The sequence below is a fragment of the Fusibacter tunisiensis genome (assembly GCF_016908355.1).
GTDB classification, from domain to species: Bacteria; Bacillota; Clostridia; order Peptostreptococcales; family Acidaminobacteraceae; genus Fusibacter_D; species Fusibacter_D tunisiensis.
On the sequence record NZ_JAFBDT010000004.1, the window covers coordinates 115,343 to 169,959 of the forward strand.

Sequence of the window (54,617 nt, forward strand, 5' to 3'; positions counted from 1 at the left end):
ATCTGGCTTCTCAGGACTTGATACTGAGCAAATGATCAAAGACCTAATGAAAGCTGAAAATATGAAAGTGGATCGTGTAAAACAAGACAAACAATATGTTGAGTGGCAGCAAGAAGCCTATCGTGAGATTATCGGGGATATTCGCGATTTTCAATCGACATTTTTTGATGTGCTTAAACCAAGTACCAATATCAGTTCCGCGTCTTCTTTTGCCAAGTTTAGCTACAGCGTTACAAGTGGTGGGCTTGAAAGTTCAGCACTTTCTGTAACCGCCACAGCAGCGGCATCAAAGTCTTTAACCATTGAAAGTATTGACCGGTTGGCAACCAAAGACACTTGGAAAGGAGAGGCTTCTGGACTCCGTGGCATTGAGATTTCAGGCCTTAATTTAACAGATTTAAAAGCATCTGGAAAGGACCTTGAATTTTCACTTGCAATTGGGTCAGATGCAAAAACCATTAATATTTCCAGCGCAGATCTAGCTGGGATAAACACTTCTGCAGAACTTACCACAGCCCTTAATACAAAAATTGAAGCTGCTTTTGGATCAGACTATAATGCTGTGGCCTCCTCTGCAGGCACAGAAGTGAAATTTGATTTTGCAGGTCGTGAAGTTAAAATTTTAAAATCAGGAGACAATCAGGAAACTTTAGATGCTTTTGGTGTAGCAAGTGGTGCAAGCAGTTATGGTTATGAAACGCAAGCTATAGGCGATTTGTTTGACTTTACTGCCGCTGGTATAGATGTTACGGCACTAAATATCAATGGACAAACCATTGCCCTTAGCGAAACAGATACACTTACCCAAATGAACAAAAAACTCAATGATGCAGGCGCTGGATTTGAAATCAGTTACAGCCAGTTGTCGGATAGTTTTACCATGGTTGCCTCTCAAGAAGGGTCTGTAAACAACATCACACTGGATGATGCAAACACAGAAGCTTTTGTGACTGAGTTGTTTGGTGCTGGTGTTACCCGAACCGCAGGTGAAAATGCGGCCATGACGATAGATGGAACGCAAGTGATTCAGTCCAGCAATGTTTTTGAAATGGATGGGATGACATTTGATTTGAAGGCAACATCAACAACCGCTATTGATGTAAAAGTGGGCGTTAACACAGAATCTGTTGTGGACAACATAAGAAGTTTTGTGACAGAGTACAATAAATTAATTGATGATATTTCAGGAAAATTAAAAGAAAAAAGAGATTATGATTATAAACCGCTCACAGATGAGCAACGCGAAGCCTTATCAGAAGAAGAGATTGAACGCTGGGAAGACCGTGCAAAACTCGGTATTTTAAAAGGGGCGTCTGAACTTGACAACATGCTGACCCAACTTAGAAATGCCGTTATTGAGCCAATTGAAGGTGTTGGCCTTTCTATGAACGATATAGGAATCTCCAGCGCCAGTTATCAAGACCGTGGAAAGCTCTCAATTGATGAAGATAAGTTAAATCTTGCACTTGAAAACAATTATGATGATGTGGTTGGACTTTTTACGGCAAAATCAGATGTGGCTTATACAGAGTCAGCCAATCGATCCGAACGGTTCAAAGAAAGTGGAATTGGGGATCGATTCGGGGACATTCTTAAGGATTATGTGAGAACCACACGTGACTCTAACGGTAACAAGGGCATCCTTTTGGTTAAGGCTGGTGTGGAAAATGATACCAGCGTTTTACAAAATGACTTGTCAAAACGGATTGCAGGTTATGATACACGAATTGATTCTTTGATGGATTATTTGACGTCAAGAGAGGATTATTATTACACCATGTTTACGCGTATGGAAAGTGCCCTTTCTCAACTTGAGAGTCAATCGGCATCGTTATCAGGCATGTTCTCAGGAGGCGCTTAATGAGCAAACCCGCTGAATTGGCACAGGCAATTTTAAAAGAAACTGAGATTATAGAAAGTGCCGTAGAAGCAAAGGATATTGAAATTGTGAACACCATATTGGAAAGGCGACAAAAGTTGATTGATGACTTGGCTACGTATGCACCTTTTGAGCCGTCTTCTGAAATTGGACAGATTATTGAAAAAATTCGAGAAAAGGATGACTTTTGTAAGGTGGGCATTTCACAGCTTAAAGCCGCACTTGAGCAGGAACAATACGCTGTTAAAAGTGAGAAGAGCCAAATTACGAAGAGCAAAAAGGCGTATGATCGGTACCAGATGAATCTGCCCGGTCAAATGTCTGGGATGTCAATTGATAAGAGAAAGTAACAGGAGGAAGTGAAATGGCAATTATGAACCCATACAACTATTCGAAACCGAGAAATCATTTGAATATGGCTAAACCAGTAAATGCTGTTCCCAGTGGAAATGGTGGCCCGAAACCAAACGGCAATCCATCTATGGATCAGTATCTTGAAAATAAGATTATATCTGCAAAACCTGAAGAATTGACGTACATGCTTTATGAAGGTCTTGTGAAGTTTATTAAGAAAGCAAAGATGAACCTTGAGACAAAAAAGTATGACCAGGTGAACGCAAATACTCAGCGTGCTCAGGCGATTGTAGATGAGCTTAGAAGCACCTTAAATATGGAAATTCCAATGGCAGAAAGCATGGATGCCCTTTACGAATACTTGGGCTATAAACTTTTAAATGCCAACATTGATAAAGATGAAGCGCTTTTTGACGAAGCAATTGAAATTGCGGAAGACTTCAAAGAAACTTGGCGCAAGGCATTTGACCTTAAATAAAAGTTCACATTTTCTTTAAGGATTTTGATGGATAAAACCTGGTTTTCGGGGTATAATCACTTTATACTGTTATTGAATTGGATTAAAAAGAGATAGAAGGGAGTTTCCCTATGGATATGAAAATTTCAGCTTTTCAAGTTCAAAACTTAACCAGTGTCAAACAGGCACTTGGCATGGCGAACCTTCAAAAAGCCATGAATCAGGATCAACAGTCTGTGGATGCAGTTGTGAAAATGATGGAAAAATCAGTATCACCCCATCTGGGACAGTCTATTGATTTGAAAGTATAAGGTATTTAAAGTTGAGTTGGCGATTCTGACTCAACTTTTTATTGGTTTGGGGGCAATATGATCAGAGAAGATTTGTTGGAAAGCTTAAACCGGATGCTTTTTCAAAAACTTGAACGATTGGAAAAACTGGAAATTTTATTGGAAAATCTAGATGATACTGTCCATCCTGCTTTAATGCGGTCTTCGCTGGACGCCATTGAAACATTGCAAAAGCAACTCTTAAATGGAGATGTCTTATTTCTGTCGGTTCTTGATAAATTTTTAAAGGCAAACAGTGCGCGAACACTTGGGGAATTGCCCAAGGAATCTTTGGCGCCACTTAAAGCGGCCCAGAGGCATATTAAGGAAATTGATGCTTTTCAAAATAGAATCAACCCAATGCTGGCTCAGTTTGAAGGGTTTAAAGAGTCTTTGAAAGCAGATGCTGTAAAAGCCCATCAGAAGAAACAGGTTGACCGAACTTACGGTAAAAAATAATTGTAAAATACGATTTATAGGCATTCCTCTTGGGTATATAACCAGTATCAAAGATAAAGGGGTTGAGTTTATGAAAGTAATCGTGACTGGTAGAAATTTAGTAATCACCGATGCAATACGAGAGCAAGTTGAGAAAAAACTCAGCAAATTCGACAAATTTTTTAATAGCGATGTAGAAGCACACGCTACTTTTAGCACACAAAAGAACAAGCACATCGTGGAAGTGACCATTCCTCTAAAAAATGGGGCGTTCTTCAGGGCAGAGAGTCGAACTGAAGACATGTATGGATCCATTGATGAAGCCATTGATAAAATTTCAAGGCAAATGAAAAAGCACAAAACCAAAATTGAGAAACGGTTCCATGATTCAGATTCCATTAGATTTGAGGCAATTCCTGAATCAACTGAAACGACGCCAGATTCCAGTATTGTAAAAACCAAACGTTTTGGAATCAAGCCAATGATGCCAGAAGAGGCGGTTCTTCAGATGGACCTCCTAGGCCATGATTTCTTTGTATTCTTAAATGGTGAGACAGATGATGTCAATGTGGTTTATAGAAGAAAAGATGGCGATTTCGGTTTAATTGAGCCTTATCTATAAGAAAATTTAATACGATGATTTTAAAAAAATGAGTCTGCTAATGTGGGCTCATTTTCTATGTTAAGATTCACTAAATATCTGTAATATGTGTTGTGAAAGAGTGGACTGACGTGATAGAATGTAAATGTTCTAATTATTTAATTATTTTTCTGAATGGAGATATAAAATGAAGAGTATTAAAGGTAAGTTAATTGTTTATTTTTCGCTTTTGGTGGTTGTCAGTTTAATGGCTGTAGGCTTCACAGCGTTGATGCAAACGACTAGTGTCATTACAAATGATTCAACGCAAAGTATGAGCAGTTTAGCCCATCAATCATCATTAATGACAAAGTCGGAAATTGAAAAAAATTCTATGGTAATTGAGCTGATTGGCGGCCGCAGTGACATTAAAGGGATGAACTGGTTGGCACAGAAACCTATTTTACTAAGACAGCTTAAATTAACAGAGTTTAAGACACTTGGGGTTGCAAATCTCAAAGGCGATGTGCGCTATACAGATGAACGTGAGATGAATATTGCTGAAGAGCCGTATTTCAAGGAAGCTCTTGAAGGGAAACCCGCAATTTCAGATGTGATTATTAATCCGCTAAATGATATGCCCGAGGTGGTTTTTGTGGCCCCAATCATTGACATTGATAAGGTTAGAGGGGTTCTTGTGGCGCACTTGGATGCGCGCAAACTTAGTGATATTACCGATTCAGTGACCTACGGTGAAAAAGGATATGCTTATATGATCAATTCGATTGGACAAACAATCGCGCATCCTGACCGAAATCGTGTAAATAAACTTTATAATACCCTCATTGAAGTTGAAAGCACACCGGCTCTAGCTTCTCAAGCTGAGGCGATTCAAAAGATGATTGATGAAAAATCGGGGACCTATAGTTATACTTATGATGGAAAACCTTTGATGGTATCTTATGAGCCAGTTGAGGGAACACCGTGGATTTTTGTACTTCAGGCGGATGAATCTGAGGTGCTTGGCACTTTGACAGCCATGCAGAAACAAATTTTTTATATGATTTTGTTGGCAGTTGCAGTAAGTGTTGTGATTGTTTATTTGGTTGGAAATTCTATTGCAAAACCTTTAAAAGAATTGGCGGGATCTTCTAAGAAAATTGCAGAGCTGGATATTACCACTGATATTCCTGAGAAATTGAGAAAGCGTAAGGATGAGGTGGGCGTTTTAAGTACTGCCTATCAAACGGTTATAGAAAATTTACGAGGCGTTATTTCAGACATTATGTCTTCAGCAGATCAAGTTGCAGCGTCATCTCAGCAGTTGACAGCATCTTCTCAACAAGCCTCAATTGCGGTTGAAGAAGTTTCAAGGGCTGTGGAAGAGATTGCTTCTGGGGCGACTGATCAAGCACGCAATTCAGAGGAAGGTTCTGAGAAAGGACTTGAACTTGGCAGGGTTATAGAGGAAGATCAAACACAACTTTCAGCACTGAATGCAGTTTCGGAAGTTGTTGGAAGTCTAGTAAACGAGGGGCTTAGCGAAGTTGAAAAACTTTCGAGTATTGCCGACAAGAGCAATGCTGCGACGCATAAGGTGCAATCCGAAATTATTAAAACCGACAACAGCACTCAGAAAATTGACCAAGCAAGTCAGATGATTGCGTCTATTGCAGATCAAACAAATCTACTTGCACTTAACGCCGCAATTGAAGCTGCTAGAGCGGGTGAGGCTGGTCGAGGCTTTGCTGTTGTTGCAGAGGAGATTCGAAAGTTAGCTGAACAATCTATGTCATCGACACACACCATTGATGAGGTGGTTAAAGAACTTCAATTAAATTCACATGAAGCGGTTGTGATTATGCAAGATGTTCTGGATGTTATGAAGGAACAAATGGAGAGCGTGGATACAACGAGAAGAAAGTATCATGAAATTACTGAGGCAATTGGAAAAACTCGAGCAGCGGTGGAAAAACTCAATGTTTCGGGTCAAGACATGGAAGAAATGAAGAATGAAATTATTGATGCCCTTCAAAATCTGGCAGCAATTGCCGAAGAGAATTCGGCGTCTTCTGAAGAAGTTTCAGCTTCTATGCAACAGCAGACCAGTTCAATGGATGAAATTGCTTCTGCAAGTGAGAGTTTGGCGGAATTGGCTCAAGGTCTTAAATCTGCAGTAATGAAGTTCAAGATATAATATTTTTAAGGGTTACTAAGGGCGTGTTTCTTGATAAATCAGGAGCATGTCCTTTTTTCGTGCAAGTTGAACAGGACATTTGCCTGTTTATTTGATAAAATAGTTATATATCGAAAATATTTGATAAGGAAATTTTGAATCGATTTATCTTGATAAGATTACAGTTGCACAGGAACATTATTGTACGGCGTCTACCCAGATGATTATGGGCCAGTTTTACCCTGAAATTTTCAGTCAGCAGAAACACGATGGGGTTTTTGTGGGTGCTTGCGTGGGTGGCGAACTTCATGAACTTGGTATGCGCATGGTGATGATGGATTTTCATTGGACGCGGCCTTTGCCCAAAAAACAGATTTGCCTTCTTTGGCATATGGGGTATTGCGAATTAACCCAGAGAATGATATCGAGCTTGATGAGGCGGTGCGGCGTTCGGATGATTTGATGTTTAAGAATAAAAGTGAGCGAAAGGAGTTTCGAGAATGAGTGTAATTTTTGATAGAAGGAGCATCAGGCGGTATAAGGATTTACCCGTTTCTGAAAAAGATTTGGAGGGTATGTTACGTGCGGGAATGTACGCGCCTTCAGCTGGAAACGAACGTCCATGGCAATTTGTTGTGATTCGAGACCGCGAGAAGTTAATGAAAATCACTGAGTTTCACCCGTTTACGCAAATGTTAAAGGAAGCGCCCGTTGCGATTGTACCGTGTGCAGATATGCGTGATCTTAAGTATGATGGCGATTTTTGGGTTCAGGATATGGCAGCATGTGTGGAAAATATTTTGCTTGAGGGAACGGCTCGCGAACTTGGAACGTGTTGGTGTGGTGTGTATCCTAAGGAAAATTATGTGCGTGAACTTTCTGCGCTTTTAGGACTACCTGATTATATGGTTCCGTTTTCTGTAATTGCTGTGGGACATCCAAATGAGTCACGTGAGGTGCGTGAACGTTTTAATCGGTCTCGTGTACATTTTGAAAAATGGTCGTTATAAGTAGTAGTATGGTTAAAAATTATTAAAGCCCTTGGATGTGTTTCTATCCAAGGGCTTTTTGTGCGTATAGGTTTATGTCGTTAAATAAAATTCTTGATGTATTCAATGCATTCATCACAGATGTAGGAATCTTTGAAAGGGTAAGTGTTGTCGGGTGAGTTACAGATTTTACAAGGTTTTTTTTGGTTTGGATTAATAATATGTGGTTTGATATGCATTTTGTTTCTCCCTTCTGATTTTGGGAATTATTAGTTTTAATTCCAAATAAAGTATATCATGATAGTCATAGAAGGTCAAAACAATAGTTAACTTTTTGCAACTTATTACCATATTTGCAAAAATATTAGGCATAAATTTCCAAATCTATGCCTAAAGGATTTTCTTTTTATTTGTTTTATTTTCAGTTTCTTGTTCGATTAATATAAAATGGGCCATTTTGGAGAGATAATCAATAGACTCTGACGTCAGTCGGTCCCATTCAGTTTTTGAGAGAACTCTGTAGCATGGATTTGTATAGGCAGGCTCTCCATATTGATCGTATTCTTCTTCTACTAAATCCACTTCTGGAAAATTAATGAGCCATTTAATTTGAACGCCAAATTTCAAAGAAAAATCGACTAGAAAATCAACTGATGGAATGCGCTCGTTTTTTTCATATCGATTCAATGTAGATGGCGTTATATTAAGTAGTTTGGCGGTTTCTTTTTGCGAAAGCTTATTAATAACCCTGATTTCTTTAAGTCTGCTACCATCAAACATATCCATACCCCTTTGTCTGTTTTATTTTCGGAATTTGTTGACAGATAAATTTTAGCATAATAGAAATATGGATGCATGCAAAATGCCAAATCGTGTAGAAAATAATTCAAAAATTGCCATTTTGGTAATGGGGACGGAGGAAAAGCGGAAATAACTGTAATAAATTGTAAATTAATGCAAAAAATGCTACAATGATACTATTCGAAGTTAGGTGGTGACTTATGGGAAGACGCGCAAGAGAAATTAGTGAAACTTGTATGTATCATATTTATAGTAGAGGAAATGGAAAGCAAAATATTTTTGAATCAGATCGTGATTGTATAGCATTTTTAGACAAATTATATGAAGTAAAAGTGTTGTATGGAATTGAAATCCATGCGTATTGTTTAATGACGAATCACTTTCACTTTTTAATGGTCCATGATGACCTGGGACGAATTTCGAAGGCTATGCAAGTGTTATTGAGTTATCATGCAACACGTTTCAATCTTGTGTATGATCGATCCGGCGTCTTATTTGGGAATCGATTTTTTAGTGTCCCTGTTGAAAATGAGACTCACTATGTTAATTTGGTGAAGTATATTCATTATAACCCAATTCGATCAAAAATATGTGAATTTCCTCATGAATATCCATGGAGTAGCTACGGTGAAGTTATTTTCCCAAGAGAACGTAAGCTGGTTGATGCCACTCAATTGATAAAAAACTTCCAAAACATATATGGACAGAACAAAGAAGGCATGCAGTGGTTTCTATCAAAGCACGAACATTCGGAAACGTTGGATTCGATATTCTTTGAAGGCTACGACTTGAGTTCGAGTGAGAGAAATTACTTGCTTGAACAAATCGAGTCGGTTTATGATGGCAATATCAAGCAAATTGCGTCTATGGAAAATGAAGAGCGTGACGCGCATATTCGGAAATTATACTTTGATGCCCGAATAAAAATTCGACATATTGAGAGGTTAACAGGTATATCAAAGCGAATTATTAAAAGAATTTGCAACAAGAAAGTATGACATTTTTGGAATACAAGTTATAATTAATAAAAGAAGTCAAATAGGGACAGGTCAGGGGTCCATTTTTCCTCCGTCCCCATTTGAAAGGAGGGTTTTATGCTAGATGGTAAAAAGGTAAGATTGCGCGCCTATCATAAGGAAGATTTAGAAACAGTTGTGACTTTAATTAATGATCCTGATGTTAAAAAGTTGTTGACACCTGGTATACCATTTCCGTATACATTAGAGGATGAAAACAAGTGGTATGAATCGATTTCAGGAAACAGTACAGGTCTTTATAATTTCGCAATTGAAACTTTGGAAGACTCAGTTTATCTAGGTGGATGTGGGATTAATAGTATTGATTGGAAAAACAGTGTTGCTGTTATAGGAATTTTTATAGGAAGAAAAGATTATTGGGGAAAAGGTTTCGGGACTGATGCCATGGAGGTGCTTATTGACTTTATATTTGATCAAATGAATATTCGAAAAATAAGACTAAACGTTTTTGAATTCAATGTACGTGCATATAAATCTTATCTAAAATGTGGTTTTAAAGTAGAAGGGACATTGAAAGCTGAAATTTTTAGAGATGGCAGATATTATGATGAATATATCATGGGATTATTTAGGGATGATCGATGACGAGTGAAAAATCATCTTCAATTGGGGACAGGTCAGGGGCCCATTTTTCCTCCGTCCCCATTTAACAGGGGTCCATTTTTCCTCCGTCCCCAATTGAAGATGGGAGCGGGTTATGTTAGAATAAGGGGAAGTGAAAGAGAGAGAGGTGCATGGTGTGTATATTGAAGCTATTTTAATTGGACTGCTGATTGGCTTTATACGAAATGGAAGGATTGCAAATTTTAACAATGCTAGGTTTAAAGGTTGGGCGTTGATTATACCGGCTTTTTTAGCATACTTAGTGCCGTATGGTTTAGGTTTGTTTGACATTCCGTTTGATACACCCGAAATATTCCCTTTTGCAGCCATGGGATTTGTAGCACTTATCGCACTTTTGAACCTTGAAAAAACAGGAATGAAACTCTTTTTCACTGGTGTGGCTTTGAATTTAATTGTAACGGCTATAAATGGATTTTTTATGCCCATTGATCTGGAAATGATGAGGGGATTGGGCTATGACTCATTTGTTGAATCCATTGTAAATGGCAGTGTCGTTAATTATATGGACAGTACAAATGCAGTATCATGGAGTGTTTATCTTGGGAAAATTATTGGATTGCCTAAAGTATATCCACTGGCTAGCGTTATTAGTATAGGGGATATTTTAGTGTCCCTAGGCATGGTTATGACCATACAAAACGAGATGATGCTTCATTCCATGCGCGTTAAAGGATCCATGGTACGTTTCTCTTACAAATCTAGAATATAAGTTGTGAATAGGCCCTCTTTGGTTGCTTTTACAAGGTAATCTATGAGGGTTTTGCCATGTGTTTTCATTCACAAATTGTTTGAAAATTATCAAATAAAACTATGATATAATAGAAGACAAGTGACTAAGCACGAAAGGATGAGTGTTATGAATTTAATGAAAGCTTTATTCGGCGATATTAATCAAAAAGAAATTAAAAAAATCGAGAAAATCGTCGATGAAATAGAGAACCTGGAGCCACAGATTGCATCATATGACGATGTAAAACTCAGTGAACAGACAGGACTATTAAGAGACAGGCTGAACAAGGGTGAAAGTCTGAATGATATCTTGGTTGAAGCGCTTGCTACGGCAAGAGAAGCAGCAAAAAGAGTAGTGGGTATGCGGGCTTACAGGGTTCAATTGATTGGTGCAATTGTTTTGCATCAAGGCCGTATAGCAGAGATGAAAACAGGTGAAGGTAAAACCTTAGTAGCACCACTGGCGGCTTATTTAAATGCACTTACTGGTGAAGGCGTACATATTATTACAGTCAATGACTACCTAGCAGAACGGGATAAAGAATGGATGGGCAAAATCTTTGAGTTCATGGGGATGACCGTTGGGTGTGTTGTACATGGTGTTGAAGGTGAAGATCGGCGAAATGCCTATTTGGCTGATGTAACTTATGGAACCAATAATGAGTTTGGTTTCGACTACTTGCGTGACAACATGGCAATGCGCAAAGAACGACTCGTACAAAGACCACTTAATTACGCAATCGTAGATGAAGTGGACAGCATACTCATTGACGAAGCAAGGACCCCGCTTATTATTTCCGGTGAAAGTGCAAAATCTACCGACTTATACCGAGTGGCGGATAGATTTGCAACAACGCTTAATAAAGAAACAGACGTTAAAATAGATGAAAAAGCCAGATCCATATCACTTACAGATGGCGCAGTCGTTGATAAATTTGGTCAGGTTGAAGAGGGCAGTGAATCCAAGAATGGCGTCCACAAAGCAGAGCAATATTTCAACCTTGAAAACTTAAGCGATCCTGAGAATATTGAAATATCGCATCATATTAACCAAGCCATCCGAGCACGATTCTTAATGAAACGTGATGTGGACTACATTGTAAAAGATGGCGAAATTATTATCGTTGATGAATTTACAGGACGACTAATGCACGGACGTCGATATTCAAATGGTTTGCATCAGGCAATTGAGGCGAAAGAAGGGATTGAAGTTCGGAAAGAATCTCAAACCTTAGCGACAATTACCATTCAGAATTACTTTAGAATGTATAAAAAATTAGCGGGTATGACAGGAACTGCAAAAACAGAAGAAGACGAATTTAGACACATATATAACATGGATGTTGTTCAAATTCCAACCAATAAGCCAGTGGTGAGAGAAGACTTGGACGATGCCATTTACAAAAATCTAAAAGGGAAATTTGAGTCCGTATTAAATGACATTGAAACGCGTCATGCAAAGGGACAGCCGGTTCTAGTGGGTACAATCAGCATTGAAACATCAGAATTCCTTGGGAAACTTCTTAAAAAACGTGGGATACCGCATGAAGTCCTCAACGCAAAACAACATGAAAGAGAAGCTGAAATAGTAGCACAGGCTGGTCGTTTTGGGGCGGTGACCATTGCAACAAACATGGCAGGTCGAGGGACTGACATTGTTTTGGGGGGAAATCCTGAATTTTTAGCAAAACGAGACATGCTTAAAAAAGGGTATTCTGAAGCCATTATTCATAGAGTTTCCAGTCCTTTTGTGGGAGATGACCCAGAAGTACTTGAAGCCAAACCGGTTTATGAAACACTTTATGAAACCTATAAAAAAGTGACAGACGATGAAGCGACAAAAGTGAAAGAAGCAGGTGGACTTCACATTATCGGGACTGAGCGTCATGAGTCGAGGCGAATTGACAACCAACTTAGAGGACGTTCGGGTCGTCAAGGTGACCCAGGATCTTCTCAGTTTTACATTTCATTTGAAGATGATCTCATGCGCTTATTTGTAAGTGACCGGGCAAAGGGAATTGTTGAGTCACTTGGCTTTGAAGAAGACATGCAACTGGAAAACAAAATGCTCACGAAATCCATTGAAAACGCACAAAAACGTGTGGAGGGCAGAAACTTTTCCATTCGTAAACATGTGCTTCAGTATGATGATGTTATCAACAAACAACGTGAAATTATATATGGGCAACGAAATAAAGTCATGCATGGTGAAGACATTAGGGCCTACATTGTTGGCATGATTGAAAAAGTTATAGATCGCGCAATTCCAATGTTTACAGAAGGTTATAAATACCCTGAAGAATGGGATTTGGATGGCCTCCTGGCTTATCTTCATCCAATATTTTTGCCACAGGGCGCCATTGTATTTAGTGACGTGGAGTCTTTGACAAAGGCCTCTTTAAAAGAAATAATTCTTGAAAAAGCAGAAGTCTTGTATGCAGAAAAAGAAGCTGAAATTGGCATAGAAAGAATGCGGGATGTGGAACGTGCAATTTTATTAAGAGTTGTGGATTTCCACTGGATTGACCACATTGATGCAATGGATGACTTGAAGCAAGGCATTGGACTTAGAGCAGTTGGACAACAGGATCCTGTGGCAGCCTATAAAATGGAAGGTTTTGCAATGTTTGAAGAACTCATTGCTACGATACAGGAAGAAACCATTAAGGCCTTATTCCATGCAAGCATTCGAACTGAAACAGAACATAAAAGCGTCGCGGTAGTAAAAAATGAATCCCACTTAGGCTCAGGCAATCAAAAACCTGCTAAGACATTTAAAAGTGACAAGAAGGTTGGGCGCAATGACCCTTGTCCATGTGGGAGTGGCAAGAAGTATAAAAAATGTTGTGGGGCAAACACAAACGACTAATCTTAATTTTAGACTTCCGTCCGGGCATGCCTAGGCGGAAGTTCGCATTTTATCGCATGACAATACAAAGGAGGGTTTTATGATTGTACTTGAAAAATACCAACGGGAAGTTAAAAAAATAAAGGCGTCTATCGCTGAGCTTGAGGTGTCTCTTTGACCTGGCTAATGCCAAGTATAAAATAGAAGAGATTGAAATGGACATGACAGCACCTGATTTTTGGGATGATAACGATCAGGCCCAAGTGAAACTAAAAATGCAGAAAGCCCTTAAGACAAAAATAGAAAAATATGAAGGCCTTATGAACAGTGTAGAAGATCTAGAGGCCCTTTGTGAATTGGCAATTGAGGAAGAAGATGCTTCTCTTGAGGATGAAGTGGTTTCTATTTATACATCTGTGGAAAAAGCGTATGAGAAAATGCGGCTGGAGACTTTGCTTACTGGGAATTACGATGCCAACAATGCCATTTTATCCATACATGCAGGCTCAGGCGGGACAGATGCTCAAGATTGGGCTGAAATGCTTTTCAGGATGTATAGAAGATGGGGCGATTCCCGGGGGTATGGTGTAAAAATTTTAGATTTGCAACGGGATACAGAAGCGGGTATAAAAAATGTTTCAATGCTGTTCGAAGGCTTGAATGCATATGGATTTTTAAAATCAGAAAAAGGCGTTCATAGAATCGTTAGAATTTCACCATTTGACTCATCTGGAAAAAGGCACACCTCTTTTGCATCGGTGGATGTTATGCCTGAACTGGATAACACGGTTGAAGTGGACATCAATCCTGTAGACCTTAAAATTGATACTTATAGGGCTTCAGGTGCAGGTGGGCAACATGTCAACACAACAGATTCTGCAGTCCGAATAACGCATATGCCAACTGGCGTGGTCGTACAGTGTCAAAATGAACGGTCACAGACAGCAAACAGAGATACAGCCATGCGAATGCTTATGGGAAAATTAATTGAACTTAAAGAACGGGAGCAAAAAGACAAAATAGAAGATTTAGCAGGTGATTATTCTCAAATCACCTGGGGGTCTCAAATTAGGTCTTATGTCTTCCACCCATATAATATGGTGAAAGATCATAGAACGGGTGCGGAAATGGGAAATATTCAAGCAGTTATGGATGGGGATATAGACCTGTTTATTGACAGTTATTTGAAAGGGGAAACAGCAAATGAATCAAGTGAATGATCTAATCGTCCGTCAACTTTCTAAGGAATTGAAGTTAGGGACGAAACAAATTGAAGCAACCATTGCATTAATTGATGAAGGGAATACCATTCCCTTTATAGCCCGTTACCGTAAAGAGGCAACTGGTGGGATTAGCGACGAAGTTTTGCGTGATTTTGATGACCGGCTTAAGTATTTAAGAAATCTTCAGGCACGAAAAGAAGAAGTGATCCGGATTATTGAAGAGCAGGGCAAACTCACGGATGACTTGAAGGCGGATATTGAATCGGCAACGGTCCTTCAAAAAGTTGAGGATTTATACAGACCTTATAAACAGAAGAAAAGTACAAGAGCTTCTAAAGCCATTGAAAAGGGCCTTGAACCTTTAGCGGATATCATTTGGGCAGAAGACTTTCTCGATGGCGATTTTGAAAGTGTTGCCACCACTTATATAGATGAAGAAAAAGGTCTAGAAACTGTAGAGCAAGTCATCCAAGGTGCAATGGATATTGTCGCTGAAAGAATTTCGGATTCTCCAGATTATAGGGCTTTTATCAGAGAAGCGAACTTACGGCATGGTGTTATTGAATCTGTTGCAGTTGATGCTGAAGAACAAACAGTTTATGAGATGTACTATGATTTCAATGAAGGTGTATCCAAAATTGCCAATCACCGAGTTTTAGCTTTGAACAGGGGTGAAAAAGAGAAAAAGTTAAAAGTGAAATTGATCAGTCCAGATGCAGATTTGGTAGAAGAAATCAAAAAGCGACAAATTATGGATACCCGCGCCCTTACAACACATTACCTTGAAGCTGCGATTGAAGATGCCTATAAGAGGTTAATCGCGCCATCAATCGAGCGTGAAGTCAGAAATCACTTGTCTGAACGTGCTGAAGAGGAAGCGATTAAAGTTTTCGGTAAAAATACAAAAGCTCTACTTCTGGTTCCACCTGTTAAAGATGTTAGAGTTTTGGCCATAGACCCAAGTTATCGGACTGGCTGTAAACTTGCTGTACTTGATGAAACCGGTAAACTTTTGGAATATGCAACCATTTATCCCAATGCGCCTCAAAATAAAGTTAAAGAATCTAAAGCTGTTTTGACAAAACTCATAAAAAAATACAACACTCAGATTATTCCAATTGGAAATGGAACGGCATCAAGAGAAACAGAGCAACTTGTGGCGGAACTTATTCAAGAGCTGGATATGGAAGTGTATTACACAATTGTCAGTGAAGCGGGTGCCTCGGTATACTCGGCATCTAAATTGGCAACAGAAGAGTATCCAGATATTGACGTTTCCATTAGAGGTGCAATCTCAATCGGTAGACGTCTACAGGACCCATTGGCAGAACTAGTTAAAATCGATCCAAAACACATTGGTGTTGGTCAATACCAGCACGATGTAAATCAGAAGAAATTAGAAGAACAACTTGGCAATGTGGTAGAAGATTGTGTAAACAGTGTGGGCGTGGACTTAAATACAGCGACACCTTCCTTGCTCGCTTATGTTGCTGGAATTACCAGTACCATAGCCAAAAATATAGTGGCTTATCGGGATGAAAACGGTAAATTTAATAGCCGTAAGGAACTCATAAAAGTGAAGCGATTGGGTGAAAAAGTTTTTGAGCAGTGTGCAGGCTTTTTAAGAATTGCAGATGGAAAGAATCCTCTTGACAATACCGCGGTCCACCCAGAAGCGTATTCAGATACGGAAAAATTATTGACACTTTTGGGCTATGATCTGAAAGCGCTTGAAAAAAATGCCCTTATGGACATTGACTTGCGTATTGGTCAATTTGCAGGGCTTGACCGAGAAAAGGGACTCAGAGAACTCTCAAATCGCTTGGAAATTGGACTTCCAACCCTTAAAGATATTGTTGAAGAACTGAAAAAACCAGGGCGGGACCCAAGAGATGAAATGCCAAAACCATTTTTTAGAAGTGATGTTTTAAAAATGGAAGATTTATCAGAAGGCATGATTTTAACAGGAACGGTTCGTAATGTCGTAGACTTTGGTGCCTTTGTAGATATTGGTGTCAAGCAAGATGGCTTGGTGCATATTTCTGAACTGGCAGATCGATTTGTAAAAAATCCAATGGATGTGGTTTCGGTAGGGGATACGGTATCGGTTAAAATTAAAGGCATTGATTTGAACCGTGGAAAAATTGCTTTAACCATGCGAAATATTTCAGAAAATTAGTGAAATGGGTGAAAAATCATGTTATAATTTATTTAGTTAACCGAAATAAATAAGACACATTTTTAGTTTGGGGGGTATTATGATTTTTATTAAGAATGCAAAAATTTACACGATAACAAATGGCATTATTGAAAACGGCTGTATTTTAGTGGATGATGGCAAAATTAAAGAAATTGGATCTGATTTAGTGGCACCGTTGGACGCTGAGGTGATTGATGCTGGTGGGAAAAATGTTTTTCCAGGCTTTATTGACGCACATTGTCACATTGGTATGTGGGAAGAAGGGATTGGATTTGAAGGTTCTGATGGAAACGAGATGACAGACCCGGTGACACCACATTTACGTGCGATTGATGCAATTAACCCAATGGATGAAGCCTTTACAAATGCCATTCAAGGCGGGGTTACAACTGCGGCAACTGGTCCAGGAAGTGCCAATGTTATTGGCGGTGTTTTTTCAGTCATTAAACTTCATGGCGATCGGGTTGATGACATGGTTGTTCGCGAAACACTTGCTATGAAATGTGCTTTTGGTGAAAATCCAAAACGCGTTTATGCAGATAAAAAAATGACACCTATGACACGTATGGGAACAGCTGCAAAACTTAGAGAAACTTTGGCGAAAGCCTTTGAATACAATCAGAAAAAGGAAGCAGCTGGAGATGATGCTTCCAAAATGCCAGCCTATGATATGAAACTTGAAGCGATGCTTCCGGTTGTAAAAGGTGAGATTCCTTTGAAGGCGCATGCCCACCGTGCAGATGACATCTTCACTTCCATTAGAATTGCCAAAGAATTCGGCGTTAAGCTCACACTTGAGCACTGTACGGAAGGTCATCTTATTGCGGATCATTTGGCAAAAGAAGGGTATCCTGCAATTGTAGGGCCATCGTTCGGAAATAAGTCAAAATTTGAGCTCAATAAAAAGACCTTTGACACACCAAAAGTTATGGTTGAAGCGGGCTGTAAGATTGCAATAATGACAGATAGTCCTGTAATTCCGCTTGAGTACTTGCCAATGTGTGCAGCGCTGGCACATAGAGTTGGACTTGAAGAAGTGGAGGCTTTAAAGGCCATTACCATTAATGCTGCAGAAATCTTAGAAGTTTCAGATCGACTTGGAAGCTTAGAAGCCGGAAAAGATGCAGACATCGTAATTTGGGAAGGACATCCATTTGACCTTCAAGCCAAAGTAGCGGTTACACTTGTAAATGGTGAAGTTGTTTATCGCAAATCATAATATAAATTGAGTAACATTCCTTATGACCCACTCGGTTCCCCAGGCTGAGTGGGCATTCCCTTTTTTTGGTGTTTTTGTTTCTGCTTTACACCGCTCGGAATTCCATATAAAATAGAGTGAGAAAAAATGAGGTGTGATTATGGAAATGAAAATCAAGTCATTGGATGAGACAAAAATATATGCTTTTGAACTGGCAAAGCGATTGAAACCTGGTGCGGTTGTATGTTTGGAGGGAGATCTTGGGGCAGGAAAAACAACCTTTACACAGTTTTTGTGTGAAGCTTTAGGCGTTTCTGAGTATGTTACCAGTCCAAGTTTCAGTATCATGAATGCTTATGAGGGCCTAGTTGAAGGGGTAAAAATTCCCATTTATCATTTTGATGTTTACCGGATATCGGATCCCGATGAAATGGACGAAATCGGATTTGATGAATTTTTATTTGGTTCTGGAATCTCTGTAATAGAGTGGGCTGGCATGATTGTGGACCGTTTACCAGATGAAGCGATATGGATTGAATTAAGACTGGATGAAATGGGTACTAGAGTATTAAGAGAAACAATAAAGTCAGAAAGGAAATCACTATGAAAACCTTGGTAATAGACACATCGTCCACTGCAGCGAGCATTGCCGTAATTGAAGACGGGGTTGTGCTTGGAGAATATACCTTGCATACAATTCAGACCCATTCACAAAAGTTGATGCCGATGGTGGATCAGTTGCTTTCACATTTGGATCTTAAAATTAGAGATATGGATCGGTTTGCTGTATGTGAAGGGCCTGGTTCTTTCACGGGTGTACGGATTGGACTGGCAGCTGTGAAGGCTTTTGCGCAACCTTATAACAAACCCGTCTGCACATTTAGCAGTATGAAACTTTTGGCAGCGGCTTTTGCCCACTATGAAGGCATGGTGCTTTCGGCTTTAGACGCAAAACGAGGCACCGTTTATTATGGTTTGTATCGGTGGCGGTTGGGGCATTTAGAAACTATTGCAGAGGGTGTGGAAGATGTGACGATGCTTCTTGAAGATGTTGCAACACGGTATATGGACCAGTATTTGGTGTGTACTGGTGATGCAACTTGGATTTATCAAGACGCATTTGACAAAATGCTAGGGACAGCACCGGCCATTAGGATTACGGGAAAACGCACTTCTGTTCCCAATGCATCAAATTTTCGATATATAGAAGATGCGGTTTCAGAAGCGGTTGAATACAACGATGTGAAGGCCAATTATATGAAAAAATCTCAAGCAGAAAGGGATTTGATTAAATGAAACCTATTGTTCGACTAATGACGGCTGAGGATATAGAATCGGTTTATGAAATCGAGCTCAAGTCTTTTGAAACGCCTTGGACTTTGGAAGCTTTCAATAAAGAAATTCATGAAAATGAATTGGCTGTCTATCATGTTTTGGAATTAAATGATTCTGTAATTGGTTATGGCGGCATGTGGAAAATTGTAGATGAACTTCACGTAACCAATTTTGCGGTTTTACCCGATTATCGCGGAAAAGGATTTGCGCATTTTCTTATGGACGCCATGGAGGATTATGGTGTTATTCATGGTTTTAAGTATATGACACTAGAAGTGAGAAGAAGCAACGCTGTGGCCATAGCACTTTATGAGAAGCATGGATTTGTTGGGGCGGGATATCGGCCCAAATATTATGTGGATTCAGGTGAAGATGCTTTGGTCATGTGGAGGGAGTTATAGATGGAAAATAAAATCATAACATTGGCCATAGAGACATCGTGTGATGAAACAGCTTGTGCTGTGCTTGAAAATGGCAGAAAGATTTTGGCAAATGAAGTGTACACACAAATTGAAATTCATAAGACTTTTGGCGGTGTCGTACCGGAAGTGGCTTCTCGAAATCATTTGGAAAAAATTGCTGAAAGTGTTGACCGTGCCCTAAACCAGTCTGGGAAAAAGATGTCAGAGATTGATCATATTGCGGTGACATACGGGCCGGGACTTGTGGGGGCCTTGCTTGTGGGACTTTCTTACGCAAAAGCATTGGCTTACACACTTGAAATTCCAATAGTTGCAGTAAACCATATTGAAGGTCACATAGCGGCGAACTATATAGCACACCAAACCTTAGAGCCCCCTTTTTTGTGTTTAATCGTATCGGGTGGGCATACGCACCTTGTTAAGGTAAATGGCTATACAGAGTTTGAAGTAATTGGAAGAACCCGTGACGATGCTGCAGGCGAGGCCTTTGACAAGGTTTCTAGGACTCTTGGTTTAGGATATCCAGGGGGACCTATTGTGGATAAACTTGCAAAAAAGGGGAATCCATATGCCATAGATTTTCCAAAAGCCATGATGGGTCATGACACCTTAGATTTTTCATTTAGTGGCCTTAAATCTGCTGTTTTGAATTATTTAAACAAGTGTCGTATGAAGGGTGATTCTATTGTAGTAGAGGATGTGTGCGCCAGTTTTCAACATGCAGTTGTAGAAACGCTTAAAGGGAAAGTGCTACAGGCTATGGAACAGACAGGGTGTCATAAAATTGTTTTGGCTGGAGGTGTGGCGGCAAATTCAGCCCTACGTCATGCTTTGGGATCGCTTGAAACTATTGATATTTACTATCCGCCTTTGGATCTGTGCACAGATAATGCGGCGATGATTGGTTGTGCAGGGTATTATAAGTTTCTAAAAGGGGATATTTCCGGACTCGATGTGAATGCAGTCCCAAATTTAAAAATCGGAGAATAATATTATTAAAATGGGACTTATGTCCCATTTACTTTTTTGTCCTAAAAGAGACGAAAATGACGGAAATTTCATGTTATGTAAACCGAAAGCACGTTCGTCTATTCATGTACTAATATTTGTACAATTGTGGATTAACCTGTGGACAGTGTGGAAAACTATTGTATATTGGAGAATGCATCCTGGATGAACTGGGGATAACCTTGTAAAAACATGGGGATAAGTTGACAAGTTAGTGGATAAATTTATTTTAGAGTATAAGTATTCACGATAAAAGGATATTACTTCCAAAAAAAATGGGTTACATAATTATGAATCTGCTTATTTACTTTCGCTTAGAAAAAGAAAGCCCCTCTTTAGGGTTAATTCTAAAGAGGGGCAAGTCTTATCATTTTTATTCAATACCAACACTGGCAAGGTAAGTGATGACGTCTGAAATAGATGTAAACTTTTCAGCAATTTCATCGGGAATTTCAATTTCAAATTCATCTTCTATAGCCATAATAATTTCGACAGCATCAATAGAATCAATATCCATACTATCAAACGTTGTATCTGCAGTAATTTCTGAAGAATCTAAAACGCTAAGCTGCTCGAGAATAATTGACTTAATTTTTTCAAACATAAAACCCTCCTAAAATGTTTAACACGTGGCTTAATTTTATTATAAAGTAAAATCCTTATTTGTCTACTATGAAATATTTGAAGAATTTATAAAATTTCCAAATACTCATCTAACTGGCTATAAAGTTCCACCAGTTCGTCTTTGAGTCGTTTAATATCACGTTGAACTTCGGCAGACTTATCAGGATCTGAATAAATAGATTCATCACAAAGATCGAGTTCCAGCTGGTGTACTTTTTCTTCATGGGTTTCTATAGATGTTTCCAACGCTTTTAAAGTTTGTTTTTGCTTCTTTAAAGCTTGTTGTGCCTCTTTTTCTTTGCGTTGCTTCTCTTTTAACCGCGTTTTATTTGTGTTGGAATCACTTATAGGCGCAGTCTCAAAGGCTGTCGCTTCTTCTTTTTTGAGCTGAAAATAATCATAATTGCCCCAATAAACCGCTAGACCATTTTCAGTGAGCTCAAAAATCTTGGTACAGATTTTGTTTAGGAAAAAACGGTCGTGAGAAATTGCAACAAGTGTGCCATCGTAACTCAAAAGTGCATCCTCAAGAGATTCTTTTGCGTAAATGTCCAAATGATTTGTTGGTTCATCCAAAAATAAGGTGTTGAAATCAGACAACATTAATTTTAAAAGGGAAACCCGACTGCGTTCACCACCACTTAGTTGACGAATTTGTTTTTCAATATCATCTCCCTCAAATAGGAATGCGCCCAGTAAAGATCTGACTTCTGTAAGTGTCAACGTGGGATTTTCATCGTGAATTTCTTCGATAACGGTTTTGTTTAACTGTAAATTTCCAAGTTCTTGATCATAATACCCTGGATGCACGTGATGGCCCCAGTGGATTTTTCCAGAATTGGCATCAATCTCTTGAATGAGTATCTTGAATAGTGTGGTTTTACCGACACCGTTTGGGCCAACAAGGCCAATACGTTCTCCATTATAGATTTCAAACGATAGATCTTTAAGAACTGTGTGAGAACCGTATGATTTGTAGAGGTTTTCAACTTGAAGAACGTCCTTGCCACTTTTTGCAAATGATTTTAAGTGGAGTTTAAAGTGATTTTTGAAAAATGTTGGGCGTTCAACCAAAGACATTTGTGCCAAACGTTTTTCACGAGATTTGGCACGTTTGGTGAGTTTTTCTGTGCCGTGGCCTTTAAATCTGCGTATGATTTCCTCTTGTTTTTGAATTTCTTTTTGTTGCTGTTCATACTGCTTAAGTTCTGATTCTATACGGGCTTTTTTTTGAGTCAAATAGGCGGAGTAGTTGCCCGTGTATTCTTGAATACTTTTGTTTTCAACTTCAAGGATTCGCGTCACAATCTGGTCTAGAAAATACCGGTCGTGTGAAATCATCACAATAGTGCCCTCATACTCTTTTAGATAAGTCTCCAACCACTTGATTGCTTCTATGTCCAAATGGTTAGTGGGTTCATCTAAAAATAAAATATCGGGTTTGGTGAGTAGGAGTCTGGCGATGCCAACCCTTGATTTTTGCCCACCGCTCAGTTGGTTAATGGGTTTTTGATGTTCTTTTTCAGTAAACCCTAAACCGTTAAGGACACCTCTGATTTTACTGGATACAGTGTATCCGTCTAGTTGTTCAAACTTGGTCTGAAGCGCTGCATAAGTATCTAAAATAGGGTGTTGTTGATTTGGTGGCATGTGCTGCATATCTTGCTCCAAAGCCCGCATTTTGTGCTCTAGTTCAAATACGGATTCAAAAACAGACGCACAGTAATCAAAAGCAGAAATCTCAGAATCAATTCTTGTGTTTTGCTCAAGATACCCAATGGTGAGGTCTTTTCCGATAAAAATATCACCCGCATCTTTTGATTCAATTCCTGTTAGAATTTTAATTAACGTTGTTTTTCCGGCGCCATTGACACCGATTAGGCCAATTTTATCTCCTGTATTAATCGTAAAATTGATTCCGGCTAGAATTTCATCAATTCCATATATTTTTTGTATGTCTTTACATGATATGGCAATCATTATTTATCCTCTTATTCAAAAAAATAACAAAGTTTGCTAAATACTACTAGATATTATACCTTATCTGTTTTAAAATAAAAAGGGGAAGCGGAATTGTCTGAACTTTATGTTATTTATTTGACAATCTTTTCCCAGAAGTGTTATAATTTAGTTGAGAACATATGTTAATTCTATCAGTGAGGTGTTTATGAAAGATAAAAATATTTCGGTGGCAGTCATCAGGAGATTGCCTAAGTACCATCGTTACCTGAAAGAATTGTTGGATCGCGACATTAGACGTATATCATCAAAGGAACTTAGCAAGATTATTGGCTTTACAGCTTCTCAAATTAGACAGGACTTAAATAATTTTGGGGGGTTTGGCCAGCAGGGTTATGGCTATAATGTAGAAGATTTATATCAAGAAATTAGTAAAATACTTGGATTGACTCGTAACTACAATGTTGTCATTGTGGGCGCGGGAAATTTGGGACAGGCACTTGCCAACTACACAAGTTTTGGACGACTTGGGTTTGATCTTAAGGCAATTTTCGATATCAACCCTAAATTCAGAGGGTTTAAAGTCAATGATGTAGATGTTTTAGACATGGATAATTTTGAGACTTTTATTGAAGAAAACGCTGTTGAGATTGTCTACATCTGCACGAGTCGGAATGGTGCCCAAGACGTGGCCGATAGAGTTCAGAAGACAAAAGTTAAGGCCATTTGGAATTTTGCACCTATTGATTTGAAGGTCAATGAAGATGTAATTGTAGAAAATGTGCATCTTATTGATAATTTACTAACGCTATCCTACTTCTTGAAAGAAAACCAATAGATATTTTTATGAGACGAGACGTGACCTCGTCTTCTTTTTTTGGTAAAATATCAGTTAGGGATTGCAACAAATTATTGGGAGGACAAAAAAATGAAAGAAGTGGTAATTGTAAGTGCTGTGAGAACAGCTGTGGGCGCTTTTGGCGGGTCGTTAAAAGATGTAACGCCAGCTGAACTTGGTGCGGTGGTTATTAAAGAAGCGTTAGACCGCATTAAACTTGATCCTGCGGCAGTAAATGAAGTGCTTATGGGATCTGTGCTTCAAGCTGGATATGGCCAGGGTGTCGCACGACAGGCTTGGCTAAAAAATGGTTTTCCTGTAGAAGTACCCTGTTCAACTGTGAATATGATTTGTGGCTCAGGACTCAAAACAGTCTCTATGGGCGTTGAATCTATCCAAACGGGCACAAATGACATTGTTGTGGCTGGTGGTACAGAAAACATGAGTATGGCCCCTTATTTAATTAAGTCTGGAAGATGGGGACAACGCATGGGAAATGGTGAACTTTATGATGTTATGGTAATGGATGGCCTTTGGGACGTTTTCAACAATTACCACATGGGCATTACAGCAGAAAATATTGCTGAAAAATGGAATTTGACACGTGAAGAGCAAGACAATTTGGCATTTGAATCTCAGAAAAAAGCGGCAGCTGCAAGAGATTCGGGACGCTTTAAAGATGAGATCGTTCCTGTCTATATCCCGCAGCGTAAAGGGGATCCAGTTTGTTTTGACACAGATGAATATATAAAAGAAACATCACTTGAAAAACTTTCAAAATTAAGACCTGCTTTTAAAAAAGAAGGCACAGTTACAGCGGGAAATGCTTCTGGTATAAACGATGGTGCTTCTTGCGTGATTCTTATGAGTAAGGAAAAAGCAGAGGCGCTAGGCATTCAACCTATTTGTGAAGTTGTTTCTCACGCATCTGCTGGTGTAGACCCAAGCATTATGGGTACAGGCCCAATACCTGCAACGCGCAAGGCGCTTGAACGTGCAAATCTAAAAGTTGAGAATTTGGATTTGATTGAAGCCAACGAAGCATTTGCTGCACAGGCACTAGCTGTTAATAAGGAACTTGGATTTGACCCTAAAAAAGTAAATGTAAATGGTGGTGCAATTGCAATTGGTCATCCTATTGGTGCATCTGGCAACCGAATTCTTGTGACTTTACTTTATGAGATGCAAAAAAGAGAAGTCAATCTCGGCCTAGCCACACTTTGTATTGGCGGTGGTATGGGTGAAGCGCTGATTGTAAAACGCATCTAGTTTAGGGACTAGGAGGGTACATGGCAAATTATTCCAAAGAAATTACACATATGATGGACAGGCTTTATGTTAAGTTACTGTCTCAAGACCGTAATGGGCTTTATAAAGAAACCATCTATCCGAAACTCAATCTAATGGAATTTCTAATGATTAAAAAAATTGGGGAAGCCGGTACCATTCGTCTAAATAAATTAATTGATTTGATGGAAGTGGATCGAAATCTTGTAACGACAACAGTTAAGAAACTCAGCACCTTACGGCTTTTAAAGAAAAATCCAGATGTCCTGGATGGACGCATACAGTGCATTTCTTTACTTCCAGAAGGTGACGTTTTATACAACCGAATTTTAGAAATTCAGAAGGAAGAAATTGACTTTGTATTAAATGAAATTACCGTAAATGAAGAGAAAGCGGTTCTTAAATTCATTAGTAAAATTGTTCAATTTCACACAGATAAGTATGAGATTAAGTGATAAGGATCAAGTGATTAGGTTGGTTAGGAGTACCCTCGACCAACAAGATCAGGTTATTTTGGGGATCGATGGGAGATGTGGCAGTGGGAAAACGACATTTGCCAAGGACTTGCTGGCCCATTTTGACGGTGTGGTAATTCACATGGATGATTTTTTTCTGCCTAAGGACATGCGGACACTTGCACGTATGGAAGAGCCGGGTGGAAATGTACATTACGAGCGGGTTTTAGAGGAAGTTATAAGTCCAATTTTAAAAAACGCCCCTATTTCCTATCGAAAATTCAGATGTGATTTGGCGTGTTTTGAGACAAAACCTATTGAACTGCCAACTGCTAGATTGATTATCATAGAAGGGGCGTATGCGTTTCATCCTCTACTCCAGCCCTATTATGATCTTAAAGTCTTCATGACGCATAGCCCTGAAAAACAAAAACAGCGCATTGTTAAGCGAAACGGCGAGCTGGGTTGGGGGCGTTTTGAAACCATGTGGATTCCCTTGGAAGAAAAACACATTGGTGAAAATAAGGTGCTTGAATTTTGTGACGTGATTTTGGACACAAGCGGTGAAAACTGGTAACAAAAAAAGTCCTCTCGAATCTTTAATTAAAGACTTGAGAGGACTTTCTGTTTGTTGATTATTGAGGTTGTGGTGCGTCTACTGGGCAAACATTTGCACAAGCACCGCAATCGATGCAAGCATCGCTGATTACGTAGATTGTATCACCAGCAGAAATAGCATTTACTGGACATTCTGGCTCACAAGCGCCACAAGAAATACAAGAATCGTTAATTACGTACATAATGGACCTCCTTATAATTGTTAAGTGTTTAACACTTTTTGACTTCAGTTAATTATAATATGGATTAAAGAAGACTCACAAGATAAGAGACTAAAAAAGTCTTAAAACCCTTACTATTACAATGATAATCATTATTAATAAACACATGGACAATAATTAGCCCACAGGGCATATTAATATTATGTAATGATTGGAAAAGAAACTGGATAAAAATTTTTATATGGTTTACACTGTTTGTGGAATGTGTTAAAATTAAGGCGATTGGCACTTTAGTATTTTTTTAACAATCTTTTGGAGCCATCGGCGGGGGGCAACCTCAGATCATTTTAAAGGAGATGTTTGAAATGAAGTACATTGAAGAGGTATTTGAGCAAATTAAGAATCGTAATGGCAGTGAGCCGGAATTTTTGCAAGCAGTTGAAGAGGTTTTTAAATCGTTGGAACCTGTTATGGCAAAACATCCTGAGTATGTTAAAGCTAACATTCTTGGAAGAATTGCAGAACCGGAAAGACAAATTATTTTTAGAGTTCCTTGGGTTGACGATGCAGGAAACCTTCATGTAAACAGAGGGTTTAGAGTTCAATTTAACGGCGCTATCGGACCTTACAAAGGTGGAATCCGTTTCCACAAGTCTGTTTACCTTGGAATTATTAAGTTCCTTGGATTCGAGCAAATTTTCAAAAATGCATTGACTGGCCTTCCTATCGGCGGTGGTAAAGGTGGTTCTGATTTTGATCCATCTGGTAAATCAGATGCAGAAGTTATGAGATTTTGCCAAAGTTTCATGACAGAACTTTATAGACATATCGGACCAGATGTAGACGTTCCAGCTGGCGACATTGGTGTTGGCGGAAGAGAAATTGGCTACATGTATGGACAATATAGAAGAATTAGAGGCGCGTTTGAAAATGGCGTTCTTACAGGAAAAGGCTTGAGCTATGGTGGGTCTTTAATCCGTCCTGAAGCAACAGGTTTTGGTGTAACTTACTTTACAAGAGAAATGCTTAAAACTCAAGGTGAAACGTTTGAAGGTAAAACAGTTGCACTTTCAGGTTTTGGTAACGTAACTTGGGGTACTGCAACAAAAGTTACTGAACTTGGTGGTAAAGTTATCACAATTTCAGGTCCAGATGGTTATGTGTTGGATGAAGATGGTGTTAAGGGCGAGAAAATTGAGTTCCTTACTGAACTTAGATCAAGTGGCAAAGATATTGTTGCGCCATATGCTGAAAAGTTTGGTGCTAAATTCTTCCCAGGCGAAAGACCTTGGGGCGTTAAAGCGGATATAATCATCCCATGTGCAACTCAAAATGAAATTAGACTTGAGCATGCGAAACAAATCGTTGAAAATGGTGTTAAGTATGTGTGTGAAGCTTCAAATATGCCAACAACAAACGATGCGCTTGAGTATCTTCAAAAGAATGGTGTTATTGTTGGACCTGCTAAAGCTGCAAATGCTGGCGGTGTAGCAACTTCAGCGCTTGAGATGAGCCAAAACTCTATGCGTTATTCATGGACTGCTGAAGAGGTTGATGCAAAACTTCAACAAATTATGAAAACAATTCATGACAATGCATCTTATGCAGCTCAAGAATATGGTTTCGGTTATGACCTCGTTGCAGGCGCAAACATTGCAGGCTTCAAAAAAGTTGCAGAAGCAATGTTGGCACAAGGCAATTACTAATTGAATTAAAAAAGACACTCTCTTTGGAGGGTGTCTTTTTTTGTCAAAAAGACACAATTGAAAAATAATACTTTGTGGAAAAACGGCATGTTTGTTATAATAAAACTATAAAAAAGTTATAAAGGAGGTTCTTGTGAGCAATCAGGAATCCAATGTCGTTTTAAGTGAAGTGATGGCGCTTGATCTATTTAAGACATCAACGCTCTTAACTGGGGCCGAAAATTTAGAAAAGGTTGTGTCATCAGTAAATGTAATGCTTGACTCTGAAGTTATAGAGTGGATTGAAGAGGATGGACAAATCTTACTGACAACAGGTCAAGTTTTTGCAAAATTAACTGAAGCTGAGCTTATGAATTTTTTTGAGTCCTTGGTTTCAAAAAATGTGACGGGCGTATTTGTTAAGGTGAAGCCATATATTGAAGGCTTTGGGCCTGAAATTGTGGACTATTGTAAGGCACAGGGACTTTCTATTGTCGATTTGGATTATGAGGTATCTTTTACAGATATTTTTTCTGTTGTCTATAACTTGATGTTTCAAAAGCAAACGGCAATTCTCAAACGCGTAGAAACCTTACATAAAGACACCATGGGCGTGGTGATGGAGGGTGGCAGTATAGACGACGTCTTGAGAAGTATTGGCAAAACCATTTCTGCACCAATTTTCATAAGAGATTATTATTTTGAAGACACTTATTTTTTGAAGGCTGAATTTGAAGAAATCTATGCCCTTTTATATGAAAATATTGAAACGGTTCAATTTGACGGCAAGCAATCGAAACTGATTCGAGATCAAGTGGCATACAGAGGTGGGGAGATTGAGCGACTTGTGATCCCTATTTTTGTAAAAAATCAAGTTTACGGACATATTGTTGCATATGGCAAAGATCAAGGGATATCAAACTATGATAAGTTAGGCCTTGAAGCTGCTTCAAACATCATTGCCATTGAGTTTCTAAAGAAAATATCTGTGCAGGAAGTGGAAAACAAGTACAGACTTGAATTCTTTGATGATTTGATTTCCTTGGATGAAAATAGGCGAGGGAAAGCGGTTGAAAGGGCATCGAATTTTAGGTTTTCCGAAAATGCAAGTTATGTTGTCCTCAGTATTCGCATGGCACAAAAGGGCGACGTCGATATGGAAGAACGCTTGTTAAAGGCATCTTACTTGACAGATCTTGTCTGTAAAGATTTAGGGCATAGCTACCTAATTTTAAATAAAAGTAACACCGTTCACATCTTGGTTATGCTGAAAGAAGGTGAGGGGCTATCCGTTGTTAAGCGCTATACAAAATATATTCATGAAATCCTAAAAAGCAGATTGAAACGGCAAAAAGTTAGGATTGGATCGGGCCGAATTTATAAAGGAATTCACATGGTTCACAAGAGTCTTTTGGATGCTAGTAGGGCGCTTGAAGCGGCTATGGATTACCTAAATCAAGACATTGTCTTTTTTGAGGAAATGGGCGTCTATAAAGTCTTATCGAACACGGCTATAAAAACAGAACTTGAAATCTTTTTAAAAGATATTTTAGAACCTTTAATGGCCTATGATGCTCGAAAAGATACGGAACTTATTAAGACGTTGATGGTCTATTTTGAATGTAATGGGAACTTAAAACGCATGTCTGAAGTACTCTTTACCCATTATAATACGATACTTTACCGGTTGAGCAGAATTCAAGAGATTATTGGGCTGAGCTTGGACGATGAAGAAAATCGTTATGCGATTCACACGGCACTTAAGGTCCATAAGATATTCAATATGTAATGGGGCTGTGATATAATCGTTCTTAGGGATAAGTAAAAAATAGGAGGATGAGATGAATACAATCAATATTGAAAGTTTGTTTGATGTATTGCCAGAATACCCTGAGTTTAAAAGTGGGATTCGACGTGCACCGATGCGTGAGTTAACACTGACACCTTCTGAAATCGAGTTGGCACTCAAAAATGCGCTGAGGTATATACCTGAAAAATGGCATGAAGTGCTTGCGCCAGAGTTTTTAGAGGAACTTTTAACCAAAGGCCGTATTTATGGCTATCGCTTTAGGCCTCAAGGCAACATTAAAGGTAAATCTATTGATACCTATAAAGGGAAAACGGTGGAAGGCAGAGCCATACAAGTTATGATTGACAACAATTTGGATTTTGATATTGCCCTTTACCCATATGAACTTATAACCTATGGTGAAACGGGAAGTGTTTGCCAAAATTGGATGCAATACCATTTGATCAAGAAATATCTTGAAGAAATGACAGATGAGCAAACTTTAGTTGTTCAATCAGGCCATCCCCTTGGACTTTTTAAATCACCTAAAACTGCGCCTAGAGTGGTAATATCAAATGGCCTTATGATTGGTATGTTTGATGATCTTGAAAACTGGAATCGGGCTGCTGCGCTTGGCGTGGCATCATATGGACAGATGACAGCTGGTGGTTGGATGTATATTGGACCGCAAGGGATTGTGCATGGAACTTATTCGACACTTTTAAATGCTGGAAGAGATAAACTTGGTATTCCTGAAAAAGAAGACCTAAAAGGACGTTTGTTTGTAACGTCGGGTCTTGGTGGCATGAGTGGTGCCCAAGGAAAGGCAACTGAAATTGCTGGTGGTGTTGGCATTATTGCAGAAGTTGATTATTCCAGAATTGAAACACGCCATACACAAGGCTGGGTATCTGATATTGCAGAATCGCCTGAAGCTGCGTTTGAATTGGCTAAGACGTATAAAAAAGAAGGCAAAGCAGTTGCCATTGCGTATCATGGTAATATTGTAGATTTGCTTGAATATGCCGTGGATAAGGAAATTGCCATTGACCTGTTATCGGATCAGACTTCTTGTCATAACGTGTATGATGGTGGGTATTGCCCAGTTGGAATTTCTTTTGAAGAACGTACGGCACTTTTATCAAATGATAAAAAGCGATTTGTCAACTTGGTTAATGAGACACTTGTTCGCCATTTTAAGGCCATTAAGGTACTTGTCGAGCGTGGGGTTTACTTTTTTGACTACGGCAATAGTTTTATGAAGGCCGTCTATGATGCGGGCGTTCAAGAAATTTGTAAAAATGGCAGAAATGAGTTGGATGGATTTATTTGGCCATCTTACGTAGAAGATATTATGGGACCGGTCCTTTTTGATTACGGATATGGGCCTTTTAGATGGGTCTGCTTAAGTGGCAAATCCGATGATTTAGATAAGACCGATCAAGCGGCAATGGCGTGTATTGATCCGGAGAGAAGATTCCAAGACCGTGACAATTGGGTTTGGATTCGGGATGCAAAGAAAAACAAGTTGGTTGTTGGAACTCAAGCCCGTATCTTGTATCAAGATGCAATGGGACGACTTAAAATAGCACTTAAGTTTAATGAAATGGTACGAAAAGGTGAGGTTGGCCCAATTATGCTGGGCAGAGACCATCATGATACAGGTGGAACGGACTCGCCGTTTAGAGAAACATCTAATATTAAAGATGGTTCAAACATTATGGCGGATATGGCAACCCATATTTTTGCTGGAAATGCAGCGCGGGGTATGAGTATGATTGCCCTTCATAATGGTGGTGGTGTTGGCATTGGTAAATCTATCAATGGCGGATTTGGTATGGTTCTAGATGGCAGTGAACGTGTTGATGAAATTTTAAAAAATGCAATGCCTTGGGATGTTATGGGCGGTGTTGCGAGACGTGCTTGGGCAAGAAATACCCATGCTGTTGAAACTTCAAAACACTATAATGAAACGCGTGAAACAGACCACATCACAATTCCGTATATTGCAGATGATGCCCTTGTTGGCAAGTTGGTGAAAGATAAACTGGAAAAATAAAGTGTCATTGGAAAGGAGCCAATCATGAAAACAGATGTTCAAATTGCACAAGAGTCAACAATGAAGCCTATCAAAGATGTGGCTGGGAAAGTAGGAATTCCAGAATCGGCTTTAGAACTTTATGGAAATTATAAGGCGAAAGTGAGTTTAGATCTTCTTAAGCAAAAGCAAAATGAACCAGATGGAAAATTGATTCTCGTTACTGCGATAAATCCAACGGCTGCAGGTGAGGGCAAGACGACGGTCAATGTTGGATTGAGTATGGGACTTAACAAGATTGGGAAAAGAGCATTTACAGCCTTGCGTGAACCGTCTTTAGGACCTTGTTTTGGTGTTAAAGGTGGCGCTGCTGGAGGTGGACATGCGCAAGTGGTTCCAATGGAAGACATTAATTTGCACTTTACAGGTGATATTCATGCGGTGACGACAGCCAACAACCTTTTGGCAGCCCTTATTGACAATCATATCCATCAGGGCAATCGGTTGGGCATTGATCCAAAGCGTGTGAGCTGGAGACGTGCCGTAGATATGAATGACCGTGCACTTAGAAATATTGTTGTTGGATTGGGGAACAAGGGAGATGGTGTTGTCCGTGAGGATGGCTTTGATATTTCGGTTGCTTCTGAAGTGATGGCAATTCTTTGTTTGGCGATGGACATAAGAGGTTTAAAAGAGCGACTTTCCAAAATGGTGATTGGGTACACATATGAAAACAAACCTGTCACAGCTGGACAATTGGATGCAGTTGGTTCAATGGCGTTACTTCTAAAAGATGCAATTATGCCAAATCTTGTACAAACGCTTGAAAATACACCTGCCTTTATTCATGGTGGACCTTTTGCCAATATTGCACATGGCTGTAACTCTGTTGTTGCAACCAAAACTGCACTTAAATTTGGCGAATATGTTGTCACTGAAGCTGGTTTTGGTGCGGATTTGGGTGCTGAAAAATTCTTTGATATTAAATGCCGGTATGCAGGTCTTGAGCCAAGTGCAGCTGTGATTGTGGCAACGATAAAAGCCCTTAAAAAACACGGGGGAGTTGGCAAAAATGATCTTGGCACAGAAAATCTTGAAGCTTTAAAAATTGGGTTTGAGAACTTAAAAAGACATGTTGAAAATGTTGGAAAATTTGGTGTTCCTGCTGTGGTTGCAATCAATGAATTCCCTACAGACACTCAGGCAGAAGTTGAACTTCTGGATAAAATGTGTCGTGAAATTGGCGTTCCTGTTGTGTTGACACAGGTTTGGGCTAAGGGTGGCGATGGCGCTGTTGAACTTGCAAAGAAAGTGGTTGAACTTGCTGAGGGTGGCACTTCTAAATTCAAGCCTTTATACGAGTTGAATCAACCGATTGTCAAGAAAATTGAGACAGTTGCCAAGGAAATTTATCGTGCAGATGCGGTTGAGTTTTCAAACAAGGCGCTTAAGGCCATAAAAAAACATGAAGAAGATGGTTTGGGCGATTTGGCAATTTGTATGGCTAAGACGCAATATTCTTTCTCGGATGATCCAAGCCTAATTGGTGCGCCAGAAGGCTTTAAAATTACGATTAATGATGTTAAAGTATCTGCAGGTGCGGGATTTTTGATCCCAATGGCGGGCGATATTATGCGTATGCCTGGCCTACCAAAAGTGCCTGCTGCAAATAATATTGATATATTAGAGGACGGCGAAATTATAGGGCTGTTCTAATTTAAACGAAAAAGAGGAAAGTGCATGCTTGGAACGATTGTAAATGCACTTGCAATTGTAGTGGGTGGCTTTGCAGGTGTTCTGCTTAAAGGCGGGTTGCCAGAAAAGATGAGCACCACTATAATGCAGGGTGTTGGGCTTGCGGTGATTCTCCTTGGACTCTCGAGTGCCATGGAAGGGATGCCGTATATAATGGAGATTATTTTCTTTCTTGTTATAGGAACGGTAATCGGCGAGTGGATAGACATTGAAAAACGTCTCGAAAAAATCGGAGATCGACTCGAGGTTAGATTTTCAAGAGGTGGCTCTACCTTTAGTAAGGGGTTTGTGGCAGCAAGTCTTTTGTATTGTGTTGGTGCAATGGCCATTATGGGTGCCCTTGAAAGTGGATTAAATGGCAATCATGAAATCCTTTTTGCAAAATCAGTTCTTGATGGAATCACTTCTATTGTTTTTGCATCAACATTGGGTGTGGGGGTTATTTTTTCAGCAGCTTCAGTTTTGATTTATCAGGGAAGTATCACCCTCCTTGCTGGCGGTGCGGCTGAAATTTTGACTGAAACAGTTGTGCTTCAAATGTCGGCAACAGGCGGTCTTTTGATTGTAGGACTTGGCTTATCCATGGTTCTGTCGTCAAAGATCAGAGTGGCCAACATGCTTCCAAGTGTACTTTTACCAATTGTTTATCATGTTATACAAAATTTGATACTGTGAGTGAAGCCGGGATTATATCCCGGCTTTTTTATGGATACTACATACCCCTTGTGTACTTTTAACAAAATAATCGGGATTCATAACAGAACAATTTAACAATACATATGAATAATTACAAAAACAAGCAGTTAAAGACGAAGATTATTTGGATAAATATAAAAATTATTTGTGTTTTTGGATTTGTTTTGCTAAAATTTAGAGGTAGAGAATACTGAATGGAGGTATGTATGGAAAAGAATATTGGATTCTTTGAGAAAACTTTTAGACTCAAAGAACACGGAACCAATGTAAGAACTGAAATTATTGCTGGCTTTACCACTTTTATGACAATGGCCTATATTTTAATTGTCAATCCGCTGACGTTGGAAGCTGCCGGTATGGATTTCATGAAAGTCTTCACAGCAACAGCGCTTTCATCTGTAATTGCAACACTTGTTATGGGGCTTGTTGCAAAGCTACCTTTTGCTTTGGCACCAGGTATGGGCCTAAATGCTTTTTTTGCGTATACCGTTGTAATTGGCATGGGGAAATCATTTGAATTTGCACTTACGGCAGTGTTTTTAGAGGGTATTATATTTTTATTACTGACAGGTTTAAATGTTCGTGAGGCAATTATCAATTCGATTCCATCTAATATTAAAAAAGCGATATCGGTGGGCATTGGTCTGTTTATCGCCTTTATTGGTTTGGCCAACGCAGGTATTATCATTCAAGGCGCCACCCCGCTTGAGCTTGGGGATATAACAACAGGGGCACCGCTTCTTGCTTTGATTGGTCTTATAATTGCTGGTGTCTTATTGGCGTTTAAGGTTAAGGGTGCGCTTTTCATTGCGATTATTGCAACAACACTTATTGGAATTCCAATGGGACAAACACTTTTACCAGATAAAATTGTTTCTGCACCAACAGCACCTTATTTCTTTAACTTTGTTTGGTCTGAAATTCTTTCTTTTGATATGTTAATGGTGCTGTTTGTATTTTTATTTGTAGATATGTTTGATACTGTAGGTACCTTGGTTGGTGTTTCCACAAAAGCGGGTATGATGACTGAAGATGGGAAAGTTCCAAATGCAAAAAAAGCACTTTTTGCAGATGCTGTTGGCACAACTGTTGGCGCAATCTTTGGAACATCGACTGTAACCACTTACGTGGAGTCTGCATCTGGTGTTGCTGAAGGTGGTCGAACCGGTCTTACTTCTCTTGTGACAGCCGGCCTGTTTGCAATTGCCTTGCTTTTATCGCCACTCTTTATCATGATTCCTTCAGCTGCAACAGCACCTGCTCTTATTTTGGTAGGTCTGTTTATGATCAGTCCAATTAAGGAAATTGATTTTGAAGATTTTACAGAAGCAATACCTGCATTTTTGACACTCCTCATGATGCCGCTCACGTATTCTATTTCAGATGGTATTGTGTTTGGTATGTTGTCTTATGTTATTTTAAAAGCTCTAACGGGTCGATTTAAAGAAGTTCATCTTTTGACTTGGATTGTTGCGGCGTTCTTTGTCGTCAAACTTTTGGTCTAGAAAAAATATAGGACTTTTGATTCAAACCTCGTGATACATTTAGGTGTATTACGAGGTTTTATTAATGTAAAGCTTAAAAATGAGGTATAATATAACCGTGAGGGATATATGATTATAGAACGTACATATTTTGATCCAAAACAAACATTTGAATGTGGGCAATGTTTTCGGTGGCACCTAATAGATGAAGTTTATTTAGGTGTTGTTGACGGTGCGCTTTTGGCCGTTACGCCACATGATAAGGCGTCGTATCGCGTAACTGTTTTAGCAGGTGATTTATCTGAAGACAGGTTGTATGACTACTTTGATATGTCTGTGAGTTATGCAGATGTGATTGGCACCTTAGCACATAAAGATCAATGGCTAGAAAAGGCCACGCAACAAGGCAGTGGTATTCGGCTCCTCAATCAGGACCCTTTTGAAACTTTAATTACTTTTATCATCTCGGCAAATAACAACATTCCTAAAATCAAGATGGCTGTAGAAGCGCTTTCTGAGAAGTTTGGCCATTATATTGGGACACATAAAGGAAGACCCTATTATGCTTTCCCTACGGTTGAGGCACTTGAAAAGGCTGAGGTTGTAGACCTTCAGGTAAAAGGCATGGGGTATCGTTCAAAATCTATTTATAAAGCTGTTGCGCAAATCACATCTGGAAATCTTGATTTAAAGACTCCTTATGACTTGTCTTTTGACGACGCAAAGACTTGGCTGATGACCCTTTATGGCGTGGGCGGGAAAGTTGCAGATTGTGTCTTGCTCTTTGCTTATGGGCATAAGAACGCTTTTCCAATTGATACATGGATGAAAAAGGTGCTTTTGAATTACTACGGCATTGACGGCAGTCAAAAGCAGGTGGAGGCTTTTGCCAAATCTTATTTTTCTGAATATGCTGGTTATGCACAGCAGTATCTTTTCGATTTTATTAGAAATGAAAATAAAACTGGAAGGCTTTAGAGACTATGAATATTTTTGTTGCTAGGCAACCTATTTTCAACACTCGAAAGCAAGTGGTTGCATATGAAATTCTTTACCGAAGTAACTTTAAAAATGTTTATGATGTAAATCAAGATGCCGATGTTGCAACTGTTTCGGTTGTAACTGACGCTTTGACGAGTTTTGGACTTGACAAATTAACTGGGGGCAAGCGTGCCTTTATTAATTTTACAGACACATTGATCAAAGAGGATTTACCTAAATTATTTAAACCGGATGAGCTTGTTATTGAAATTTTAGAAACAGCTACGGTAGACCGTACTTTGGTTGAAAAATGTAGAGAGCTCAGTGATGCAGGGTATCAGATTGCGCTTGACGATTTTGCTGGTGGTCATGGATTTGATGCTGTCATGCCGTATGTAAAGATTCTGAAAGTTGATTTCATGGTTCTGAAGACAGCGGGTAGAAAGTATATGGCTGAGAAATATGAGGCCAGTGATGTGCTTTTGTTGGCTGAAAAAGTTGAAACAATTGAAGATTATAATGAAGCGCTGGAATTAGGGTATAAACTATTTCAAGGGTTTTTCTTTGAAAGACCTGTGGTTTACCAAGGGAAAGGTCTTAGTATTTCTACATATAAATATCTGGAAATTTTAAAAGAAACCGTTAATGAAGAGGCGGATTTTATGAAATTAACAGATATTATTGAAAGTGATTTGTCTCTAACATATAAATTGCTTAGGCTTATAAATTCACCTGCTTTTTATACAATTAATGAGATTAAAAGTGTTCAACATGCCTTAACACTCCTAGGAATACAGGAAATTCGGAAGTGGACAACACTCATTATGTTAAGAGAGATTGGTGAAGCGAAACCAAATGAAGTGATTCGAATTTCTCTTGTTCGGGCGGTATTTGCAGAAAAGCTTGCTAAATGTTTGATTATTGAAGACCGTAAAACAGAAGCTTTTTTGATGGGGCTTTTTTCTGTGATTGACACATTGATGGAAAAACCCCTATATGATATCTTGGAAGATCTTCCTTTAAGTGAAGACATCAAGGGTGCTCTACTGGGTGGGGACAACACGTTTCATTTAATTTTAAAAATGCTTAAATATTACGAAGTGGCCAACTGGGACATGGTTATCCAGATTTGCGACTTGCTTGGACTTGATTATGATTATGTGAACGAACTTTATATGAAGTCCATTTCAGAAGCAACACACCGAATGGAACAGATGTAGACAAATTGTTAGCACTCATCATTTATGAGTGCTAAAAAATTGTTGATTTTTGTTGTCAGATGGTTTATCATAATATCGTAAAACAAACTCTTTAGCCTTTAGGGGCAGAATACGAATACGAACATTTAAAGGAGGAAATCGAATGTTAAGACCACTTGGAAAACGCGTAATTATCAAAAGATTGGAAGCCGAAGAGAAAACGGCTAGTGGGATTGTCTTGCCGTCTCAAGCCAAGGAAAAACCACAGATGGCAGAAGTTGTCGCTGTAAGTAAAGATGTGGAAGAACTTAAGGTAGGCGACAAAGTAGTATTCAAGAAGTTTGTGGGCACCGAAATTAAGGTGGACAATGACGAAGTCTTGATTTGTGAAATGACAGATATTTTAGCAGTGGTAGAATAATCGGAGGTGTATAGCGTTATGGCAAAAGAAATTAAGTTTGGTGAAGACGTAAGAAAAAAATTGGAATCTGGCGTAGATAAACTTGCCAATACGGTAAAAGTAACACTTGGACCTAAAGGACGAAACGTCATCCTTGAAAAGAAATTTGGGTCCCCCCTTATTACAAATGACGGTGTGACAATTGCCCGTGAAATTGATTTTGAAGATGCTTTTGAAAATATGGGTGCTCAACTTGTTAAAGAAGTAGCTACACGAACAAATGATGTGGCTGGAGATGGAACGACAACTGCAACACTTTTGGCCCAATCTATTATTAAAGAGGGTTTGAAAAACGTTGCTGCAGGCGCAAATCCAATGATTCTCAAAACTGGAATTGAAAAAGCAGTTGAAGTGGCTGTAGATGTAATTAAGTCTGAGAGTGTTTTAATTGAAAATAAGAAAGATATCGCTGATGTTGCCAGCATTTCAGCGGCAGATCGCAACATTGGAGAGCTTATCTCTGAAGCGATGGACCGTGTAGGTAAAGACGGCGTTATTACGGTAGAAGAATCCAAAACATTTGGAACACAGCTTGAAGTTGTGGAAGGTATGGAATTTGACCGTGGTTTTGTGTCACATTATATGGTGACTGATCCTGAAAAAATGGAAGCCAATCTTGAAAGTCCATATATTTTAATTACAGATAAGAAAATCAATAACATTCAAGAAATTCTTCCGATTTTGGAGCAGATTGTTCAATCGGGTGGAAAGCTTTTGATTATTGCAGATGATATTGAAGGCGAAGCGCTTACAACACTTGTTGTAAATAAACTCAGGGGTACATTTGAGTGTATCGCAGTTAAAGCACCTGGATTTGGAGATCGAAGAAAGTCAATGCTTCAAGATATCGCGATTCTCACAGGTGGCACCATGATTTCTGAAGAACTTGGGTATGACCTTAAGTCTGCAACAATGGAAATGCTTGGACGTGCAAAATCGGTTAAAATCAATAAAGATAAAACGACAATCATTGATGGTGAAGGCGATAAAGCCCTTATTGATGAGCGGGTAAATCAAATTAAGATGCAAATGGAAGAGACAACTTCTGAATTTGATAAAGAAAAACTTCAAGAAAGACTTGCGAAAATTGCAGGTGGTGTTGCGGTGATTCAGGTTGGTGCAGCAACTGAAGTTGAAATGAAAGAAAAGAAACTTAGAATTGAAGATGCTCTTAATGCAACACGTGCAGCTGTTGAAGAGGGTATTGTACCTGGTGGTGGTACTGCGCTTATAGGTGCTATTAAGAAGGTAAATGACTTGCTTGAAACCCTTGAAGGGGACGAAAAGACAGGTGCAATGATTATTGCCAGAGCGCTTGAAGAACCTGTTCGCCAAATTGCTACAAATGCAGGTCTTGAAGGGTCTGTCGTTGTGGAAAAGGTGAAAGCGTCTGATTCTGGAATTGGCTTTGATGCTTATAAGGGTATCTACGTGGACATGATTAAGTCTGGTATTGTAGACCCTACTAAAGTAACAAGATCAGCCTTACAAAATGCAGCATCTATCTCAGCAATGTTCCTCACAACTGAAGCAGGTGTTGTTGATATCGCACAAGAAAATGAACCACAAATGCCAATGGGTGGCATGGGTGGTATGATGTAAAAAAAAATGGCCCCCCTTCTCGGGTCGAGAGTCCTCGGCATAAAGCGCCTGTGGATCGACCGTCGAAGGGGGGCTATTTTTTTGTGTAAGGTGCAAAGGTAAAACCTCCTCTCACGATTTTCGGCTGCGCCGAAATATCGCGCGTAGGTGTGTTTTTGATATATATGTGTTAATATATTATAAAGATATTAACACATAAGGAGGTCGTCACAATGACGTTATTTAATAAAATCTTTTCTAGAATATTAGACACTTATTACATTAATATTGATGAGTTTGCTATGGAAATTGATCGACATCCAAGTCGTATTAGGCATTGGAAAACTGACTCGAAACCGGGTAAATACATAATTGACACCCTATCAAACGCACTCATAAAACAAATTCAATTTATTAATGACGATTCAAAAAATAAAATATTTATGGACGATATTATTCAGATTATTGAATTTAACACTGTGGATTCTGATTCTCTATTGGCTGCGTTAAATTCGGAAAATACGATTGAATCCTTTATTAAAGCGCTTATACATATCAGTTATTCATATGACAATAAAACGCATAATATACATAAGAGAAAGAATTCCGGTTCTAGTCAAATTAATCAAGCTCAACTTGAATTAGATGTAAGATTTGCTCAAGCCTTTGAGGCAAGCGGTGATTTTGAATCTGCTAAAAATAAGTATTTAGAAATTTTAGAGACGTATAAGTCTATTTTAGACCCCCATATGCGAGCGCTTATATACTCATATATTGGATTTGTTGGGTTTATATTATTACAGAATTCTGAAGATTCTTCCTTTTTTGATGAAACGGTTAGATATTACACGCTGTGTATCAAAGACTTCAATAAATTGAAATATCCTTTAGAATATGCAATTGTTCTAAAAAAATTTGGGAGCCTACACCTTTTTCAATCAGAATTTTTTGATTCGGAACATAATATCGAAAAAGCCTTGCACTACTATAACGAAGCGCTTAAATATGCACAACTATCAAACAGTAATATTGAACGACTTAAAATCCTCCATAATATTGCATTGGCATATACACGGTTGGCAATAAATATTGATCCACTTGTTAATGTTGATAAATCAATTCAATTATTCAATCTAATATTTGAAAATGACCTAACTGAAGTGCATGAATTTAAAGCCCAATGTGAGATGAACATAGGTCTGGCTTATAGCAGTAAAATTAAACTTAAATTCAGTAATGAAAGTGCTGAAAATGCCTTGCGTTATTTGAATAGTGCCTTAAACTACTTTACGCTTGAAAGAAACCCTCATTACTACGCTATTATTAAGAATTCCATTGGGATGGCATATACGAGCATCGCAACCATAGTTGATGCAAAGAAGAATAATTTAAAAGCCTTGGATGCTTTAAAAGAAGTTTTATGGATCTACAGTAAGCATGAGGATCATAGGGTTCTGTTTATTGTTCATAACAATCTAGTTTCTGTATATATCGACTTGTTTATTCTTACAACAAATGAAGAATATTTAATTTATGCAAAATTATCCATCGATTATCTAGAAAAAACAGTTGCACATAGTGACTTAAATGTTAAATCAATGAGTTATTTTACTTTGCTTGGTCTCTATAATTCGGCTCTTTATGAAGTTGGCCGTATATCAAGTCCTGACCTTGTACTGCAGCCGTTCGACAGAATTATAAATCACCACAAATCAAAATTGTATCCTATTCATTTGGCAGATTGTATAAATAGCAAATGTAATGCGCTATTAAATATTTATAATAAAAGCAAATCGAAAGAATATCTTGAGGCATGTTTGCTATATAAGGATCAGTTGTTTGACGCTTTTAACGCATTGAGTTCTCCGATTAAATTTGGAAATTTAAATATATTTTATGGTATGGTTTACTCAAATCTTTATCAACATCAAGGGTCAGATTTGTACAAGGAATTGTCAAAAGAACATTACGATAAAGCAATTTCAATTTTCAACAAAACGGATTATGTCGATAAAAATGCAGTTATAAGATCAAAAATTAATGAGCTGCAAAAAAGTCCAATTCGGTATTAACCGATTGGACTTTTATTTTTGGTATTTTTAATTATCGAACAAGCGTGTTTGATGAATATCTATTATTCTTTGAATAATCACTAAAACTTGCTCTTTAGTTGCCGTTCCAGAGGGATCAAAATGATTTTCAGATACCCCTGAAACAAATCCGTTGACTTGAGCATCTAGAATTGATTGATAGGACCAATGAGACTCTTCTAAATCTACAAATCTGTTGACATCTGTTCTCTCATAAGTCATCTGTGCCCGATCAAGGACTCGCATGAGTAGCGTTGCAATTTCTGCACGTGTCATTTTGTTTTCAGGTCTAAATGTACCATCTTCATACCCATTGATTAGGCCATATGCCTTGGCCTTTTGGACATTATAATCGCTACAATCTGAAAAGGCTTCATACTCTACATCTTGATAGGGACCGCCAATAATTGAGTAGAGAGATAAGGCGAGATTAACAAATTCCAATCGGGTAATTTCTTTTCCAAAATCACTAAAAAAAGTATCTTCAACGCCAAAACTGCCATAATTTTGAACGACATTTACAAGAGATTCTTCTGCCCAATCAGATGGTACATCCGTTTCAAAGTTATCACCTACTGACAAGAAAATAGTATACCAACCGACGCTACCAATATCAATACCAGGCGTTTTGCTGGAACTAGTAACCGTAAAATTAAGCATATAGTAGCCCTCTTCGTTAAACACTACAGAGGTTTCATCTATGCCAGTAGGATTCATTGTATACCGTGCATCATTTTCAGCTGATAGTTGACCATTTTCATCATAAATGGGAATTTCTACGTAGGCCTCAAGCGTAAAATCGTATTCATGTGTTAAATTTGATTGCGTGGAGCTGCTTTTTTTAACAGAAAAACTTACATCCATATTACTTGATGCTTTTTCAAGTTCTGATTTCAGCGTAACTTGTGTGCCAACCGGTAACTGAAGACCGGTGATAAAGGATGTAAAATCCCCGCCATCCGGATAGGAAATCATGTACATTTCAACGTTTTCATAAAACCAAATTTTTGAATACGGATTGTCCATATCTAGCCACAAGACTTTTTCACCTTCATTATCAACGATATCAAACGTGTGACTTTCAGAATATGCAATTGTACTGGAACATACCATCATAGCAAAAAATAAGAGCATTACAGCAAAGTTAACAGAGTTCTTTTTCATAACAAATCCTCCCCCATCTGGCATAATAATTTAGTAATGTTACATGACGCATCTTAATCATAACATTACCTTTGCTGCTTAGCATTATGCTTCTATGTGCGAATTTGTGCGTTATAGTTTTAACTGCTTTAATTGCTTGTGGAGCAACATGAAAAACACGATGGAAATGATCATTTCAGGCAATAGGTAAGCGCCATTGTAGACAAAGGAGTACCAGTAGGGTGACATATTTTCAGGTGCATACATACCGAAAAAGATGACGCCTGACAGGTAGTGGGAGACAAATCTGAGACCGATTGCCACGACAATGCCTGTAATGATTTTAGCAACATTGGTGCTTTTGTGTGCGAAAAGTCCCATGATGCCAAGCACACCAAATGCCAAGGGGTAATCCAAGATGACCGATATAGGGTGGGCTGCATAGGGGTCGATTAAAAATTGAATGATGCCGTAGACAACGCCAACCAAGAAGCCTTTTGAAGCCCCCCATCTGTAAGCATAGATAAGGATTGGCACCATGCTTGCTGCTGTAACAGATCCGCCGTAAGGCATTTCTGCTATCTTGATGAAACTTAAAATTGTTGCTATGGCAATCATCATTGCCCCTTCAACCAGTAATTTTACATTTTGGTTTGCACTTCTTTCCATTTTACTACCTCCAAGAATTATAATTTTGGATGATTCAAAAATGGTGGAAATAAAAAAACCATATCCGGAAAGGATATGGTTGATTGTCATTCTTCCACGCTTTCCTCCGCTGGGTTTAACCAGTTCAGGTTCAAAGGGTTACGCACATACATACGCTCTCAGCCAATTGGCACCCCTAGGTGAATCATTATTAACTTCGATTACAGTATAGCACAAGATGTTATTTTCGTAAATGCCCCTTGTTTAATTATCCTTGTACTGTAGTTTGTATAAATCGTAATACATACCACCTTTTTCAAGGAGTTCTTGATGATTTCCAATTTCTACGATTTCACCCTTGCTCATGACGATAATCTTATCCACATGCTGAATCGTTGAAAGCCTGTGGGCAACGATAACAGTGGTTCTGCCATGAATGATTTTGTTGATGGCATCTTGAATCAAGAGTTCTGTTTCAGTATCGATGTTTGAGGTGGCTTCATCTAAAATCAAAATTTTAGGGTCAAACGCTAGAGCACGTGCAAAGGAAAGCAATTGACGTTGGCCAGCTGAAAGGGTAGAACCCCTTTCGGTCACTTCTTGATCGTATTTGTTTGGCAATTTACAAATGAACCCATCCGCATTTACATATTTGGAAATTTCATGAATGCGTTCGTCAGAGATGTTTTCATCATTGAGTCTGATGTTGCCCTTAATATCACCTGCGAAGAGAAAAACATCTTGAAGTACAATACCAATTTGCGAACGTAGACTTTCAATTTCAAGGTCTCTAATTTCGACGCCATCAATATAAATACGCCCTTTTTGGATGTCATAGAAACGGTTTAAGAGGCTGATGATTGTGGTTTTACCAGAACCTGTTGCCCCAACAAGTGCCATGGACTCGCCTTTTTTGATTTTAAAGCTAACGCCCTTTAGAACGTAGTCTTCAACTTCTTTTGGGTTTTCATCATAGCTAAACCAAACATTGTCAAATTCAATTTCACCTCTGAAAGCATCTGCTTCAAAGCGTTTTGGCTGTGGCGGATTACAAATTGTAGTTTCTTCATCCAAAAGCATGAAAATCCGCTCTGCACTGGCCATTGAGGATTGGAAGACGTTAAACTTTTCGCTAAGGTCCATAATGGGTCTGAAAAATTGCTGTGTATAGGATACAAAGGCCACCAAAACACCAAGTTCAACCAAGTTGCTTAGAGCATCACCACCACCGAACCAAAGGAGTAGGGAAAGGCTGATGGAATAAGCAAAGTTCATGGTGGGTCTAAAGATTGCATAGACTTTTGTTTCATCAATGGAACTTTTTAAGTAGTCAGCATTGATGGTGTCGAACTCATTGAACATGGTCTCTTGACGGTTAAAAATTTGAATTATTTTCATACCGTTGATATTTTCAGCAAGGGTTGCATTAATTTTAGCAATCTTAATCTTTACTTGTCTTTGTACAGCACGTGCTTTCATTCTGAAAATCTGAGCTGAAAACAAAACAAGTGGCATAGTGCTTAGGGCAATCAATGTGAGTTTCCAGTTGATCATAAGCATGACCACGACGGTGCCGATGAGCAACAAAAAGTCTTTTAGGGATGTGACAATGACATTGGTGAACATTTCATTGATATTTTCCATGTCATTGGATACCCGTGTTACCAACCTGCCCACAGGGTTTTTGTCAAAGAAACTTAAACTCATATTTTCAATATGACTGAAAAGTTGCTCACGCATCGAGTAGACAATTTTCTGACTTGCATAATTTAGGAGATAAGTGTGTGCAAAAGAAAATGCAAAGTTCAGTAGTAATATGGCACCTAAAGTCAGCGTAAGGATTAAAATTTGTGTTTTGTTATAACTTTTAAAGGCATCTGTTTGGTCATCTGTAAGTGGAATTGCTGTATAAGACGCCCCGTTAATTAAGATAGTCCCGTTTTTAATTTCAATTTCTGCCCCTGATCCACTGAGGTTTTCAGTGTAATCGTCAATTAGATAATACCGTTCTGGCCCCCTATAAATTTGACCTTTTGTAGCATATGGTGATGCATCAAAAGTTCGAGCGATAAGACCAGGAAAGACGATGCCGCGCGAGTTGATGCTAAAAGTGGCATTTTCATCACTGGTATCTGTGAAATAAATTTCCTGACTGACAGGGGTAATGTAATCGTCTATGGCAATTTTAGTGATGTAGGGAATTAATAAGTCTACTCCTGTTACAAACAGCATCATAATAATACTTAATGTTAAAATTAGCCATTGAGATTTTGCATATTTAAACAGTCGCCACATGAGTTTGGCGTCATAGGATTTTACGATCTCTTTTTCATTGTATTCCATTCGCCTTACTCCTTGGATAGTTTTTCTTCGAGCAGTTGTTTTTGATACATGTCTGCATAGTGTCCGTTTAGTTGAAGCAGGGACTCATGTGTACCTTTTTCAACCAGTTCGCCTTGATCGAGCACAATAATCTGGTCCGCATGTTTAATGGTTGAGATTCGATGTGCAATTAAAATAGAGGTTGTGTTTTCAAGGTCTTCTTTTAAATGTTGTAAAATACTTTCTTCTGTTTTGGTATCCACTGCTGAGAGGGAATCGTCTAAAATTATGATGTCTGGTTTCATGGCCAGTGCTCGGGCTATAGATACACGTTGTTTTTGGCCGCCGGACATGTTGACGCCGCGTTCGCCTAATTCTGTATTAAATGCTTTTGGAAAACTCATTATTTCATCATAGACTTGAGCAGATTTTGTTGCCCTAATCATTTCATCTTCTGTTAAAGCGTCATTTCCAAAACGTAAGTTGTAGGCAATGTTTCTAGAAAACAAAAAATTATCCTGCGGGACATAGCCAATCATACTGCGTACCTTATCTATTGGAATTCTGTTTAAGTCGACCCCGCCAATCTTTATGCTTTCATCAGGCACTTGATACAATCTTAAAATCAAGTTTACCAGAGTGGTTTTCCCACTACCTGTTTTGCCAACAACTGCAAGTGTTTCACCTGGACGAAGTTCAAACGAGATGTCATTAAGTGCTGGTGTGTCTGTTCCTGGATAAGTAAAAGTCAAATGGTCAAACTCTATAGAAGCGTCTGGTTTGTAGGCCCCTATAAACTGGTCTATAACGTCGAGGTCAATTATTTCTGGTGGTGTGTCTAATATGACATTGAGCCTTTTAAGTGAAACCATACCTCTTTGGAGGTTGTTGTAAACAAAACCTAGGGCCATCATTGGCCAAGCCAGCATGCCTACAAAGCTTAAAAAGGAAACAAATTTTCCAATTGTAATGCCACCGTCAATAACCAATCGACCACCATAAACAATGGCAATCAGTGTGCTGAGCATTGAAATAAAGCCAACTAAAGGATGAACAAAGCCAAACAATTTAACCATATGCATGTTTTTTCTGAAGTTGTTTTCATTTTTTTCATTAAAGGTATTTAGAGATTGCTTTTCCTGCACAAAGGACTTGATGATTCGGATGCCAGAAAAAGATTCCTGCACCACATCTGTAAGTTGTGAAAAAGCTTCCTGTACTTTTTGGAAGCGGTTTCGAACTTGACGCCCAAGTGTGATGATAAAGACGACAATCAGCGGCAAGGGCAAAAATGCCACCAATGTAAGTTTGAGGTCTATTCGCGTTGCCATAAGCGTTACGGTCATAAGGCCCATGAAGAAAGCATCTACAAACATAATAACACCACCACCGAAAGCATTGCGGACTGCGTTGATGTCATTGGTACAATGTGCCATGAGGTCTCCTGTTTTATGGTGGTTGAAGTAGTTGAGACTCATTTTTTCCAGATGAGTGAAGACTTGGTTTCTAAGCCAGTATTCAAGTCTCCTTGCTGTTTTGATGATGGTCATTCGCCATCCAAAACGGCCTATGGCAACGCCAGTGGCGATAACCATTATGTAGATGATGTACTTTGGAATCGATTCTCGCGTCAATGTGCCATCCATTAAAGCGTCGGTAAAGGCCCCGACCACCAATGGGGTTATGAGCTGTAGGCCGTCAATGGCCATTAGAAGAAGCGTTCCAAAAAAGTAATATGGCCAATACTTTTTTAGAAAAGGCTTGACGTATTGAAAAACACTCATATAATATCCTCTCTTAAATTAATTCGTAACCCTAGAGTTTTATTGTATCATAAGTTTTAAATTGATTAAATAAAATTAAGAAATAATATTCGCGTGTCGATTGTTGACAAAGGGGGCTAAACGTGGTAATTTGAGTATTAACATAATAACCGTAACTCATATAATTCCAAATGATAAGGCTTGGAAGTTTCTACGCGATTGCCAAAAAAATCGTACTATGAGTTGTCCATATCTCTGCATTTACTGTGTGGAATTTTTGAGGCAACCATGGCATTTCGATCGGTTGTTTTTTTATTTTTTTGAATGGAGGCGTATACTATGGAAGGAAAGTTGATCAAAGAAGGGCTTACATACGATGATGTACTGCTTGTGCCCCAAAGATCTGCTGTGTTGCCGCATCAGGTAAGTGTTAAGACAAAATTGACAAAGAAGATTAATTTGAACATCCCAATTATCAGTGCGGGAATGGACACTGTGACAGAATCAAAATTGGCCATTGCCATTGCACGTGAAGGTGGACTTGGCATTATTCACAAAAACATGAGCATTGAGCACCAAGCGCTTGAAGTGGATCGGGTAAAAAGATGTGAGCACGGTGTAATTGTGGATCCATTTTCACTCAGTCCAGATCATTTGGTCCAGGATGCTGAAAATCTTATGAGCCGGTATCGAATTTCTGGTGTACCTGTTGTGGATGTCACCAACAAATTGGTTGGGATTATTACAAATAGAGACATTCGATTTGAATCTGATATGGATGCGAAAATTTCTGATGTTATGACCAAAGAAAATCTTATTACGGGCCATGCGGATATTTCGCTAGAGGATGCGGGTAAGATTCTCAGAAAGCATAAAATTGAAAAGCTGCCCCTGGTGGATGGAAACGGAAAACTTATGGGGTTGATTACAATAAAAGATATTGAAAAGCAAGTTAAATATCCAAGCCGTGCAACAGATTCTAGAGGACGACTTCTTGCTGGTGCTGCTGTTGGGATTGGGTCTGATATGATGGAACGGGTAGAAGCACTCTACAAGGCAGGTGTCGATGTGATTGCTTTGGATTCGGCGCATGGGCATAGTGAAAATATACTCAAGTCTGTAAGCCAAATTAAAAAGGCATACCCGGATCTTGATATAATTGCAGGAAATGTTGCCACTGCAGAGGCGACAGTGGACTTGATTAAAGCAGGGGCAGACTGTGTCAAAGTGGGTATTGGCCCAGGCTCTATTTGCACAACACGTGTGGTAGCGGGGATTGGTGTTCCACAAGTGACAGCAGTTTATGATTGTGCAAAGGCAGCGGCAGCGTATGGTGTCCCTGTTATTGCAGATGGTGGTATTAAGTTCTCTGGAGATTTGCCAAAGGCTATTGCAGCAGGGGCAGACGTGATTATGATTGGGTCCTTATTTGCAGGCACTGAAGAAAGCCCGGGTGAAATTGTCATGTATCAGGGGCGTAGTTTTAAAATGTACCGGGGAATGGGGTCTACGGCGGCAATGGCTGCTGGGTCAAAAGATCGGTATTTCCAAAATGAAACCAAAAAATTTGTGCCCGAAGGTGTTGAAGGCCGTGTGCCTTATAGAGGTTATTTGCGCGATATTATCTATCAGTTGATTGGTGGACTAAGGTCTGGTATGGGGTATTGCGGGACAGGGTCTATAGATGATCTTAAGACAAATGGTAAATTTATTCGCATTACAAACGCAGGCCTTAGGGAGTCGCATCCCCATGATATTTCCATAACAAAAGAACCACCAAATTACAGTATATCCAGTGCGGATACCAATTAAGGGGGATGTGAGATGACAAATGAACTCATTTTGATTGTTGACTTTGGCGGTCAATACAATCAACTTATTGCCAGACGTGTCAGAGAATCTGGTGTTTATAGCGAAGTGGTATCATGGCGACATGCCTATGACAAAATTTTGGAAAAAAAGCCTATGGGCATTATCTTTACTGGCGGGCCCAATTCTGTTTATGCAGAGGGGGCTCCCCGGTTAGATGCTGAAATTTTTAATCTTGGCATCCCTGTTTTGGGAATTTGCTATGGGATGCAACTTATGGCCCATACACTTGATGGAAAGGTGGAAAAAGCCACTCAGCAGGAGTATGGCAAGATCCAACTGGCCATTGATGCGTCAACGGGATTGTTCAAGGATGTAGATTCTGGCGCCCAATGCTGGATGAGTCATTTCGACTTTGTTTCTAAAGTGCCAGAAGGGTTTGAAGTTACGGCAAGAACTGAAAATTGTCCTGTAGCAGCCATGCAAAATACTGAGAAAAAACTCTATGCGGTACAATTTCACGCAGAAGTGGAGCATACACCATTTGGCCGCAAACTTATCTCTAACTTCCTATATGAAGTGTGTGGGTGTTCTGGAGATTGGAACATGGGAGATTTTGCCGACCAGATGATTGCGGCTATTGCTGAAAAAGTGGGCGATAAGAATGTCCTCTGTGGTCTTTCTGGAGGCGTTGATTCTTCAGTTGCTGCAACACTTGTTCACAAGGCTGTTGGCAATCAGCTCACTTGTATTTTTGTTGATCATGGCCTTCTCAGAAAAAATGAGGGCGATGAGGTGGAAAAAGTTTTCGCAGATGAGTTCCATATGAATTTTATAAGGGTAGACGCCAAAGCGCGTTTTATGAATAGACTTCGCGGTGTTTCAGATCCGGAAACCAAGCGAAAAATCATTGGTGAGGAGTTTATTCGCGTTTTTGAAGAAGAAGCGAGTAAACTGAGTGGCATTGAGTATTTGGTACAAGGAACAGTTTATCCAGATGTAATTGAAAGTGGTACGGATACTGCAGAAGTTATCAAGAGCCATCATAATGTAGGTGGCCTTCCGGAAGATATGCAGTTCTCATTGATTGAACCCCTTAGAGACCTCTTCAAGGATGAAGTGAGGAAGGTTGGACTTGAAATTGGTGTGCCTGAACATATTGTTTGGAGACAGCCATTTCCTGGTCCCGGTCTTGCCATTCGTATCCTAGGCGAAATCACAGAGGAAGCCCTCCACTTGGTAAGTGAATCCGATGCAATTTTAAGGGATGAAATTTCAAAAGCTGGCCTTGACCGTGACGTATGGCAGTACTTCACCGTCCTCCCAAACATCAGATCTGTTGGTGTTATGGGTGATGAAAGAACCTACTCCCATGCCATAGGCATCCGAGCGGTTACTTCCATAGATGGCATGACTTCTGACTGGGCGCGCATACCTTACGAAGTTCTTGATAAGATTTCATCTCGAATCGTAAATGAAGTTCACGGCGTAAACAGAATTCTGTATGATGTGACAAGCAAGCCACCGAGTACAATCGAGTGGGAGTAAAGATTTCAAACTCTGAAACCATTGATTTTACTGGGTTTTCGAGGTGTTGAAAGTGATTTTGACTCCATTTTGACTCCATTTTGAAATGATAATAGTGATACGAGATATTATTAATCTTAAAAATAGAAATTTTAATACCGCATTTATATATTTAATTCATATTGGGTCATTAATTAAAATAAAAAAGCGGCAACCTATGTATGGTATACATACTAAAGGTTGTCGCTTCATTAAAACCATTTCAATTTTACCAATTTTTCATCATGCCTCTGCCGCCCATGCCATTGCCTTTGCCTTGGCCTAGACCTCGGCCCTGACCATTACAGCCTTGTCCGCCAGATCCCTTTCCAAACAAACCTCTACCAAGTCCTGATTGGGTACCGTCACAAGCTTCAAAATTTTCAAGCATCTGATCAGCTTCCTCTTGTGTCAATTTTCCTTCTTCAACCAGTTCAGCCAGTCGCGCTTTCTTTGCTTCTAATGTCGCTTCTGAAAACTCACTATACACGCCGTTTTCTTCAGCCAACTGTCCAAATGTCTTTCCAGATTCAAGTCTTAGTTCATAAACATCCTCTGTGGATTTGCCTAACAAGTTTGCCAAAATTTCTGATGGACGGAATGTAGCATCTGCAAAGGACAACGCCATAGTGCTGATAATCAATACACTAAGTGCAGTTAAAATCAATATTCTTTTCATTGTGAGCCTCCTAATGTCTATTATTTTTATCTACACTGTCATTGTAAACCATAAATGTGATAGAAATATGATAGAATTCATTTTAAGTGTCTTCGCTCTTTTTAATCATTCTAAATCCTTACTTTTTAAACTTTTGGATGCTTGCATTTAACTGCTGTGTAATCTCCGTTAGAGAGACGCTGGCATCAGCAATATGATTTATTAAAGCCGTTTGTTCTTCTACCGAAGCGTTGACTTCCTCAGTACTTGCTGCGTACTCCTGAGTCACAGCCGCAAGGTTTTGAATATTGCTTATAATCTGATCTTTCTTTTCAGACATGATCAGGCCGCTTTCGTTCATTTTCAGAATAACTTCATTGGTCTTCTCTATCGAAATGGAAATGCCATCAAATCGATCTTTTGTTTCATAAACACTTTGTGTCTGTTCATCAATAGAGCGCGTCATAATGCCCATAGTTTCTACAGCTTTTTCAGTCTTGCTTTTCAATTCTATGATAATTTTAGAAATCTCTCCTGTGAATTGCTCAGACTGCTCAGCAAGCTTTCTAATTTCCTCCGCAACTACAGAAAAACCTCTTCCCGACTCCCCTGCTCTTGCCGCTTCAATCGCAGCATTAAGGGCAAGCAAATTCGTTTGGTCTGCAATATTCTGAATCATTTTGCTCGCTGTAAATATCTTTTCAGCACTTTCATTAGCACTCTCAATCACATGAGATATCTCCACAGAAGATGCTTCATTCACCTTTGTTTTCTCAACCAACGCTTTTATTTGGGTCAGACCTTCTTCTTTGAGTCTTGTTACCTCATGGTTGACGTCATTCAAAGACTTAAGCTGGTTTTGATCAGATTCAATAAGCTTTCCAAAATAATCAATGGCATTAACCGCCATTTCAGCTTCACGCGCTTGCTCATCTGCACCGTTGGCAACCTGTTCTATTGTGCGAGAAATCTCCTCAGCAGAGTTTGATGAGTCTTTACTAATCTCAGAAAGTTCAACAGAATAATGCTTAAGATCTTCTGAAATTTTCGCATTGAGTTCCATAAACTCACCAATATTTCGAATTACGTTATCAAATGCTACGGCCAATGTGCCCACTTCATCTTCTTTATTCATAAGCTTCGGATCAACGGATTCTCTTAAGTCTAGATCAGATAATTGATGTGCAATTTGAGTTACACTTTTTAAAGGCTTTGAAATTGAATTCGCAGCCATGAAAATCAAAAGTCCAATAGCCGAAACGATTGAAAGGGCAATAATCGATAGCCAAATAAGCTGTCGATTTGACTCCGCCATAATCTCTTCTTCAGTAAGAATGGTGCCCACGCTCCAAAGCGTATTCCCAACTCTTATAGGCGCCAAACTCTTATAGGTGTCTTGATCGATTGCCGCTGAATACTCAATACTGGTGTAAGTGGTGCCACTTTTTATGACGTCAATATAAACGCCTTGCCCATTGGCATCCAGTTCTCCAGAAAATGTGCCAACTCTACCAAAGCTTTTATGTGCCACCACTATACCATTATTCGAAAGAAGTCTCATAAACCCATTGTTCATAATTTTCTTGTTTTCAATATATGACTGGAGTTCACTCAACTCAAATTCGATTCCGACCAAGCCTATCGCTTTACCTGTTGAATCGTTGATGGGGACAGAATACCCAAAGTGCATGACCTTTTCATCCACTAAATAAGGTTCTACTACAAACGGTTCTCCTGACTCATAAGCCGTCATAGCACTGGTGAAGCGTTCATCTGTAAAGCTTGATTTTAAAATACTTTCTCCATCGCGTAAATAAGAAAAACTGGTGTCAGAAACGTTTAATTGCCCGGATGACCAATAGGTCCATACACTTATTGCCGATTGATTCTGTTTAACAATTGACTTTAATGTTTCGTCTACATATTTGGCCCTTTCCTCGCGAGAAAGCAACGTACAACTTTCCAAAGCAATTTTTGTATCTTCAACCAAATTCGTGTACCCCTCAATGACACCAGAAAGTTCATACGAGGACAACAGTGCTTGATTTTCAGAAACGACCTTTGCAGATTCAAAAGCTACTTGCTTCATGTACTGTTGTATAGAAAAGAATGCTATCAACAGTACACTGATGATTGGTAAAAAAATGGTTAACATCATTTTTCTCTTAATGGTTTTTTTTAACCTAAAACTACTACTTGTTTTCTTCGCCATATGCCCCCACTCCATTTATGTTATTCTATATTAGGATATCACACATCCGTTGATAAAGTCATTAGTTTTGTTAAACCTAAATTCTACGTCGTTTTACGAAAACCATTAAAAATCGATATTTTCGCTGAACCTACGAAGAATTCAAGTAGTTACTCCTACATTTTAACAT

47 protein-coding genes and 2 riboswitches (1 of these 49 cut by a window edge) are annotated in these 54,617 nt (G+C 39.0%); of the genes, 37 read left to right on the forward strand and 10 right to left on the reverse strand.

The features are described 5' to 3' along the window. The 9 genes from fliD to JOC49_RS04285 all read left to right on the forward strand — a co-directional run. Window positions 1-1,861, forward strand: partial view of a flagellar filament capping protein FliD gene (fliD, locus tag JOC49_RS04245; protein WP_204662726.1) — the 3' portion only. The gene continues 17 nt to the left of window position 1, outside the view; 1,861 of the gene's 1,878 nt are visible here — the last part of the coding sequence; its start codon lies beyond the left edge, outside the window; it ends in the stop codon at window positions 1,859-1,861. Continuing rightward, complete coding sequence (locus tag JOC49_RS04250) at window positions 1,861-2,229, forward strand: hypothetical protein (RefSeq protein ID WP_204662729.1); 369 nt, start codon at window positions 1,861-1,863, stop codon at window positions 2,227-2,229. The genes fliD and JOC49_RS04250 overlap by 1 nt, the downstream gene beginning before the upstream one ends. A gap of 14 nt (window positions 2,230-2,243) precedes the next feature. Next, entirely contained in the window at window positions 2,244-2,711 is a 468-nt protein-coding gene (gene fliS / locus JOC49_RS04255; RefSeq protein WP_204662732.1) for a flagellar export chaperone FliS, read from the forward strand. A gap of 110 nt (window positions 2,712-2,821) precedes the next feature. Next, on the forward strand, window positions 2,822-3,001 hold the full coding sequence (locus JOC49_RS04260) for a YjfB family protein (protein WP_204662735.1): 180 nt from the start codon (window positions 2,822-2,824) through the stop codon (window positions 2,999-3,001). A 57-nt stretch (window positions 3,002-3,058) separates the two neighbouring features. After that, window positions 3,059-3,478 (forward strand): hypothetical protein, encoded by a 420-nt coding sequence (locus JOC49_RS04265; RefSeq protein WP_204662738.1) that lies wholly within the window; start codon window positions 3,059-3,061, stop codon window positions 3,476-3,478. 70 nt (window positions 3,479-3,548) lie between these two features. Continuing rightward, window positions 3,549-4,079: a ribosome hibernation-promoting factor, HPF/YfiA family gene (hpf, locus tag JOC49_RS04270; RefSeq protein ID WP_204662740.1), complete on the forward strand. Its 531-nt coding sequence runs from the start codon at window positions 3,549-3,551 to the stop codon at window positions 4,077-4,079. A 166-nt stretch (window positions 4,080-4,245) separates the two neighbouring features. Continuing rightward, window positions 4,246-6,234, forward strand: coding sequence for a methyl-accepting chemotaxis protein (locus tag JOC49_RS04275; RefSeq protein ID WP_204662743.1), 1,989 nt, complete (start codon window positions 4,246-4,248; stop codon window positions 6,232-6,234). 205 nt (window positions 6,235-6,439) lie between these two features. Continuing rightward, complete coding sequence (locus JOC49_RS04280; protein WP_204662746.1) at window positions 6,440-6,676, forward strand: hypothetical protein; 237 nt, start codon at window positions 6,440-6,442, stop codon at window positions 6,674-6,676. 37 nt (window positions 6,677-6,713) lie between these two features. Then, window positions 6,714-7,223, forward strand: a complete 510-nt coding sequence (locus tag JOC49_RS04285; protein ID WP_204662749.1) for a nitroreductase family protein — start codon at window positions 6,714-6,716, stop codon at window positions 7,221-7,223. A 369-nt stretch (window positions 7,224-7,592) separates the two neighbouring features. Here JOC49_RS04285 and JOC49_RS04290 read toward each other — a convergent pair whose 3' ends face one another. Further along, complete coding sequence (locus JOC49_RS04290) at window positions 7,593-7,982, reverse strand: helix-turn-helix domain-containing protein (RefSeq protein WP_204662751.1); 390 nt, start codon at window positions 7,980-7,982, stop codon at window positions 7,593-7,595. A gap of 221 nt (window positions 7,983-8,203) precedes the next feature. On the opposite strand from JOC49_RS04290, the gene JOC49_RS04295 reads away from it, so the two are divergent. The 11 genes from JOC49_RS04295 to tsaD all read left to right on the forward strand — a co-directional run bounded on the left by JOC49_RS04295 (window position 8,204) and on the right by tsaD (window position 20,609). Then, window positions 8,204-9,001 carry a transposase gene (locus tag JOC49_RS04295; protein ID WP_204662753.1) on the forward strand — a complete coding sequence of 266 codons (798 nt, stop codon included), beginning with the start codon at window positions 8,204-8,206 and terminating at the stop codon, window positions 8,999-9,001. A 96-nt stretch (window positions 9,002-9,097) separates the two neighbouring features. After that, window positions 9,098-9,625 (forward strand): GNAT family N-acetyltransferase, encoded by a 528-nt coding sequence (locus JOC49_RS04300; protein ID WP_204662755.1) that lies wholly within the window; start codon window positions 9,098-9,100, stop codon window positions 9,623-9,625. 130 nt (window positions 9,626-9,755) lie between these two features. After that, window positions 9,756-10,373 carry a DUF5317 family protein gene (locus JOC49_RS04305; RefSeq protein WP_204662757.1) on the forward strand — a complete coding sequence of 206 codons (618 nt, stop codon included), beginning with the start codon at window positions 9,756-9,758 and terminating at the stop codon, window positions 10,371-10,373. Window positions 10,374-10,520: 147 nt separating this feature from the next. Further along, window positions 10,521-13,262 carry a preprotein translocase subunit SecA gene (gene secA, locus JOC49_RS04310; protein WP_204662759.1) on the forward strand — a complete coding sequence of 914 codons (2,742 nt, stop codon included), beginning with the start codon at window positions 10,521-10,523 and terminating at the stop codon, window positions 13,260-13,262. Between the two features lie 79 nt (window positions 13,263-13,341). Then, a protein-coding gene (gene prfB, locus JOC49_RS04315; RefSeq protein WP_204662761.1) for a peptide chain release factor 2 occupies window positions 13,342-14,461 on the forward strand; the annotation gives its coding sequence in 2 pieces (ribosomal slippage) (window positions 13,342-13,416 and window positions 13,418-14,461; 1,119 coding nt in all). Further along, window positions 14,445-16,643 carry a Tex family protein gene (locus tag JOC49_RS04320; protein WP_204662762.1) on the forward strand — a complete coding sequence of 733 codons (2,199 nt, stop codon included), beginning with the start codon at window positions 14,445-14,447 and terminating at the stop codon, window positions 16,641-16,643. The genes prfB and JOC49_RS04320 overlap by 17 nt, the downstream gene beginning before the upstream one ends. Before the next feature lie 79 nt (window positions 16,644-16,722). Then, a complete protein-coding gene (locus JOC49_RS04325; protein ID WP_204662764.1) occupies window positions 16,723-17,883 on the forward strand; it encodes an amidohydrolase in 1,161 nt (386 codons plus the stop codon). Window positions 17,884-18,022: 139 nt separating this feature from the next. Continuing rightward, window positions 18,023-18,469 (forward strand): tRNA (adenosine(37)-N6)-threonylcarbamoyltransferase complex ATPase subunit type 1 TsaE, encoded by a 447-nt coding sequence (gene tsaE / locus JOC49_RS04330; protein ID WP_204662768.1) that lies wholly within the window; start codon window positions 18,023-18,025, stop codon window positions 18,467-18,469. Next, window positions 18,466-19,158, forward strand: a complete 693-nt coding sequence (tsaB, locus tag JOC49_RS04335; RefSeq protein WP_204662770.1) for a tRNA (adenosine(37)-N6)-threonylcarbamoyltransferase complex dimerization subunit type 1 TsaB — start codon at window positions 18,466-18,468, stop codon at window positions 19,156-19,158. Before tsaE ends, tsaB begins: the two co-directional genes overlap by 4 nt. Beyond that, window positions 19,155-19,598, forward strand: coding sequence for a ribosomal protein S18-alanine N-acetyltransferase (rimI, locus tag JOC49_RS04340; protein ID WP_204662772.1), 444 nt, complete (start codon window positions 19,155-19,157; stop codon window positions 19,596-19,598). Before tsaB ends, rimI begins: the two co-directional genes overlap by 4 nt. After that, a complete protein-coding gene (gene tsaD, locus JOC49_RS04345; RefSeq protein WP_204662774.1) occupies window positions 19,599-20,609 on the forward strand; it encodes a tRNA (adenosine(37)-N6)-threonylcarbamoyltransferase complex transferase subunit TsaD in 1,011 nt (336 codons plus the stop codon). 391 nt (window positions 20,610-21,000) lie between these two features. Here tsaD and JOC49_RS04350 read toward each other — a convergent pair whose 3' ends face one another. Both JOC49_RS04350 and JOC49_RS04355 read right to left on the reverse strand, forming a co-directional pair. Beyond that, window positions 21,001-21,231 (reverse strand): acyl carrier protein, encoded by a 231-nt coding sequence (locus JOC49_RS04350; protein WP_204662776.1) that lies wholly within the window; start codon window positions 21,229-21,231, stop codon window positions 21,001-21,003. 86 nt (window positions 21,232-21,317) lie between these two features. Next, complete coding sequence (locus JOC49_RS04355; RefSeq protein ID WP_204662778.1) at window positions 21,318-23,231, reverse strand: ABC-F family ATP-binding cassette domain-containing protein; 1,914 nt, start codon at window positions 23,229-23,231, stop codon at window positions 21,318-21,320. Between the two features lie 187 nt (window positions 23,232-23,418). Here JOC49_RS04355 and JOC49_RS04360 point away from each other — a divergent pair, with 187 nt between their 5' ends. The 4 genes from JOC49_RS04360 (at window position 23,419) to JOC49_RS04375 (ending at window position 26,367) form a co-directional block, all read left to right on the forward strand. Next, window positions 23,419-24,048, forward strand: coding sequence for a redox-sensing transcriptional repressor Rex (locus JOC49_RS04360; protein ID WP_204662780.1), 630 nt, complete (start codon window positions 23,419-23,421; stop codon window positions 24,046-24,048). A gap of 90 nt (window positions 24,049-24,138) precedes the next feature. After that, window positions 24,139-25,317 carry an acetyl-CoA C-acetyltransferase gene (locus tag JOC49_RS04365; RefSeq protein ID WP_204662782.1) on the forward strand — a complete coding sequence of 393 codons (1,179 nt, stop codon included), beginning with the start codon at window positions 24,139-24,141 and terminating at the stop codon, window positions 25,315-25,317. Window positions 25,318-25,337: 20 nt separating this feature from the next. Further along, on the forward strand, window positions 25,338-25,790 hold the full coding sequence (locus JOC49_RS04370; protein WP_204662785.1) for a MarR family winged helix-turn-helix transcriptional regulator: 453 nt from the start codon (window positions 25,338-25,340) through the stop codon (window positions 25,788-25,790). Then, a complete protein-coding gene (locus JOC49_RS04375) occupies window positions 25,777-26,367 on the forward strand; it encodes a uridine kinase family protein (protein ID WP_204662787.1) in 591 nt (196 codons plus the stop codon). The genes JOC49_RS04370 and JOC49_RS04375 overlap by 14 nt, the downstream gene beginning before the upstream one ends. A gap of 58 nt (window positions 26,368-26,425) precedes the next feature. Here the strand turns inward: JOC49_RS04375 and JOC49_RS04380 are convergent, their stop codons facing one another. Next, window positions 26,426-26,593 carry a DUF362 domain-containing protein gene (locus JOC49_RS04380; protein ID WP_341534651.1) on the reverse strand — a complete coding sequence of 56 codons (168 nt, stop codon included), beginning with the start codon at window positions 26,591-26,593 and terminating at the stop codon, window positions 26,426-26,428. Window positions 26,594-26,934: 341 nt separating this feature from the next. Between JOC49_RS04380 and gdhA the strand changes: the two genes are divergently transcribed. The 11 genes from gdhA (at window position 26,935) to JOC49_RS04435 (ending at window position 42,309) form a co-directional block, all read left to right on the forward strand. Then, window positions 26,935-28,275 carry an NADP-specific glutamate dehydrogenase gene (gdhA, locus tag JOC49_RS04385; RefSeq protein ID WP_204662791.1) on the forward strand — a complete coding sequence of 447 codons (1,341 nt, stop codon included), beginning with the start codon at window positions 26,935-26,937 and terminating at the stop codon, window positions 28,273-28,275. A 133-nt stretch (window positions 28,276-28,408) separates the two neighbouring features. Further along, entirely contained in the window at window positions 28,409-30,043 is a 1,635-nt protein-coding gene (locus tag JOC49_RS04390; RefSeq protein ID WP_204662793.1) for a helix-turn-helix domain-containing protein, read from the forward strand. Between the two features lie 52 nt (window positions 30,044-30,095). Next, window positions 30,096-32,102 carry a urocanate hydratase gene (locus JOC49_RS04395; protein WP_204662795.1) on the forward strand — a complete coding sequence of 669 codons (2,007 nt, stop codon included), beginning with the start codon at window positions 30,096-30,098 and terminating at the stop codon, window positions 32,100-32,102. A 24-nt stretch (window positions 32,103-32,126) separates the two neighbouring features. Continuing rightward, on the forward strand, window positions 32,127-33,797 hold the full coding sequence (locus tag JOC49_RS04400) for a formate--tetrahydrofolate ligase (protein ID WP_204662797.1): 1,671 nt from the start codon (window positions 32,127-32,129) through the stop codon (window positions 33,795-33,797). A gap of 24 nt (window positions 33,798-33,821) precedes the next feature. Continuing rightward, a complete protein-coding gene (locus JOC49_RS04405) occupies window positions 33,822-34,511 on the forward strand; it encodes a DUF554 domain-containing protein (protein WP_204662799.1) in 690 nt (229 codons plus the stop codon). Between the two features lie 215 nt (window positions 34,512-34,726). Continuing rightward, a complete protein-coding gene (locus JOC49_RS04410; RefSeq protein ID WP_204662801.1) occupies window positions 34,727-36,037 on the forward strand; it encodes an NCS2 family permease in 1,311 nt (436 codons plus the stop codon). A 108-nt stretch (window positions 36,038-36,145) separates the two neighbouring features. After that, entirely contained in the window at window positions 36,146-36,994 is an 849-nt protein-coding gene (locus tag JOC49_RS04415) for a DNA-3-methyladenine glycosylase family protein (protein ID WP_204662803.1), read from the forward strand. A gap of 5 nt (window positions 36,995-36,999) precedes the next feature. Continuing rightward, window positions 37,000-38,217, forward strand: coding sequence for an EAL and HDOD domain-containing protein (locus JOC49_RS04420; RefSeq protein ID WP_204662805.1), 1,218 nt, complete (start codon window positions 37,000-37,002; stop codon window positions 38,215-38,217). A 142-nt stretch (window positions 38,218-38,359) separates the two neighbouring features. Then, window positions 38,360-38,617 carry a co-chaperone GroES gene (groES, locus tag JOC49_RS04425; RefSeq protein ID WP_204662807.1) on the forward strand — a complete coding sequence of 86 codons (258 nt, stop codon included), beginning with the start codon at window positions 38,360-38,362 and terminating at the stop codon, window positions 38,615-38,617. Between the two features lie 18 nt (window positions 38,618-38,635). Continuing rightward, window positions 38,636-40,258 carry a chaperonin GroEL gene (groL, locus tag JOC49_RS04430; protein ID WP_204662809.1) on the forward strand — a complete coding sequence of 541 codons (1,623 nt, stop codon included), beginning with the start codon at window positions 38,636-38,638 and terminating at the stop codon, window positions 40,256-40,258. A 212-nt stretch (window positions 40,259-40,470) separates the two neighbouring features. Further along, a complete protein-coding gene (locus tag JOC49_RS04435; protein ID WP_204662811.1) occupies window positions 40,471-42,309 on the forward strand; it encodes a hypothetical protein in 1,839 nt (612 codons plus the stop codon). A gap of 27 nt (window positions 42,310-42,336) precedes the next feature. Here the strand turns inward: JOC49_RS04435 and JOC49_RS04440 are convergent, their stop codons facing one another. The 4 genes from JOC49_RS04440 to JOC49_RS04455 all read right to left on the reverse strand — a co-directional run bounded on the left by JOC49_RS04440 (window position 42,337) and on the right by JOC49_RS04455 (window position 48,224). Beyond that, window positions 42,337-43,491 (reverse strand): S-layer homology domain-containing protein, encoded by a 1,155-nt coding sequence (locus tag JOC49_RS04440; protein ID WP_204662812.1) that lies wholly within the window; start codon window positions 43,489-43,491, stop codon window positions 42,337-42,339. 111 nt (window positions 43,492-43,602) lie between these two features. Further along, window positions 43,603-44,139: an energy-coupled thiamine transporter ThiT gene (gene thiT, locus JOC49_RS04445; protein WP_204662814.1), complete on the reverse strand. Its 537-nt coding sequence runs from the start codon at window positions 44,137-44,139 to the stop codon at window positions 43,603-43,605. An 83-nt stretch (window positions 44,140-44,222) separates the two neighbouring features. Beyond that, window positions 44,223-44,326, reverse strand: a riboswitch (TPP riboswitch). A 56-nt stretch (window positions 44,327-44,382) separates the two neighbouring features. Beyond that, complete coding sequence (locus tag JOC49_RS04450) at window positions 44,383-46,461, reverse strand: ABC transporter ATP-binding protein (protein WP_204662816.1); 2,079 nt, start codon at window positions 46,459-46,461, stop codon at window positions 44,383-44,385. A gap of 5 nt (window positions 46,462-46,466) precedes the next feature. Beyond that, complete coding sequence (locus JOC49_RS04455; RefSeq protein ID WP_204662818.1) at window positions 46,467-48,224, reverse strand: ABC transporter ATP-binding protein; 1,758 nt, start codon at window positions 48,222-48,224, stop codon at window positions 46,467-46,469. A gap of 136 nt (window positions 48,225-48,360) precedes the next feature. Further along, a riboswitch (purine riboswitch) is annotated at window positions 48,361-48,462 on the forward strand. 80 nt (window positions 48,463-48,542) lie between these two features. Here JOC49_RS04455 and guaB point away from each other — a divergent pair. Together guaB and guaA are read left to right on the forward strand one after the other, a co-directional pair. Next, the gene (gene guaB / locus JOC49_RS04460) at window positions 48,543-50,015 is read left to right on the forward strand and encodes an IMP dehydrogenase (protein WP_204662820.1); all 1,473 of its coding nucleotides are present in this window, start codon (window positions 48,543-48,545) and stop codon (window positions 50,013-50,015) included. Between the two features lie 12 nt (window positions 50,016-50,027). Then, on the forward strand, window positions 50,028-51,560 hold the full coding sequence (guaA, locus tag JOC49_RS04465; RefSeq protein WP_204662822.1) for a glutamine-hydrolyzing GMP synthase: 1,533 nt from the start codon (window positions 50,028-50,030) through the stop codon (window positions 51,558-51,560). 247 nt (window positions 51,561-51,807) lie between these two features. On the opposite strand, the gene JOC49_RS04470 is transcribed toward guaA, so the two are convergent. Both JOC49_RS04470 and JOC49_RS04475 read right to left on the reverse strand, forming a co-directional pair. Beyond that, a complete protein-coding gene (locus JOC49_RS04470; protein WP_204662824.1) occupies window positions 51,808-52,257 on the reverse strand; it encodes a hypothetical protein in 450 nt (149 codons plus the stop codon). A gap of 118 nt (window positions 52,258-52,375) precedes the next feature. Then, window positions 52,376-54,448: a methyl-accepting chemotaxis protein gene (locus JOC49_RS04475; protein WP_204662826.1), complete on the reverse strand. Its 2,073-nt coding sequence runs from the start codon at window positions 54,446-54,448 to the stop codon at window positions 52,376-52,378. Between the last annotated feature and the right edge of the window lie 169 nt (window positions 54,449-54,617).

What these genes read in the sequence shown, in the direction of transcription:
- JOC49_RS04250 (WP_204662729.1), top strand. Translation starts at nt 1,861, where the DNA reads ATGAGCAAACCCGCTGAATTGGCACAGGCAATTTTAAAAGAAACTGAG.
- fliS (WP_204662732.1), top strand. Translation starts at nt 2,244, where the DNA reads ATGGCAATTATGAACCCATACAACTATTCGAAACCGAGAAATCATTTG.
- JOC49_RS04260 (WP_204662735.1), top strand. Translation starts at nt 2,822, where the DNA reads ATGGATATGAAAATTTCAGCTTTTCAAGTTCAAAACTTAACCAGTGTC.
- JOC49_RS04265 (WP_204662738.1), top strand. Translation starts at nt 3,059, where the DNA reads ATGATCAGAGAAGATTTGTTGGAAAGCTTAAACCGGATGCTTTTTCAA.
- hpf (WP_204662740.1), top strand. Translation starts at nt 3,549, where the DNA reads ATGAAAGTAATCGTGACTGGTAGAAATTTAGTAATCACCGATGCAATA.
- JOC49_RS04275 (WP_204662743.1), top strand. Translation starts at nt 4,246, where the DNA reads ATGAAGAGTATTAAAGGTAAGTTAATTGTTTATTTTTCGCTTTTGGTG.
- JOC49_RS04280 (WP_204662746.1), top strand. Translation starts at nt 6,440, where the DNA reads ATGGGCCAGTTTTACCCTGAAATTTTCAGTCAGCAGAAACACGATGGG.
- JOC49_RS04285 (WP_204662749.1), top strand. Translation starts at nt 6,714, where the DNA reads ATGAGTGTAATTTTTGATAGAAGGAGCATCAGGCGGTATAAGGATTTA.
- JOC49_RS04290 (WP_204662751.1), bottom strand. Translation starts at nt 7,982, where the DNA reads ATGTTTGATGGTAGCAGACTTAAAGAAATCAGGGTTATTAATAAGCTT.
- JOC49_RS04295 (WP_204662753.1), top strand. Translation starts at nt 8,204, where the DNA reads ATGGGAAGACGCGCAAGAGAAATTAGTGAAACTTGTATGTATCATATT.
- JOC49_RS04300 (WP_204662755.1), top strand. Translation starts at nt 9,098, where the DNA reads ATGCTAGATGGTAAAAAGGTAAGATTGCGCGCCTATCATAAGGAAGAT.
- secA (WP_204662759.1), top strand. Translation starts at nt 10,521, where the DNA reads ATGAATTTAATGAAAGCTTTATTCGGCGATATTAATCAAAAAGAAATT.
- JOC49_RS04320 (WP_204662762.1), top strand. Translation starts at nt 14,445, where the DNA reads ATGAATCAAGTGAATGATCTAATCGTCCGTCAACTTTCTAAGGAATTG.
- JOC49_RS04325 (WP_204662764.1), top strand. Translation starts at nt 16,723, where the DNA reads ATGATTTTTATTAAGAATGCAAAAATTTACACGATAACAAATGGCATT.
- tsaE (WP_204662768.1), top strand. Translation starts at nt 18,023, where the DNA reads ATGGAAATGAAAATCAAGTCATTGGATGAGACAAAAATATATGCTTTT.
- tsaB (WP_204662770.1), top strand. Translation starts at nt 18,466, where the DNA reads ATGAAAACCTTGGTAATAGACACATCGTCCACTGCAGCGAGCATTGCC.
- rimI (WP_204662772.1), top strand. Translation starts at nt 19,155, where the DNA reads ATGAAACCTATTGTTCGACTAATGACGGCTGAGGATATAGAATCGGTT.
- tsaD (WP_204662774.1), top strand. Translation starts at nt 19,599, where the DNA reads ATGGAAAATAAAATCATAACATTGGCCATAGAGACATCGTGTGATGAA.
- JOC49_RS04350 (WP_204662776.1), bottom strand. Translation starts at nt 21,231, where the DNA reads ATGTTTGAAAAAATTAAGTCAATTATTCTCGAGCAGCTTAGCGTTTTA.
- JOC49_RS04355 (WP_204662778.1), bottom strand. Translation starts at nt 23,231, where the DNA reads ATGATTGCCATATCATGTAAAGACATACAAAAAATATATGGAATTGAT.
- JOC49_RS04360 (WP_204662780.1), top strand. Translation starts at nt 23,419, where the DNA reads ATGAAAGATAAAAATATTTCGGTGGCAGTCATCAGGAGATTGCCTAAG.
- JOC49_RS04365 (WP_204662782.1), top strand. Translation starts at nt 24,139, where the DNA reads ATGAAAGAAGTGGTAATTGTAAGTGCTGTGAGAACAGCTGTGGGCGCT.
- JOC49_RS04370 (WP_204662785.1), top strand. Translation starts at nt 25,338, where the DNA reads ATGGCAAATTATTCCAAAGAAATTACACATATGATGGACAGGCTTTAT.
- JOC49_RS04375 (WP_204662787.1), top strand. Translation starts at nt 25,777, where the DNA reads ATGAGATTAAGTGATAAGGATCAAGTGATTAGGTTGGTTAGGAGTACC.
- gdhA (WP_204662791.1), top strand. Translation starts at nt 26,935, where the DNA reads ATGAAGTACATTGAAGAGGTATTTGAGCAAATTAAGAATCGTAATGGC.
- JOC49_RS04395 (WP_204662795.1), top strand. Translation starts at nt 30,096, where the DNA reads ATGAATACAATCAATATTGAAAGTTTGTTTGATGTATTGCCAGAATAC.
- JOC49_RS04400 (WP_204662797.1), top strand. Translation starts at nt 32,127, where the DNA reads ATGAAAACAGATGTTCAAATTGCACAAGAGTCAACAATGAAGCCTATC.
- JOC49_RS04405 (WP_204662799.1), top strand. Translation starts at nt 33,822, where the DNA reads ATGCTTGGAACGATTGTAAATGCACTTGCAATTGTAGTGGGTGGCTTT.
- JOC49_RS04410 (WP_204662801.1), top strand. Translation starts at nt 34,727, where the DNA reads ATGGAGGTATGTATGGAAAAGAATATTGGATTCTTTGAGAAAACTTTT.
- JOC49_RS04415 (WP_204662803.1), top strand. Translation starts at nt 36,146, where the DNA reads ATGATTATAGAACGTACATATTTTGATCCAAAACAAACATTTGAATGT.
- JOC49_RS04420 (WP_204662805.1), top strand. Translation starts at nt 37,000, where the DNA reads ATGAATATTTTTGTTGCTAGGCAACCTATTTTCAACACTCGAAAGCAA.
- groES (WP_204662807.1), top strand. Translation starts at nt 38,360, where the DNA reads ATGTTAAGACCACTTGGAAAACGCGTAATTATCAAAAGATTGGAAGCC.
- groL (WP_204662809.1), top strand. Translation starts at nt 38,636, where the DNA reads ATGGCAAAAGAAATTAAGTTTGGTGAAGACGTAAGAAAAAAATTGGAA.
- JOC49_RS04435 (WP_204662811.1), top strand. Translation starts at nt 40,471, where the DNA reads ATGACGTTATTTAATAAAATCTTTTCTAGAATATTAGACACTTATTAC.
- JOC49_RS04440 (WP_204662812.1), bottom strand. Translation starts at nt 43,491, where the DNA reads ATGAAAAAGAACTCTGTTAACTTTGCTGTAATGCTCTTATTTTTTGCT.
- thiT (WP_204662814.1), bottom strand. Translation starts at nt 44,139, where the DNA reads ATGGAAAGAAGTGCAAACCAAAATGTAAAATTACTGGTTGAAGGGGCA.
- JOC49_RS04450 (WP_204662816.1), bottom strand. Translation starts at nt 46,461, where the DNA reads ATGGAATACAATGAAAAAGAGATCGTAAAATCCTATGACGCCAAACTC.
- JOC49_RS04455 (WP_204662818.1), bottom strand. Translation starts at nt 48,224, where the DNA reads ATGAGTGTTTTTCAATACGTCAAGCCTTTTCTAAAAAAGTATTGGCCA.
- guaB (WP_204662820.1), top strand. Translation starts at nt 48,543, where the DNA reads ATGGAAGGAAAGTTGATCAAAGAAGGGCTTACATACGATGATGTACTG.
- guaA (WP_204662822.1), top strand. Translation starts at nt 50,028, where the DNA reads ATGACAAATGAACTCATTTTGATTGTTGACTTTGGCGGTCAATACAAT.
- JOC49_RS04470 (WP_204662824.1), bottom strand. Translation starts at nt 52,257, where the DNA reads ATGAAAAGAATATTGATTTTAACTGCACTTAGTGTATTGATTATCAGC.
- JOC49_RS04475 (WP_204662826.1), bottom strand. Translation starts at nt 54,448, where the DNA reads ATGGCGAAGAAAACAAGTAGTAGTTTTAGGTTAAAAAAAACCATTAAG.